The sequence below is a fragment of the Bradyrhizobium campsiandrae genome (assembly GCF_014529705.1).
Lineage (GTDB): Bacteria > Pseudomonadota > Alphaproteobacteria > Rhizobiales > Xanthobacteraceae > Bradyrhizobium > Bradyrhizobium campsiandrae.
Genome location: NZ_JAANIH010000004.1, coordinates 163,215 through 220,031 on the forward strand (window position 1 = coordinate 163,215; position 56,817 = coordinate 220,031).

Genomic DNA, 56,817 nt, shown 5'->3' on the forward strand with positions numbered 1-56,817 from the left:
ATCGTGATCCAGGGTGGCGGTTACATCGCGCTCGAATTCGCCGGCATCTTCGCCGGCTTCGGCTCCGACGTTACCGTGATCTATCGCGGCGACAACATCCTGCGTGGCTTCGACGAGGATGTCCGCAGCCATGTCCGCTCCGAGATGGAGAAGCAGGGTATCACCATCCTCACCGGCTGCACGGTCGCGAAGGTCGATCGCCACGGCGAGGAGTTCACCACGCATCTGTCGAACGGATCGAGCATCGCCTCCGATCAGGTCATGTTCGCGATCGGGCGCCATCCCAACGTCGCCAATCTCGGCCTCGAAAAGGCGGGTGTGGCCATCAACCCGAACAACGGCGGCATCGCGGTCGATCCTTTCTCCAAGAGCTCGGTCGACAGCATCTACGCGATCGGCGACGTCACCCATCGCTTCAACCTGACGCCGGTCGCGATCCGCGAAGGCCATGCCTTTGCCGACACCGTGTTCGGCAAGCGCAGCGTGCAGGTCGATCATGCCAGCATCCCGACCGCGGTGTTCTCGCAGCCGGAGGTCGGCACGGTCGGCCTGACCGAAACCGAAGCGCGCGCGCAGTTCAGCCACGTCGACATCTACAAGACGACGTTCCGTCCCATCAAGGCGACCATGTCCGGCCGCGACACCCGCGTGCTGATGAAGCTCGTCGTCGACGGATCGACCGATCGCGTGCTCGGCTGCCACATCGTCGGCGATTGCGCCGCCGAGGTGACGCAAGTCGTCGCCATCGCCGTGAAGATGAAGGCGACGAAAGCCGATTTCGACGCGACCATTGCGCTGCATCCGACCGCGGCCGAGGAGCTGGTGACGATGCGTACCCCGACCGCGCGTCACGTCCGCCAGGCGGCGGAGTAGGCGCGGTTGCTTCACCTCTCCCTGCCGGAGAGTGAAGAACCCCGCGGACTTGTCAGATACGGAATGCGCTCAGCCGTACAGATATCCGACCGGCTTGCCTTCGGTGCGCAGCGGACGAATGTCTCTCTGGGTGATGATCTGACCGGCAAGGCCATCGATCTCGTCGCGCTGCGTCGGCGTCCAGCTGCGAAGCTCGTTCATGCCCTTGAGCAGGCCGAGGCGGAGGACCTGCGTGTTCTCGCCGACTCCGATGAGGCTGACGGAGTCCTTGCCCGCCGTCACCACGTCGCCGGCGGAGAGCTCGAAGCTCTCGCCGGACCTCTTCCTGAACTCGGCCGTGCCGCGAATGACGCGATAGATCACGACCTCGCCCTTGGCGAAACAGGTCGCGTCCGCGGCCGCGGACGTGCTCTTCGGCAGCAGCGCGTGCCCATGCGGATCAGTTGCGATGACGTGGCCGGTCACGAGATGACCGCTCGGAATCTCGATGCCGATGTCGCGCACGTAAACCTGCAGGGCTGATTTGACCGAACCGTCGGTGAGCGGCTTGTATAGCGCGTCCAGCGCGAGCGGATCCTGCAGCCAGAAGCCGGCATCGGCGGGACGATCATGCAGCGGGTGGCTCCAGGCTATGCGCGGCGTTTCGTCTTCGTTGATCTGGTCCGGTCCGACGATGGTCGGGTTTGGGAAGGTGGTGGGATCGGTGATGAAGGCTTCGAGGAATTTGCCGGAATAGCCCATCGAGATCGGATCCGGCACCACCGTCTGCGGCGTCTTCAAATTCTCTTCCGTCGACAGGCCAGACCAGGTGTAGAACAGCTGGCGATGCACGATCGCGCTTTGCAGCATCACCGCGCCGGGGCCGACATTGTACCAGCGCCCGTCATAGTCGAAGGTGAACGCGCCCGAGGTGACGAGCACGAGCTGAAAGCCGCCGGGCGGCAGATGCAGATGGAAGTCGGTGGGGCCGGTGTCGGGGCGGTAGATCGGCAGGTTGGTTGCGACTTCGTGGAGCAGGAAAGTCTCGTTGTTGGCGTGAAAGCCTTCGTTGGCGCGATTGTAGAGCGCCTGTGGGCGGTACGTCGCCTCGAACTTCGCGTTCCGGTCGCGATCGATCGCGACGAAGTCCTTGTCGTTGAGGCGGAGCGGCGCGCCATTCGGATGGGTGAGGCCGGTGGTCTTGAGATCGCCCGCAGCATGCACGTTCATGACGTTCTCCGCTCAGCGCCATTGCCAGCTCGCGACGTCGTTGCGAATTTCGGGCCAGTTGGTTGACGCAGGCTCCAGGGGCGGCCTGGGCCGCGAGGCGGCGAACCGCGCGGATAAGAAATCCGGTGGTTGCACGGGAGCTTAGATCGCCTTCCCGATCGGATCCTCCGACGATCTCACGGCGCCGCACGAGCTCGGGACGGCAGCCACGGCTTGTCTAATTTGTCAGCAAGCATCGCCAATGCGCGTGCAGCGGCGCCGACGACAGATCAGAGCGACCGGCCGGACCGATTGACAATATGTTCATGATTTGTTCTTATGCTGTCACCGAGAGGGAGGCAGTCATGGACAACCGCATCAACGACATCCGCAAGACCATCAGGGCGCTGCGCGTCAGCATGCGCGAGGCCGAGGCGATCATGCATGAGCAGATCAACCGCGATGAGGACTGCAGCTTCGTGGCGCAGGAGGTCATGAAGATGCGTTCGGTCATGAGCCTGCTCGTGAAGGAGCGCGCCGCCCTTGGCGATCACGAGCCGATCGTCGTGAGCAGCTTCTTCATCCCGCGGCGCCGGCCGGCGCGAAAGCCGGTCATGGCTCTCTCCCCATCCGCCGATTCCGTGTTCCGCCCGCGCCTTGTGGCGCGGGTTTGAGGCGGAGTGCGGCTCAGTCAAACGCGTGAGGCGCGGCCCGATTGGGTTTGCCGGCAGGGCTGTCCGCCCACTTCGCCATTTCCATGGTCCGCGCGTCGACGCCTTCGCACCAGAAGCAGTTCGGCCGCGCGCGGCCCTTGTCGGACAGGATCGGGACCAGGCTGTGGCCGCAACCGGTGCACCAGGCGATGTCGGTCATGCATTCCTCGATGGACGTATCTGATTTGGAAATGACGTTCTCGTTGGCGAAGCTTGCGCGAGCGCTATGACGGCGCGGGAGCGCTTCGGCCGGTGGGCGCGCTCAGCTCCGACACCGTCGATGTAGCGATCCAGCGTGACACGGCTGTGATGTCGTCGCCGTTGTCGCGATAGGCGCGAAGCTGGAACTCGGCCGAGCTGCCGCGCTCCACGATGGTGCGGCAATGGTCGATCTGGGCGGCACAGCCCAATGCGTCCGCGTCGCCCGCGGTATCCTCGATGATTCGGGACAGCATCTCCGAGATCGTGAGCGGTCCGTCCCTGGAGGCGAAGATGCAATCGGTGCCGTAGCGCTGCGCGCGCCATTTGTTCTCGACCGCAATGGCGCGCTCGACCACGGTGACCTCCTTCGACAGATGAGGCCGCAGATAGAGGTGGCGCGTCAGGCAGCGGTAGAGCGAGGCGATCGCGACGGCGTCCTCGATCAGGGTGCAGGTATCGGGCGCGCGAAGCTCCAGCGTCGGGTGCTTCATGGACGGGCGCATCGCCCACCAGATGTGGCTCTCGTCGGGAATCACGCCGGAGCGCTGCAGGGCGCCGACATATTCGTCGTAGTCCTGCCTGTTTTCGAACAGCTCGGGCAGGCCGGTGCGCGGCAGCTCGGAATAGGCCGCCAGACGATAGCCCTTGAGTCCGGTCTTGTGCGAATTCCAGAACGGCGAGGACGCCGCCAGCGCGATGAACAGCGGCAGATGCGGCAGCATGGCCCGCATCACTGCCATCCGTTTCTCGGGATCGGGCAGTTGGACATGCACATGCATGCCGCACATCATGTTGCGGTGGCCGATGCTGCGCAGGTCCTCGATCATCTCCTCATAGCGCGGCTTCGGGCTCGGCTGCGACATGCGCCAGACGGCGGTCGGATGCGTGCCGCAGGCCATGATCACAAAACCGTATTGGGCGGCGACGTTGGCGACCTCGCGGCGCAGGAATCTCAGCTCCTCCTGCGCGTCATTGACGTCGACGTGAATGTTGGTGGCGACTTCGAGCTGGGATTGCAGCATCTCGCGCATGGCCTGGCCACCGGTCGACCAGCTCGCCGATTCGAACAGCGCGTCGGGAGTCTGGATCGCGACCTCCAGGGTGCGGCGGTCGGCAAGGAAATATTCCTCCTCGATGCCGAAGGAATATTCGGCCGCCTTGCCGCGTCCGCCGGCAGAGCGAATGACGAGATGCTGCCTGTCATCGGAGGCGTCCAGTCGCAGCAGTTTCAAAACGTCCGAAGCCAATGTCATCGAGCCACCCGGCGGCCATTACCTGCGGGCAATAATCCGTCGCACCGGGGCCGGTTCCGCCTCGGCCCCACCGGAAATTGCAAAGTCGTACGGAACAATTGTCGCACCCGGACGCGCGCGCAATCGGGACGTGGCTCGGCCCCACGGGTTGCGCTCATCTCGCCGCCGTGTAGAACAGGCGCGGGTGCTCGCTGCATGTGGCAGCGACAGGTCAAGCGATGGTCGGGCCGCCACGCAGGATGCGTGCGCCCATGAATGATCAATTGCCCGGCCGGCACCTGGCCAAGTCCCCGCTTTTCGTCGCGCGAGCGCTCTCCACGCTCCGGCACTTTCTGCACGTCGAGGCCGTCAGCGGCGTCGTGCTGCTGCTGGCTGCGGCTGCCGCACTGCTGTGGGCCAACTCGTCCTTCGCCCATTCGTATCACGAGGCCTGGAACCTTCCGGTTTCGCTTCATCTCGGCGGGTTTGCCTTCGTCAGACCGCTGCATTTCTGGATCAACGATGCGTTGATGACGATCTTCTTCCTGGTCGTCGGCATGGAGATCCGTCGGCAAATCCACGAGGGCGCACTGAGCCGATTCGATCAGGCGATTCTGCCGGTGCTGGCGGCCGTCGGCGGTGTGGTCGTTCCGGCGCTGATCTATTTGAGTTTCAACGCTGTCACGGAACGCAGCCAGGGCTGGGCGATCCCGACCGCGACGGATATCGCCTTTGCGGTCGGCGTGCTCGCGCTGCTCGGACGATCGATTCCCGGCAATGTGCGGGTGTTTCTACTGGCGCTCGCCATCATCGACGACATCATCGCGGTTCTCATCATCGCGCTGTTCTACAGCAGCGGACTTGATCCCCATGGTTTCGTCGTCGCCTCGTTCGGCGTGCTGATGGCGCTCGGAATGCAGCGGCTGGGCTTCGTCTCCGCGTTTGCCTATGTGCTGCCCGCCTTTATCGTGTGGGCCGGGCTCCTCATGGCTGGCGTCCATCCGACGCTTGCGGGCGTCGTGCTGGGCTTGATCACGCCGGTCCGCTCGGCACAGCCCGAGATCGCACCGCCCGTCATCCGCGTCGAGGCTGCGCTGCATCCCTGGGTCGCTTACGCCATCATGCCGCTGTTCGCGCTGGCCAATGCCGGCGTTGATCTGCGCAGCGGCGAGTTCATCGGCGGCGCCCAATTCGTGACGCTGGGAATCGGGCTTGCGCTGTGCGCGGGAAAGCCGATCGGCGTGATCGGGGCGACCTGGCTTGCAGTGCGCCTGGGCGGATGCCGGCTGGCGCCTGATGTGACCTGGGCGGGCATTGGCCTGATCGGACTCCTTGCCGGAATCGGTTTCACCATGTCGATCTTCATCGCCATGCTCGCGTTCACCGATGAGAGATTGCAGGACGCAGCGAAGTTCGGCGTGCTGCTCGGCTCGCTGATCTCGGTGACGCTCGGCCTCGGATGGGGTGCGGAATACGCCCAGCGGCAGCGCGCGCCGGGCGATTGCTGACGCGGCGCTGCGGCTGCGTCAATGGCAGCGGGATCAATGTTCGCCCAGCGTTTCGACGTAGGCCTTGCCGTAGGGATAAAAGTGCTCCTTGCGGCCCTGATCCCAGAGCGCCCTGAAGCCCGGCGCGGTGATGTCCCAATCCGGACGGCAGATCATGCTGACCGCCCTGAGATCCTGGCGAAGCTCCTCGACGGTGGGACGTCCGAAGAACCAGTAGCCATTGTAGATCTTGTGGATGCGCAAGGAGGGCTCGAGCACGATGACATGCGGGATCATCGGGTTGTGGACGGGATCGGTGTATTCGGCGATGTCGAGATCCTTCTGGATGATCCGCCTGGAATCTGACAGGAACGGCCAATGCGCGCCGGCGCCGGTTCGGTATTCGTTGGTCTGGGTGATGGTGTCGGTGGTGATCGTGACCAGCCGGCAATAACCGACCTCCATCTCCCGATGAAGCTGCAACAGGCCTTCGGTCTGGCGGCGGTCCTTTGGACAGAAGCCGCCACGGCCGAGCACGAGCACCATCGGGCCGCCGCCCTGCAATTCGGAGAGCTTGCGGTGCTTTCCGGTGTGGTCGCTGAGCTCGTAATCCGGGAAGGTCGCCCCCGGCACCATGTCAGTTCGCATCAGGCTCTCCTGTGTCCTAGAGATCGACGACGATGTCGCCGCGCGGCCGCGCGCAGCAGATCAGGACATTGCCGTCTGCCGGTGCGTCGAGCGGGTCGGGCTGATAGCTGACCTCGCCCGCAATGAGGCCGCTTTCGCAGTTGTGGCACACCCCCGTCCGGCATGACCAGCGCACGGAGACGTCGCAGGCTTCGGCCAGTTCGAGCAGGCTGGCGTATGACGGTCCCCAACAGACATTCAGGCCGCTGCGGGCGAAGGACACCATCGGTCCCGGGCCCGGTGCACCAGCCGGCGCGTGCGCGAGCCGCTTCGGCGGAGCGGCGATGCCGGGTGTGAGGGATGGCCCGGCGCCGAACAGCTCGGTGTGGATGCGATCGGGCGTGACGCTCCACGCACGGAGGCCGCTCGTGAGCTCGCTCATGAACCCGGCCGGTCCGCAAAGATAGAAATCGGCGTCCTGCGGCACGTTGATGTGCTGCAGCAGAGGCAGGTCCAGGTGTCCTGAGCTGTCGAAATCGACGCCGCGGCGATCGCCCGGGTCGGGGCTGCTGTAGCAGACGTGGCTGTGATGGTGAGGAAGCCCTGCCATCATTGCTCGCACCTCGGCGGCGAATGCATGTTCGCGACCATTGCGGGCGCCGTGCAGCCACCAGATGTCCCGCTGCGATTGCTCCTGCGCGAGCGCGCCAAGCATGGCGAGCACTGGTGTCGCGCCAATCCCGGCACTCAATAGGACGATAGGCCGCGTGCCTGGCTGGAGCGTGAAACTGCCGCGCGGCGCACCGAGCTGCACGACATCGCCCGGCCGGAGCTCATCGGCGATGTAGGTGCTGGCGATGCCGTGGGCTTCGCGTTTGACGCTGAGGCGATAGGACGCCGCATCGGAGTGGCTCGACAGCGAATAGCTGCGGGTGATTGCAGGCCTCGCGGAAGGTCCGAGCCTGATGGTGACGAACTGACCGGGCAGGGCGGCGGCAAAGGGCTGTCCGTCCGCGGGTTCGAGCAGCAGCGATGTCACGTCATCGCTTTCGGCGATCTTGCCCGAGACGCGAAACGGCCGGAAGCCGCGCCAGGCCGGAGGCGGGACCGCGGCCGGGCCGAGGCCGGCATTTCCGCCCGTCGCATTGTTTGTTTGCGCGAGCAGCGCCTCGAACGAATGGCGCCAGCCGCGGCTTAGTGCCGGAATCCGCAACGCGCGTTCGAGGCGATCGGGCTGATGCGGAGGCAAATAGAGCAGCGCGTTGATCTCGGATACGCTCATGCCCTCAGGGCCGGCGGCAACGCGCGCGATCTCGTCACCAGCTTCGACGTCGCCTTCCTCGATCACACGAAAATAGAACCCGGGCCGGCCGTGCTTGACCAGCAGCGCGGCCATGTCCGGCTCCTCCATGCGAATGCCAAGGCGATAACAAGTGACGCGCGGCTGCGTCACCTCGAACAGGGCCGAGCCGATTCTATAGCGATCGCCGATGCAAACTTCGGTATCGGCGAGACCTTCGACGGTGAAGTTCTCGCCGAATTGACCGGGAACGAAGTTCGAGCGGCCGAGATGTGCCTGCCAGTAACGATAGGAGTCCTCCTGATAGACGTACACGGCGCGCTGTTCGCCGCCATGACCCGCCGTATCGCCTTGGCCGTCGCCCTCGATGTTGAGCCGGCGCACGCTGCGTGGGCCTTTGACGGGAGCCTTCCAGATGCCGGTATGAACGGTCCTGCCCTGCCAGGCGACGTCGCGCGGCAAGCCGACATTGACGGACAGCAATCGTGCCATAAGCGTTCCCCGGTGCGATCGGTACGGCGAATTAACATCGCCGTACCGTCACTCTGCATTCTCGTCGGCTTTTTGGCCTGTTAGTCGTTGTTAGACGTTGCGAGAGCAGCCTTGCCGCGCGTTGCCTCGGTTCCGATTTAGGCAGCAGGGCTGCAAGGCGGGAGATCTGCGATGGATGACCAGGTCAAATTGACGGCGATCCAGCGGCATTGGGACGCATCGGACGCAAACGATTTCGAAGTCGAGCATGACATCTATCGCGACGACGCCGTGCTCGACTATCCCCAATCCGGCGAGCGCATTCGCGGCCGCAGGAACATTCAGGAGAGCCGCTTCGTGCAGCCGAACAAGAAGCGCTTCACGGTGCGACGGATCGTCGGCCGCGGCGATCTCTGGGTGAGCGAAATTGTCCTGACCTATGACGGCGAGCCGTCCTACGTCGTCAGCATCATGGAATTTCGCGACGGACTGGTGGCGCATGAAACGCAGTATTTCGGCGCCAGGTTCGATCCGGCGCCGTCGCGCGCGCATCTCGTGGAGCAGGCGGGATAGATCGGCATATTCCGCGATTGCTTCGCTGCGCTCGCAAGGGCGACTTGCATGGAACTCCGATGCGGCGGCTGGTCGCAGCAATGTCGACTTGATTCCGTGCCGCCCGGCTTTATCTCTGAAGAGAACAAGAATCCGGGCCCCTCTGGCGAGGACGCCGACCATGTCGGCAAAACCTCGCGATGTCGGATGACCTGTCCCGCGCGAATGCGATGGATCGGCCGATTGTCGGGCCTTCTTGAGTTCCCTCCGACCCAATCGTCCCCCATCGCAGCTCCCTGCGGCCATTTCGCAAGATCGAGGAGCGACGATGACTGACGCCAACACTTCCGCCCCCATCGAGATCGAGATCACCGAGCCGCGCAGCTTCAACGAACAGGCTGCCGTTGCGCTGGTCATTGCCGGCGCGCTGGTCGCCGTAGCCGATCGGCGTGTCTCACCGGTCGAGCGCGACGAGGTGATCCGCTTCATCAGGGAGCGCGGATTGGCCCCGCATATCGGCGATGACCGCCTACTTGCGATGTTCGACGAACTGGCGGAACGGCTCGAGGAGCCGGACTTTGCCAACGTCGTGATCGACACGCTGCGGCCGGTCTCCGACCTGCCGCTGTCGTCCCATCTCATCGAGCTGTCGGAGCGCGTTGCAGCCGCGGACGAGGACGTGCATCCGCATGAGGTGCAGGCGATCAAGCTGCTGCGCCTGCTGACGCTGGTGCTGCCACGCGCGAAGCCGGTCGGGCCGATGGCGGTCGGCGCGGCTTCAAGGGAATGATCATGGGCGCAACCTCGGACGAGCAGGCGAGGAGATCGAAGGACGCCACCGGCCAGCCGGCCGGAGGCGACCCGCGCCTCGACGCGCTGGTCCAACGGCTGCCGCCGCGACTTGCCGGCACCGTCGATTATCTCCTGCAACCCTCCAGCCGTTGGGTCCGGATTCCCGCAGGGGGATTGCTCGTCGTCGGCGGCGTGCTGTCCTTCCTGCCGGTGCTTGGCGTCTGGATGCTGCCGCTCGGCCTTGCGCTCCTCGCCGAGGACGTGCCGGCGCTGCGCGCGTCGCGCTCGAAGGTCTTCGACTGGATCGAGCGCCGCAAGCCGCACTGGCTGGATACGTCCGCTTCGAAAAAATGACCAGACATGACTGAACTCATCACTGCCGATGCGCTGACCGCGCTGCTCCAGGTCGTTCTGATCGATCTCGTGCTCGCCGGCGACAATGCCGTGGTCATCGGCCTCGCCGCGGCGGGCCTTGCGGCCGAGCAGCGCCGCCGCGCCATCGTCGTCGGCATCATCGCGGCCACCGGCTTGCGCATCCTCTTTGCCGGCGTCGCGACCCAGCTTCTGCAGGTTATCGGCCTGCTGCTTGCCGGCGGCGTGCTGCTGCTATGGGTGTGCTGGAAGATGTGGCGCGAGCTGCGGGAGCATGCCGGGGAGCTCGCGCTCAGCCACGGCGGCGGTGGAAGCGCCGCGCCGGCGCCGCGCAAGACGTTCGGCCAGGCGGCGATGCAGATCGTCGCAGCCGACGTCTCGATGTCGCTCGACAACGTGCTCGCGGTCGCAGGCGCCGCGCGTGAGCATCCTTACATCCTGGTGTTCGGCCTGTTGCTGTCGGTCGCGCTGATGGGGATCGCCGCCGACCTGCTCGGTCGCGTGCTCCAGAAGCAGCGATGGATCGCCTATGCCGGCCTTGCCATCATCGTCTACGTCGCCTTCGAGATGATCTATCGCGGCTCGCTCGAGCTCGCGCCTGTCATCGCAAGTCTCTAAAGCCCGCCTCAGCCTTCTCTGGAGTCATCGATGTCGTCCGAACCCAAAGCACCTTTGGCTAACCCGCCGGTCGGCCTGTTTCCGCGGCTGATCTTCGGCTCGCGCTGGCTGCAATTGCCGCTTTATGTCGGCCTCATCGTCGCGCAGGCGGTCTATGTGCTGCTGTTTCTGAAGGAGCTCTGGCACCTGGTCGCGCATTCGTTCGACGCCAGCGAGCAGCAGATCATGCTGGTCGTGCTCGGACTGATCGACGTCGTCATGATCTCGAACCTGCTCGTGATGGTAATCGTCGGCGGCTACGAGACCTTCGTCTCGCGGCTGAACCTGCGCGGCCATCCGGACGAGCCGGAGTGGCTGAGCCACGTCAACGCCAGCGTGCTCAAGATCAAGCTTGCGATGGCGATCGTCGGCATCTCCTCGATCTCGCTGCTGAGGACGTTCATAGAGGCCGGCAATCTCGGCACCACGCGCAGCAATTTCACCGAGACCGGCGTGATGTGGCAGGTGCTGATCCATCTGACATTCATCATCTCGGCGATCGGCATCGCCTGGGTCGACCGCCTCAGCGACAACGGCCATCGCAAGGAAGCCGGTCAGCACTGAGGACGTGCAGTCGTGTCGATAAACTAGCGCCCGCGCATCAGCGTCTCGGACGGCGCCTCGCCGAAGGCACGCTTGTAGCCCATCGCGAAGTCGCCGAGATGCCAGAAGCCGTTGGCGAGTGCGGCGGCTCTCACCGTCAAGCCGCTGGCCCCCGTCATGAGCTGGACGCGAACGGCCCACATCCGCTTGAGACGCAGATAGTGGTGCAGGCTCACGCCGTGCACGACCTGCATCGCAGTCTGGAGCGTACGCGCGGACACGCCGAGCGCGGTGGCGAGATCGTCGCTGTAGAGCGGCTGGTTGCCGAACAGCTCGACGACCTCCTCGAGCCGTGCGATCAGCCTGCGATGCTTGTCGAACGTACCGGGACGTGCCGTGTGTGCGTTGGCCGGCAGCAAAATCGCGTCGAAGGCCGCGAGCAGCGTTTCCTGGATCGGGCGATGCAGCGCCTCGAACTGCCTGGGATCGTCGCATGCCGACGCCTGCGTGAACATCTCCAGAAAGACGGCGCGCAGACGCGCCATCGGATCGTCCTGCGTATGGACATAAGCGAGGCCGGTGTCGAAGTCCGCCCATCCGCGATGCCGCATGTCCGAGTTGAAGCGCACCATGAGATAGGTGTTGGGACGATGTTCGATCGACTCGACCGGGGCCTTGCCACGGATCACGCCGATCGTCGAGCCGTCGACCTCGCGGCCGTTGGCAATGGAGTGGAAGTCGAGCGGGACAACGAGACCGACGCCGTGGTCGGTGCCGATCTCGGCTTCGAACCGCCGCGCAAAGGCGCGCTGCAGTACAAACAGCCCGTTCTGTAGCGGCAGGATGGCGCGCGACAGCGAGAATTCGCGCGGCCGAAGCGGCGTAGAGGTGCCGATGCCGAGCACCTCGTTGGCGCGAAACTCGCTGAAATCCGTGAAACGCTCGATGTTCAGGACGCGCGATGGCTTCAGCCGATGAACCGGCATGTCGGGGATCCTAGGGGCAAGCGGCAGCTGGCTGAATCCCCAACGGATACCAACGCCGGACGATCGGCCATATTCCGGAAAACTACTGACCGGTCAGCGGATCAGGCGGTGTGCCGATACGCCTCATTCTCTCGCCGCTCGCGTTCGCCGAGTTCGCGGATGAGCTCCTGGAGGAAGGACTCGGTGAAGGCGGGCAGGGTGCGCTCGGCGCGGACATAGATACCGAGATCCGACCACACCGGGCTGCCGGCATTGTCGAGCGGCAGGAACACCAGCTGTGCATCGCGCGACAGCCTGATAATGCCGAGCTGGGTCTGGAAGGCGATGCCGACGCCGCGCGCGGCGAGCTCGCGCATCAGGTCGATCGAGTTGGCCTGGATCGCCGGCTCCGGCGTCTCGGAGAGCTGGGCGATCAGCGGCTGCAGCAGATGGTAGATCGATAGCTCCGGCAGCGCCTGAATGACCGGGAAGGCGAGGCATTGCTCCAGCGTCACGGTCTTGCGGCGCGCCAACGGATGCTCGCGGGCGACCAGCGCGCCGAGGCGAAAGCGTTTCAACGCGACCTGGCGCAGATCGGGTGGATGCCTGAGCGCGATGGCGATGCCGATATCGGCCTCGCCCCGTCTCAGGGCTTCGAGCACGTCCGACGATCCCATCACCTCGGTGGTGAAGCTGACGCGCCGGGCCCGGCTGCGATGCGCGGCGATCAAATCCGGCAGCACCGATTCCGTGAGGGATTCGATGCAGGCGATGCTGACATTGCCGTGCCAGGCGCCGGACAGCGATGCCACGTCGGCGCGGAAGCGGTCGAGGTCCTGGAGCACGTTCATGACGTGGCGAGCCAGCATCTCGCCCACCGTGGTCAAAGTCAGCCCGCGCGCCGTCCGCTCGAAAAGAGGTGATCCAACCTCTTGTTCAAGCTTGAGAATTTGGCGGCTGACCGCGGACGAGGCGACGTTCAGGGTCCGCGCGGCGGCACGGATCGAGCCGGTGCGGCGGACGGCATGGAAATACTGGATGGCCGGTGAATGAAAGCGCATGGGATCCTCGGTGCCACTATAGCTGTTGCCGAAACGGCAGCAACATGTGCGAAATTCTCTGCCTTTTGAGAGCGCCGGTTTCACCCTAATGTCATGTGCTGACGGGCCTCTCGGGCCCGCGCGGCGACGCGCCCGCAACGACGCGGCAGGGGATTTTGGGGTGAACGAGACCAACGCTTGCGAGCTGGAGCCCGGACGGGACGGCCGTCTCGTCGACCGTCGCCGCGCGGCCGCCTATGTCGGCGTCACCGCCGGCCGCTTCGAGCAGCTCGTGCGTGACAATGTCGTACCCCCGCCTGTCATGATCGACAACAAGCGGCGCTGGCCGATCGCGGTGCTCGACGGCGCCAGGGATGCGGTCGGCAGCAGCATGCCATCGCCGCCGGTCATCAGGACCGATATCGAGGCGCGCCCCTGCGATCGCAACAATGTACCCTCCGCGCGCGAGCTGCCCGATGCGGCCTGGTTCGAGCAGCGTGCGAGCTTTGTGCAACGTGTCCGCCGCTCGCTGCTCTCGGGCAACGAGATTCGCCTGCTGCGCGAGTTCAAGCTGCTCAAGCAGAACCAGATCAGCATGTACGGCTATTATGGCAGCTTCGAAGCCCTGATGGTGCGCGGCTATATCGTCGAGATCGACCGCAAGCCGCCCTCGAGCCGCCCGCTGGTGACCTATCGCCTGACGGCGTCGGGCGAGCACGTGATCGCGGCGCTCAAGGACGATCCGGTGTTCTGAGCGAACGCCGAGCTGTTTCAGATGCGGTCCGAGGTCCGCCTCCGCGTCGGCGGTCGGCCGGCCATGGCGGCGAACTCGATCAATTCCAGAAAAAGCGGCTGGCGCGGTTCGACACATCGATATATCGTATCGGATATAGCGACGTGCGTTTCGGAACTGGCAATGGAAATCAAGGTGAGGCAGCTCACGACCTGCGCGGTGGCGGCCGATGGCGGCGCGATCTCGCTGGGTTTCGAGGACGTGACGGGCAACTCGGCCGTCGTCAGCGTCTCGCTCAACCAGGTCGGCGCCCTGATCATGACGCTGCCCGGCCTGCTCGAGGCGGCGCTGAAGGCGCGCTATGGCGATCAGAGCCTGCGCTATGCCTATCCGCTGGCGTCCTGGGTGCTGGAGCAGTCCACCGACACGACCCAGCGCATCATCACGCTGGAAACCGAGGATGGCTTCAAGATCCGCTTCTCGATCCCGAAGGACGAGCAGAGCCTGCTGGGTGAAGCGCTGACCCAGCCGATCCCGGAGATGACGGCGCGGCCGAACTAGGGCTCGCTCACCTGGAACAATGGCTGTTCTGCGAGCTTGCTCGTCAGCGCGCGCAGCTTGGGCATATCGGAATCCGTATTGATGCCGCGCGCTCGCGCGAGACGTTCTGCGACGACGGCGGTCACATCCGCCTGAGTGAGACGCCCAAGCAGAAGATATGGCTGTTTCGGGTCGATCATGGCTTCGATCGCGCTCAGCGCATTGGCGGCCTGAGCCATGCAGTCATCGATCCACGGCTGATGCACCTTTTCAGGCGGTCGGTGGTTCCCCTCATAGGCCGCGTGAAGGCATTTTTCGCACGCGCCCATCATCAAGGCCGCGACCTTCAATACGACGCGGCGATCGGCGCCATAGCGCGGCGTGAGGGGCCGGTCGCCACCATGGATTTCGTCGAGATGATCGACGATCGCGTCGCTGTCGATCAATGTCTCGCCGCTGTCGAGCACGAGCGCCGGAATGCGGCCAAGCGGATTGCTGGCCCTGACCTCTGCGCGATTGCCGAAGCCGGACAGTGGGCGCTGCTCGAATGCCACGCCGTAGATATTGAGCGTAATCGCAACGCGTCGCGTAAATGGTGAGCGATTGACCCCGATCAGCAGCATCGTGCGATCTCTCCAAGAAGCCGGCCCGGCAGATAGAGACGAAATGCGAATGTCGTCAATCTGCACCTTCTGCCCTGGGCGGCAAACGACGGATCTGAAAGCCGGTCTTGGTCTGCTCGAAACCTGCTGAGGTATAAAAGGCCAGCGTCGACGGCTTCTTCGAGCCGGTCATCAACATGACTTTGTAGCAGCCGGCCTGCCACGCGCCGGCAACGGCGGCCTCAAGGATTCGTTTGCCATAGCCGCGGCCCCTGAACGCTACGTCGGTGACGACATTCTCGATGAGCCCGTAAGCGCGGCCTCCACGCGTCAAATTGGGGATTATCACGAGAGTACAGGATGCGACGACAGAACTTGCGATGAGGCCGATCAACACCGCGCTTCCGCGATATGCCTGCAGTTCGTTGAGGCGCTGTACGGCGAGGTCGAGGGGCGGGCTTTCGTCGTCGGGATCGAGATGCCGGTAGAGCGCCAGAAGCTGCGGTAGGTCGACGGGCAGGGCGGGCCGAATGTCCAGGGGCATGCGGGTCTGTCCGTTCATGATTTGCGCGACCGCGCGATGTCGCTCTTGAGCGCTTCCAGCTCCTTGTGTACGGCGCGGGCGGCGTCGCGCTCGATCTTGCGGTAGCGCGCGACGAGCTTTTCGCCGAACGGCGTCAGCATCGCGCCGCCGCCGTTCTTGCCGCCGGCCTGCGGCTCGACCGCGGCATGCCTGCAAATCCGGTTGATCTCGTCGACGAGATCCCAGGCGCGCTTGTACGACATATCCATGGCGCGACCGGCCGCCGAGATCGAGCCTTGCTCGCGGATCTGCTCCAGAAGCTCGATCTTGCCGGGTCCGATCCGGTCCTCGCCGTCGAAGTCGATGCGAAGGCTCAGTTGAGGAAGCGATTTGGCGCTCGCGCGCGACATCATGGCGTCTCTTGAATGACTCTAAGGCGAGATTGCCATTCTTGCCTGCCGCGAACAAGGCGCACGCGGCCCGCCGCTTCATCCTGCGGCATGCTTTTCGAGATCGATAAAATTGTCTGAAATCCGCTCAGCGGCGGCAAACCGTGCGGACAAGAAGCACGGCGCTTTAAACCAGAGATTTGGAACCGACCTGCATCCTGCTGCAAAAGGGCAGGGCATCAACATGTCGGTTTTCAAGGAGGTCATCGCAGCGATCGCGGGAGTCTACGCACTCCTGTTCGTGTGCGACACATTGTTCGGGGTCGGTGAGGCGCGCTTCGACGACAGCTATTACAGCTCCAACTTCTACGCGCCGAAACCGCAGGAATTCCGCTTCGCCAGCGACACGCCGCCGGCGACCCGCGTGAGCGATGCCTTTGCGCAATTCTCGGCAGCCGAAGCCAAGCCGAACAAACGCTATTCGTCACTGACGACGATCATCCGCTAGGCCCGCTCGGCCGCGTGTTCGCCTGGATGCTGCCCGGGGCGCTGCGGGATCAGCAGCAGACAGGCCACCATGAATGCCGCGATCACGACCGAGGCCAGCGGCCGGCTCAGAGCGAGGCCGCCCTGATCGAGCGGCTTGTCGAGGAAATCGCCGACGGTCGCGCCCAGCGGTCGCGTCAGGATGAAGGCGGCCCAGAACAGAGTCACACGAGAAACGCGGGTCCAGAAGTAGAGCCCTGCAACGACGGCAAGCCCCGACGCGAAGATCAGCGCGCCTCCGCGATAACCCATGTCGCCGGTGTCGGCGATCCAGTCGCCGAGCGCGGTGCCCAGCGTCTGCGAGAAAGTGATCGCGCCCCAGTAAAAGGCTTCCGCCCGCGGGCTGCTGACGCTGTTGACCGAGATAGTTCCTTCCGAGCGATACCAGAGGCCGAGCACCAGCATGAGACAGACGAGCAGCAGCGTCGCGCCGCCGGTGTAGCCGATGCCGAGCGAGCGGTCGGCGAAATCCGCCATCGTGGTTCCGAAAGTGGTCGAGGCGACGATGGTCGCCCAATAAAGCGATGGATGAAATTTCTGCGCGCGGACCTGTGCCGCGACGAGGACGACCATCGCCGCCAGGAACAGGCAGGTGCCCGCAAGGTAGCCCCAGTTCAGCGTCATCGTCACGGTGTCGCCGCCGGTCTCGCCCAGCGTCGTGGCGGCGATCTTGATGATCCAGAAGCCGAGCGTGACTGCGGGGACCTTGCTTTCGGTGACGAGGCTACCGCTACTGGAGTGATCTTCCATCATGTCCTCGTTGCGTCCAGTGTGGTCGCAACGAGATCAACTGCGTTGCCGCCCTCTTGGCATTCGCAAACGAGGATGGCGGAAATCGGTTTCAATTTGGCCGACAACGAAGACGTGATGAGCGCGCAATGCGTCCGCCTGACCATCACTCTCCCTGGATCCATTCCGCAACCCCGCGCCACAGCGTGTCGCGGTGCTCGGGGCGGAAGAAGCCGAAATGGCCGATCGCCTTGGCGCCGACGTCGGACGGTTTCACCGTGAGCACCTCCGGCTTGATCGCGGTGAAGCCACGCGTCAGCAGTTCGACCGCGGGCCGCGTCGCCCAGGGATCGTCGGAGAAGCAGAGCGCGCGCAGCTCGCCCCTGAATTTGGCAAAATTCTCCAGCGCCGGCAGTTTCGAATCGAACAGGTAATGCGGGCTCGAGACCCACTGCGCCCATTGCAGGAAGACGTCCTTGGGCAGGTCCTCGCCGATGCCCGCCCAGCCCGGTGCGTAGCCGAGCGCGTGGGTGAGCGGGACGCCAATGAGGTTCATGAAGGCGAAGACGCGATATTTCTCCGGCGATGTCATCAATCGCCAGGTTGCGGCCTGCGAGGCGACGAACGCGGCGCGCGAAATCTCGCTGTTGTTTTCGATCAGCCCGAGCGCCTGACCGCCGTAGGAGTGGCCGACATAGGCAAGGGGCAGGGTGCCGTAGCGCTCGCGCATCCAGCGCACTGCCGCGGTGACGTCCTGCGCGGCCCAGTCCGACATCGAAGCCTTGAAGCCGACCAGCGATTTCGGTTGGTTGTAGCCGACCATGGCCGGCAGGCGGGAGTCGCCGATGCCGCGATAGTCATAGCTGAGCACCGCGCAGCCGCGATGGGCGAGGTAGGATGCAAAGCCGCGATAGATCTTGCGGGGGACGGCGGTCGCCGAGTTGATCAGGACGGCGTGGCGCTTGGCGCCGCGCGGCAGGAACAGGGTGCCTGATAGCGCATACCCGTCCATCGCCGGGAAGCTGATCTCGTCGATGAAAACGTCGTCCAGTGGCGCATCCATGGGTGGAAGCTGTCTTGCCGTTTCCTCTGCCATCCCTAGCAAATGCGAATTCGGCTTTGCCTGCAAGGGTTTGCATTGCGAAATGGATTTACAACTGGCGGTGTCGCGCCAGCCTGTGTATAAGGCGGCCCTCGCAACCCACAGATCAGGTTGCACTTTTTGCTTCACGGAGAGATTGCGATGTCCGAGCGGTGGACGCCCGAGTCCTGGCGCAGCAAGCCGGTGCTACAGGTGCCCGAATATCCCGACGCCAAGGCCTTGGCCGACGTCGAGGCGCAGCTTGCGACCTTTCCGCCGCTGGTGTTCGCCGGCGAAGCGCGCAATCTGAAGAAGGCGCTGGCCCGTGTCGCCGCTGGCGAGGCCTTCCTGCTCCAGGGCGGCGATTGTGCCGAGAGCTTTGCCGAGCACGGCGCCAACAACATCCGCGATTTCTTCCGCGTGCTGCTGCAGATGGCGGTGGTGCTGACCTATGCCGGTGCGGTGCCGGTCGTGAAGGTCGGCCGCATCGCCGGCCAGTTTGCCAAGCCGCGCTCGTCGCCGACCGAGAAGGTTGGTGGCGTCGAGTTGCCGAGCTATCGCGGCGACATCGTCAACGACATCGCCTTCACCAAGGAAGCGCGCATTCCCGATCCGCAGCGCCAGCTGATGGCCTATCGCCAGTCGGCCGCGACGCTGAACCTGCTGCGGGCCTTCGCCACCGGCGGTTACGCCAATCTCGGCAGCGTGCATGAATGGATGCTCGGCTTCCTCAAGGATAGCCCTCAATCACGCCGCTACAAGGAATTGGCCGACCGCATCTCGGATGCGCTGAACTTCATGCGCGCCTGCGGCCTCGATCTCGAGAGCCATCCGGAACTGCGCGCCACCGATTTCTACACCAGCCATGAGGCGCTGCTGCTCGGCTACGAGCAGGCCATGACGCGGGTCGATTCCACCACCGGCGACTGGTACGCGACCTCGGGCCACATGATCTGGATCGGCGACCGCACCCGCCAGCTCGATCACGGCCATGTCGAATATTTCCGCGGCATCAAGAACCCGATCGGCCTGAAGTGCGGCCCGTCGCTCAAGCCCGACGAGTTGCTGAAGCTGATCGACGTGCTCAACCCCGACAACGAGCCGGGCCGGTTGACCCTGATCAACCGCTTCGGCTCCGACAAGATCGCCGATCATCTGCCGGGCCTGATCCGCGCGGTGAAGCGCGAGGGCAGGGTGGTGGTCTGGTCGTGCGATCCCATGCACGGCAACACCATCACCTCCACGACGGGCTACAAGACGCGGCCGTTCGACCGCGTGCTCTCCGAGGTGAAGTCGTTCTTCACGATCCATGCGGCGGAAGGCACCCATGCCGGCGGCGTGCACCTCGAGATGACCGGCCAGGACGTCACCGAATGTATCGGCGGCGCCCGCGCCATCACCGACGAGGATCTCAACGACCGCTATCACACGGTCTGCGATCCCCGGCTCAATGCCGAGCAATCCATCGACATGGCTTTCCTGATCGCCGAACTGTTGAAGCAGGAACGCGCCGGCAAGGTCAGGCCGATGCCGGCCGCAGCGGGGCTCTAGGACCTTGCTGCGCATCTGGAAGGCCACGATCAATTCCCGCAACGGAATGGCCTTTGCGTTCCGTTCGGAGCAGGCTATCCGCGAGGAGGTCTTTGCACTGATCCTGTCGCTGCCGGTGGCATGGTTCGTTGCCGCGACCGCGATGCGGGCAGTCGAGCTGGTGTGTGCGGTCGCCTTCGTGCTGGTCGTCGAGCTGCTCAACACTGCGATCGAGAAGCTTGCCGACCGCCTGACGATGGATCACGACAAGCAGATCGGCCGGGTCAAGGACATGGGCTCGGCCGCCGTTGGGGTCGCGCTGCTGATGGCTGGCGCGTTCTGGATCATCGCCATCATCGAGCGATTGGGATTCCTCTAACGCGAGGACGGCGGCCATGACCGAACGTCTCAATGCCTTCGCGGTCACGATCGCCCAGCTCAATCCGACCATGGGCGATATCGAGGGCAATGCCGCGAAGGTTCGCGTGGCGCGCGCGCGCGCCATCGCCGACGGCGCCGATCTCGTGCTGTTTCCCGAATTGTTCATCGCCGGCTATCCGCCGGAGGATCTGGTGCAGAAACCGGCCTTCCATGCGGCCTGTCGCGCTGCAATCGAAACGCTCGCGCGCGAGACTGCCGACGGTGGACCGGCGTTGCTGGTCGGCACGCCCTGGGTCGAGGACGGCAAGCTCTACAATGCCTGCGCGCTGCTGGACGGCGGGCGCATCGCGGCCCTGCGTTTCAAGTGCAATCTGCCGAACTACGGCGTGTTCGACGAGAAGCGGCTGTTTTCGCGCGGACCGGCAGCGGGCCCCGTCACCGTGCGCGGGGTACGGATCGGCGTGCCGATCTGCGAGGATATCTGGCTGGAAGAGTCCGAAGACTACGAGAACGTGGTCGAGACGCTGGCGGAAACCGGCGCCGAGATCCTTCTGGTGCCGAACGGCTCGCCCTATGGCCGCGACAAGAACGACGTGCGCCTGTCGGTTGCGGTGGCGCGCGTCACCGAAAGCGGCCTGCCGCTGGTCTATCTCAACCAGGTCTGCGGCCAGGACGAACTCGTGTTCGACGGCGCCTCGTTCGCGCTCAACGGCGATCTCTCGCTTGCGGCGCAACTGCCGGCGTTCGCGGAGAGCATCACCACGCTGCGCTTCGTCCGGACCGGGGGCGATTGGCGCTGCGCCGGTCCGATCGCCGAGCAGCCCGAAGGCGACAAGGCCGACTATGCCGCCTGTGTGCTCGGCTTGCGCGACTACGTCGGCAAGAACGGCTTTCCTGGCGTGCTGCTCGGCATTTCCGGCGGCATCGACTCCGCGCTGTGCGCGGCGATTGCGGTCGACGCGCTCGGCGCCGACCAGGTGCATGGCTTGATGCTGCCTTATCGCTACACGGCTGCGCACTCGATTGCCGATGCCGGCGAGCTCGCCGGCCATCTCGGCATCCGCTACGAGGTGTTGCCGATCGCGGAAGCCGTGACCGGCTTCGAGACCATCCTATCCGGCCTGTTCAAGAACCTGCCGCCTGACATCACCGAGGAAAACCTGCAGGCCCGCACCCGCGGCACGCTGTTGATGGCGGTTTCCAACAAGACCGGGCTGATGGTGGTGACGACAGGCAACAAATCGGAGATGTCGGTCGGCTATGCCACGCTCTATGGCGACATGAACGGCGGCTTCAATCCGATCAAGGACATCTACAAGACGCAAGTGTTTCGGCTGGCGGCTCTGCGCAATGCATGGAAGCCCGAGGGGGCGCTCGGACCAACCGGCGAAGTGATCCCGCCCGACATCATCACGCGTCCGCCGACGGCGGAGCTGCGCGAGAACCAGACCGATCAGGATTCACTGCCGCCCTACGACGTGCTCGATGCGATCCTGGAGCGGCTGGTCGAACGCGAGGAGCCGCTCGACCAGATCATCGCGGCAGGTTTCGACCGCGAGACGGTGACCCGGATCGACCATCTGCTCAACGTCGCCGAATACAAGCGCCGCCAGGCCGCGCCCGGCGTGAAGGTGACGCGGAAAAATTTCGGCCGCGATCGCCGCTATCCCATCACCAACCGCTTCCGCGACCGGGGCGAGAAACTGCCGGCCCCCGACGAGACGCTGGTCTCGCGCGGCAGCAAGGCGTCGATCGACGCGTTTGAAGGATGAGGCGGAGTAGATAGAGTAGGGTGGGCAAAGCGAAGCGTGCCCACCACTTCTAACACGTGGGCACAGCGCTACGCGCTTTTGCCCACCCTACAGTCGCCGTCGTGTGGATGTCTACTTCTGCTGCTGCGGCAAGAACTGTGGGCCGACCGAGCGGATCGGCTTGTTCTCCGATGACGTTGTGGGAGCGGCATCTGCGGGCGGCGTCGCCGGTGCAGCGGCGGTCGTCGGAGCGGGAGCGCCCTTCTTGCCATTCGCCGGTGCGCCCTTGGTGAGCTGCCGCTGCTGCATCTTCTTGGCGCTCTCTTCCGTGACGATGATGTCGCCCTGTTGCTCGACGGCGGCCTTGTCGTCGGCCGATTTCAGCGCGTCGGCCCAGCTCTGGCCGGCCGCCTTGCAGGAGCAGGACGGGTTGAACTCGCTGCGGAATTTGAAGGCGGTTGGCAGTGACGTGTAGGGCTGGCCGCTGATGGAGACCGCGGAGTTCATGTCCTCGCCGGGATTGCGATGGGCGTAGAGCACGGCTTCGGCCGCCGGGCACAACGCCTTGCAGGTCTTCTCGTCATCCGGGAAGCGCGCCGGCACGGTCGCGAACGAGATCGGGAAATAGGCGCCGTCACAGGTGCGCACGCACACGGTGCGATAGGTGCCGGACTGCGGGCCGCCGAAATCGGCCGGCGGCGCGCCGGTCGGATTATTCGGGTTGTTGCCGCCACCGAACAGGTTGCTCAGGAAGTTGCCGCCTTGCGACTGCGCGGCATTGGCGTATTGCGGGCCGCAATTGTTCTGCGCGAGCGCAATCAAGACCGAGCGGCGCTGGCTGTCGCGCTCGGGGCTGCCGCCACCGGGACCGCCGCCGCGCAGGCGCTCGAGATTGCCGGTGATCTGGTCCAGATTGGCGCGCATCTGCTGGATCTGCGTGTTGACAGGACCGCATTGCGCCGACTGGCCGTTGAACAGCGAGAAGAAGCCGGAGGAATCGCAGCCCATGCGCTTGGCCTGCATGGTGACGCGGTCGAGCTCGGCCTGCTGCCGGCTCTGGGAATCCTGGTAGCGGCGGATCTGCTCGTCACGTGCGGGGTCGCTGCTTCCGCCACGATCGAGCGCGGCGAGCTGTCCCTCCAGCCGCACGCACATCGGGTTCGGTCCGAGGCCGCCCTGGGCCGGCGGAGGCGGCGGTCCGGGCGGCCCGGCCTGCGCGAAGGCATCGGTGACGAGCACGACGCCGAGAAGCACGGTGCAGGCAAGGAGGGAGCAGGGACGGGACAGAGACAAAAGTTCAGGCATATCCGCCATTCTAGCGAGGTCACGGCCGGGCGTGATTGGGGGCCGACGCGCGCCCTCCAATAGCCGCTTCCTGCGGCATCGTCACGTCGTTTCAGGGGCCGAAGATGGGTCCTAAGGTCCGCCAGTTCCGAGGAAATTCAGCGCTGGCAGGTGATTGCGACATATTCGTCGCAATGGCCTTGGGAGCAGTTTGCGCCGGATTTGGGGACAGAGCCGGTAATTTCGTCGGGATCGACCCGGCGGTAACTTGATGCCTGTGCAAAGTCGCGTGACTGGCAATAAAGGCGGGCGACCTGGGCGCCGCATTTGTCGCTCCTGGCCAGGCACTGATCGGCACCATGGCCGTCGGCCGGGTTGGCGATGATGAAGACACGGGTCTCGGCGAAGGCGCCGGATGCCGCGACGACGGAGACACAGAAAATCAGCGCGAACAGGGATCGCATGGGTGCACAAGGGGGCTGGAGATCGCGCGCATCTCAATAAACTCAAAAGGTTAAGGAGAATGGAACCCAGCCCCGGGGCCCTGCCGCTTTGCGGAGACAAGACGGCCATTTCGCGGCTCTCTTGACGGAAGGCGGCCTCATAGCCCATATGACCGGCATGAACGGTCTCCTCGCCATCTGCATCATTTGCCGCGAGATTACGAGCTAGCGATTCGCTGGCTGGAGCCGTCTTTTCTCAAAACACATTGAGAGCACTGGACGCCCGGCCGAGAGGGATGGGTTGTCATGGAATTGCGCCTTTACGATACGTTGAGCCGGGAGAAGCGCAGCTTCGTGCCGCTCGATGCGAACAACGTCCGCATGTATGTCTGCGGACCGACCGTCTATGACTTCGCCCATATCGGCAATGCGCGGCCGGTGATCGTGTTCGACGTGCTGTTTCGGCTCTTGCGCCATGTCTATGGCGAGGCGCACGTCAAATATGTCCGCAACATCACCGACGTCGACGACAAGATCAACGACCGCGCCGCGCGCGACTTTCCCGGCTTGCCGCTGAACGAGGCAATCCGCAAGGTCACCGAGCAGACTGGACAGCAGTTTCACGCCGACGTGGATGCGCTGAACTGCTTGCGGCCGACCGTCGAGCCGCGCGCGACCGAGCATATCGGCGAGATGCGCGAGATCATCGAGCGTCTCGTCAAAGGCGGCTTTGCCTATGTCGCCGAGGACCACGTGCTGTTCTCGCCGCAGGCGATGAACGCAGCCAATTCCGTGCTGCCGCACTATGGCGCGCTGTCCAATCGCTCGCTCGACGAGATGATCGCCGGCGCCCGCGTCGATGTTGCGCCCTACAAGCGGGACAACACCGATTTCGTGTTGTGGAAGCCCTCGAAGCCCGGAGAGCCGTCCTGGCCGTCGCCATCAGGCATCGCCGCGCAAGGCCGTCCCGGCTGGCACATCGAGTGCTCGGCGATGGCCTGGAAGCATCTCGGCGAGCAGTTCGACATCCATGGCGGCGGCATCGATCTCGTGTTTCCGCATCACGAGAACGAGGTGGCGCAGACCTGCTGCGCCTTTCACCAGCAGCGCATGGCGAACACCTGGATGCATAACGGCTTCCTGCAGGTCGAAGGCGAGAAGATGTCGAAGAGCCTCGGCAATTTCATCACCATCCACGAGCTGCTCAAGGACTGGCCAGGTGAGGCGTTGCGCCTCAATATGTTGAAGACGCATTACACCTCGCCGATCGACTGGACCCTGAAGTCGCTGGAGGAGAGCGCCAAGACGCTCGACGACTGGTATGGGGTGGCCGCCGACATCGAGGCCGGCAAGCCGGCTGCCTCGGTGATCGAACCGCTGCTGGACGACCTCAACACGCCACAGGCGATTGCGGCGCTGCACGGTCTGCGCGGCAGCGACGTGCCTGCCCTGGCGGGCTCGTTGCGGCTGCTCGGTTTCCTCTCCGAGAGCGCCGCGCAATGGGAAGCGCGCAAGCAGCAGGCGAGCGGCGTCGATGCCAGGGAAGTCGAACGCCTGATCGCCGAGCGGTCCGCCGCGCGGGCGCGCAAGGATTTCGCCGAGTCCGACCGCATCCGCGATCAACTCGCCGCAATCGGCGTTGCGATCAAGGACTCCAAGGCCGGAACGACATGGGAGGTTGTGCGATGAGCCGGCCCGACACCCCGTTTCCGCGGCACTGGCTCTATTACATCGCGCTGAAAATCCTGCTGCTCGGCGCCGCGGTGGCGATCGCGCTGAAACTCTATGGGATGTGGTGAAGACGATGGCACAAGCGCATCCCAAGCCCGGTCTGCGGCCGTTGCTCCCGGCCGACGTTCCGATGCTGGCCGCGATCTTCGCCGCCAGCATCCAGGAACTGACCGGCGACGATTACAGCGAGGCCCAGCAGGAGGCCTGGATGGAAGCGGCCGAGACCGAGGAGTTCGGCAAGCACCTCGCATCCGACCTGACGCTGATCGCGACGCTCGACGGCTCGCCCGTCGGCTTCGCCTCGCTGCGTGGCACCGACCATATCCGCATGCTCTATGTGCATCCGGCCGTGAGCCGGCAGGGCATCGCGACCATGCTGGTCGACGCGCTCGAGAAGCTGGCGGGCAGCCGTGGCGCAACGTCCCTCTCAGTCGATGCCAGCGATACCGCGCAAAACTTCTTCGCCAAGCGCGGCTACACGGCCCAGCAGCGCAACAGCGTCACCATGAACGACGAATGGCTTGCCAACACCACCATGAAGAAGACGCTCGGAGCCCCGCAATGAGTAAAGAGCGCCTCTATCTGTTCGATACCACGCTGCGCGACGGCGCGCAGACCAACGGCGTCGACTTCACGCTGGCCGACAAGCAGATCATCGCTAGCATGCTCGACGATCTCGGCATCGACTATGTCGAGGGCGGCTACCCCGGCGCCAACCCGCTCGACACCGAGTTCTTCGGCAGCAAGCCGAAGCTCAACCATGCGCGCTTCACCGCCTTCGGCATGACGCGCCGGGCAGGGCGATCGGTCTCCAACGATCCCGGCGTCGCCGGTCTGCTCGAAGCCAAGGCCGACGCGATCTGCTTCGTCGCGAAGTCCTCGGCCTATCAGGTGCGCGTCGCGCTGGAGACGACCAAGGAGGAAAATCTCGCCTCGATCCGCGACAGCGTCGCGGCCGCACAGGCCGCGGGCCGCGAGGTCATGCTCGACTGCGAGCATTTTTTCGACGGTTATAAGGAGGATGCGAGCTTTGCGCTCGGCTGCGCCAAGGCGGCCTATGAGGCCGGCGCCCGCTGGGTGGTGTTGTGCGACACCAATGGCGGCACCATGCCGAACGAGGTGGAAGCCATCGTCACCGAGGTGATCAAGCACATCCCGGGCGATCACGTCGGCATCCACGCCCATAACGATACCGAGCAGGCGGTGGCGAATTCGCTCGCCGCGGTGCGCGCTGGCGCGCGGCAGATTCAGGGAACGTTGAACGGTCTCGGTGAGCGCTGCGGCAACGCCAATCTCTGCTCTCTGATCCCGACCTTGAAATTGAAGAAGGAGTTTTCGGACGCCTTCGAGATCTCCGTCACCCCGGAGAAGCTGGCGACCCTCGTCAAGGTCTCGCGCACGCTCGACGACATGCTCAACCGTGTGCCGAACCGGCATGCGGCCTATGTGGGCGAAAGCGCCTTCGTGACCAAGACCGGCATTCACGCCTCCGCGGTGATGAAGGATCCGCAGACCTACGAGCACGTCCTGCCTGAATTGGTCGGCAATCACCGCAAGGTGCTGGTGTCGGATCAGGCCGGCCGCTCCAACGTCATCGCCGAGCTCGACCGCGCCGGCATTCCTTACGAGAAGAGCGATCCGAAGCTGACGCGTCTCGTCGAGGAATTGAAGGAACGCGAGGCGCAAGGCTACGCCTACGAATCCGCCAACGCCTCGTTCGATCTGCTGGCGCGCCGCACGCTCGGCAAGGTGCCGCATTATTTCGAGGTCGAGCAGTTCGACGTCAATGTCGAGCAGCGCTACAACGCGCTCGGCGAACGCGTCACCGTGGCGCTGGCGGTGGTCAAGGTCGACGTCGCCGGCGAGCATCTGATCTCGGCGGCCGAAGGTAACGGTCCCGTCAACGCGCTCGACGTTGCCTTGCGCAAGGATCTCGGCAAGTACCAGAAATACATCGAGGGCCTGACGCTGATCGACTACCGCGTCCGTATCCTCAATGGCGGCACCGGCGCGGTCACGCGCGTCTTGATCGAAAGCGAGGACGAGAACGGCGATCGCTGGACCACGGTGGGTGTGTCCCCGAACATCATCGATGCCTCGTTCCAGGCGCTGATGGATTCGGTGATCTACAAGCTCGTGAAGTCGGGCGCGCCGGCGTGAGGGACGAGGAGGAAGGGGCAGGCCATGATCGACCACATCTCCGTCGGCGTCAGCGATCTCGAACGCGCCGCGAAGTTCTATGAGGCGACGCTCGCCGCCCTCGGACTCACGCGCCTCGTCACGCGGCCGCGCACGGTCGGATTCGGCAAGGCCTATCCCGAATTCTGGATCAATCTGCGCGAGGCCATGCCGCCCGTCCCGCCTGAGAGCGGCGTGCACATCTGCCTGCGGGCGAAAACCACCGGCGAGGTCGACGCGTTTCATGCCGCTGCGGTTGCGAGCGGCGGCGCCTCCGATGGTGCGCCGGGAATTCGCCCGCACGACCGCGTGCGCTACTACGCCGCCTTCGTCGTCGATCCCGATGGCAACCGGATCGAGGCGGTGACGTTTCCAAGCGAGTAGGGCGCGTTACAGCTTGCGCGCCACGTCCGGCGCCATCTGCTTTTCCGCCTCGGCGATCTGGGCCGCTGCCGATTTCAGCTTCGGCAGGATGTCCTCGACGCGATCGGCCTTGAGGATGTCGACCGAAAGGCCGGCGCGGATGAACTCGGTCTGGCGCATATGCGACAACAGCGAGAACAGCGGCTCCCAGAAATCATCGATATTGGCGAGCAGCACCGGCTTGGCGTGGCGGCCGAGCTGCTTCCAGGTCAATTGCTCGACCAGCTCCTCCAGCGTGCCGACGCCGCCCGGCAGCGCCACGAAGGCGTCGGAGCGCTCGAACATCAGCCGCTTGCGCTCGTGCATGTCGGGCGTGACGATCATCTCCTGCACGCGGGTCAGCGCGTTCTCGCGCTTGCGCAGGAATTCGGGGATGATGCCGGTGACGCTGCCGCCGTGGTCCAACACGGAGGTCGCGACCGAGCCCATCAGGCCGAGCGAGCCGCCGCCATAGACGAGGCGAATGTTGTTCTCGGCGAGCGCCTTGCCGAACGCCTTGGCGCCTTCGGTGAAGCGGGGATTGGTTCCAGGGCCGGAGCCGCAATAGACACAGACGGTTTTAATGGTGCTCATTGCTGTCATGATGCATTGCAGCGAAGGGGCGTCAAGCCCCTCGGGTGATTCGGACTACCTGGAAATCTACCGGTAAATGGCGACAAACAATCGAGGATTCGCCATCTGGCGGGGTGCGTTGGCATCGGGAAGTCTCTATATGGAGGGCGCAAATCATTAATCGCACCGCGCCCGCATCCGGTGGGCTTTAGGCTTTCTTGATGGATCAACCTCAATCGCCCGACAGCCCCGACGTTCCTGCTTCGGCGGCTGGACCGCTTGAGCGGGCGACCCTGATGGGCACGCTGGCGCATCTGTGGCCCTATATCTGGCCAAGCGACCGCTTCGACCTGAAGATGCGGGTGGTCTGGTCGATCGTGCTGTTGCTCGCAGCCAAGCTGATCACGCTGACCGTACCGTTCAGCTTCAAATGGGCGACCGATGCGCTGACCGGCGCCAACACCGCGCCGGTCGCGGCCGGAAACTGGCATCTCTGGGTGGTCGCATCGCCGCTGCTCCTGACCGCCAGCTACGGCGTCATGCGCATCGTCATGGCGGTGCTGACGCAATGGCGCGACGGTATCTTTGCCCGCGTCGCCATGCACGCGGTGCGCAAGCTCGCGAACATCACTTTCATCCATATGCACGAGCTCTCGCTGCGTTTTCACCTCGAACGCAAGACCGGCGGCCTGACGCGCGTGCTCGAGCGCGGTCGGTCCGGTATCGAGGTGATCGTGCGCATGGTGATCCTGCAACTGATCCCGACCATCGTCGAGGTCTCGCTGCTGATGGCCGTGCTGCTCTGGCAGTTCGACTGGCGCTACGTCGTGGCGACGCTGATCACCGTCACGGTCTACATGTATTACACTTACATCGCGACCGAGTGGCGGATCGGCATCCGCCGCAAGATGAACGATTCCGACACCGAGGCGAACACCAAGGCGATCGACTCGTTGCTCAATTACGAGACCGTCAAATATTTCGGCGCCGAGGCCCGCGAGGCGCAGCGCTACGACAAGTCGGTGGCGCGCTACGAAGAGGCGAGCATCCAGACCTACACCTCGCTCGCCGTGCTCAACACCGGCCAGGCGATGATCTTCACGCTGGGCCTGACCGCGACCATGCTGATGTGCGCGATCGGCGTGCGCAAGGGCACCAATACGGTCGGCGATTTCGTGCTGGTCAATGCCATGATGATCCAGCTCTACCAGCCCCTGAATTTCATGGGCATGGTCTATCGCGAGATCAAGCAGGCGATCATCGACATCGAGAAGATGTTCAATGTGATCAGCCGCGAGGCCGAGATCAAGGACGCGCCTGGCGCGCCGCCGCTCGCGGTTTCCGCCGGCACGGTACGCTTCGAGGATGTGCGTTTTGCCTATGAACCGACGCGGCCGATCCTCAAGGGCATCAGCTTCGAAGTGCCGGCCGGCAAGACGGTCGCGATCGTCGGCCCCTCAGGTGCGGGCAAGTCGACGATCTCGCGGCTCTTGTTTCGCCTCTACGATATTTCGGGCGGCAGGATCCTGATCGACGGCCAGGACATTCGCGAGGTCACGCAGGCCTCCTTGCGCGCCTCCATCGGCATGGTGCCGCAGGACACGGTGCTGTTCAACGACACGATCCGCTACAACATCCGCTATGGCCGCTGGGACGCGACCGATGCCGAGGTCGAGGAAGCGGCGCGGCTGGCGCAGATCGATCCTTTCATCCGCATGGCGCCGATGGGCTATGAGACCCAGGTCGGCGAGCGCGGCCTGAAACTGTCCGGCGGCGAGAAGCAGCGCGTTGCGATCGCGCGCACGGTGTTGAAGGCGCCGCCGATCCTGGTGCTTGACGAAGCGACCTCGGCGCTCGACACCCACACCGAGCACGAGATCCAGGGCGCGCTCGATCGCGTGGCGAAGAACCGCACCTCGCTGGTGATCGCGCACCGACTCTCGACCATCGTCGGCGCCGACGAGATCATCGTGCTCGACCAGGGCCGCATCGCCGAGCGCGGCACCCATGCCAGCCTGCTCGCACAGGGCGGTCTCTATGCCAGCATGTGGAACAGGCAGCGTGAGGCCGAGGCCGCGCGCGAGAAGCTGGCCCGGATGGCCGATTCGAGCGATGCGCCCAATCGGGAGCCGCCGCCGGTCGAGGACGCCCTCACGGCGCAGGCGGCCGCGGAGTAAGCTTGTCTCCGGTCCCAACTCTGGCCTAAAGAACCCCGGTGCGCGAGACGACCCGCGCCATCACCCCCTGAGCGGCAGATAACGATGTCCATTCTCGATTCGATCCAGCGTCAGATCCCGCCGATCCACAAGGAAGGTTATCCCTTCATTGGCGGCTTTGCGCTGGTCAGCCTGCTCCTGTTCTGGCTGTGGTCGCCGCTCGGATGGATCGGTACCATCCTGACCGTATGGTGCGCGCTGTTCTTCCGCGACCCCGTGCGCGTGACGCCGGTGCGCGACGGGCTCGTGGTGTCACCCGCCGACGGTCGCGTCTCCATGATCACCATGGCGCTGCCGCCGGCCGAGCTCGGCCTCGGCGACCGGCCGCTGCCGCGCATCTCGGTGTTCATGAGCGTGTTCAACTGTCATGTGAACCGTGCGCCCGTGGCGGGCAGGGTCGACCGCATTGCCTATCGGCCCGGCCTGTTCATCAATGCCGAGCTCGACAAGGCGAGCGAGGACAATGAGCGCAATTCGCTGGTCATCTCGACGCCGCAGGGCCGCATCGGCGTGATCCAGATCGCGGGCCTCATCGCCAAGCGCATCGTCTGCTTCGTCAAGGAGGGGCAGGCGATCGGCGCCGGCGAGCGGTTCGGCCTGATCCGTTTCGGCTCGCGGCTCGACGTCTATCTGCCCATCGGGACCAAGGCACTGGTCTCGGAAGGGCAGACCGCGATCGCCGGCGAGACCATTCTGGCCGATCTCACCGGCGACGACCCCGGCCGCACCTACCGCGCCAATTAACCAAAAGCCCGTGGTGGGGGCCTTCCGCCGCAATGGCGGAGGGGAAGGTGGCTTGCTATATCTCGCCCAGAGGTGAGGACGAGCCAATGACGCCCTATGACGACAGAGATCCGGACATCCGCCGTCGCCGGTTCCGCCCGATCCCGGTGCGGATGCTGGTGCCCAACGTCATCACGCTGCTGGCGATCTGCGCCGGCCTGACCGCGATCCGGCTGTCGATCGAGGGCCGGATGACGCTCGCGGTCTACGCGATCGTGTTCGCGGCCGCGCTCGACGGCATCGACGGCCGCGTGGCGCGCCTGATCAAGGGCCAGTCGAAGTTCGGCGCCGAGCTCGACAGTCTCGCCGACTTCGTCAATTTCGGCGTCGCCCCCGGCCTGATGCTGTACTTCTGGCAGCTGCACGAGCTCGGCAATGCGGGCTGGATCGCCGCGATGGTGTTTGCGATCTCGATGTGCCTGCGGCTCGCGCGCTTCAACGCCACGCTGGATGATCCGAACAAGCCCGCCTTCGCCGCCAATTTCTTCACCGGCGTGCCGGCACCGGCCGGCGCCATCACCGTGATGTTGCCGATCTATGCGGCGTTCCTGGATCTGGGGCGTTGGCCTGCGGCGCTGACGGCCGGCTACACGCTGCTGATCGCCTTCCTGATGGTGTCGCGCCTGCCGGTGTTCTCAGGCAAGAGCATGCGCATGCGGGTGCCGCCCGAGCTGGTGTTGCCGGCGTTCGTCGCGGTGATTTTCTTCATTGCGCTGTTGATCAGCTATCCCTGGTACGTGCTGTCGATCGGCACGGTGCTGTATCTCCTCGCCTTGCCGCTCGGCTACAAATCCTATCGCGATCAGGCGCGCGCGACCGCGGCCGCGGCGCCTGCGGGTGGCGAGGTTTCGTCGCCGCCATCGGCGCCGACCATGGCGAGCCTGTCGGAGCCGCCGCATGACGACGACCGGCCCGGACGGCTGCACTGAGCGATCGCTCGCGGATATCTGCCATGAGACCGCCTCGGTTGGGCTGAGGCCCGATCTCGGCTATATCGCCAGTGTCGGCGGCCCCGCGCCAAGAGCGGCCGCCAATCTGGGAGAGAACGCTGTGACCAATTCCGCGACCGGGCCGCTGCCCGCTTCCGTCCTCGAAGCGCTGGGCCGCTATGATACGCCGACGATCTGCAATGCCATGGAGATCGTGGCGCCGGAGCGCCGCCTGATCGGCTACACCACCAAGCAGCTGGTTTGCCCGTTCCCGGATCTGCCACCGATCGTCGGCTACGCCCGCACGGTTGCGATCCGCTCGGTGCTGAAGTCCTCACTTCCGCCTGAGGAGCAATCGAAGCGCCGCATCGAATATTACGAATATGTCGGCACCGGCCATGGCCCGCGCATCTCGGTGATCCAGGACATCGACGGCCCCGACGTCGGCTACGGCGCGTTTTGGGGCGAGGTGCAGAGCAATGTGCACAAGGCGCTCGGCTGCCTCGGGGTCGTCACCGACGGCTCGATCCGCGACATCCCGCAATGGGCCCCTGGCTTCCAGGCGCTCGCCGGCTCGATCGGCCCATCGCATGCCTGGGTGCATGCCGAGAGCTTTGGCGGCGAGGTGCGCGTTGCCGGCATGACCGTGAGGTCGGACGATCTGATCCACGCCGACCGGCATGGCGCCATCGTCATCCCGCTCGACGTCGCGGCAAAGCTGCCCGAGGCCGCCGAGCTCTGCGGCCGCCGCGAGACGCCGATCCTCGAGATCGCGCGCAGCCCCGATTTCTCGCTGGAGAAACTCAAGGCGGCGCTGAAGCGTTCGGCGGAGATCCACTGAGCGCAGGAGCAATCCATGGACATGGCCGGCAAGACGGTGCTGATCACGGGTTCGACCGATGGTGTCGGGCGCTATGTTGCGCGCCGCCTTGCCGCCGAAGGCACCAAAGTTCTGATCCATGGCCGCGACGCGGCGCGCGCCAGGTCCCTGATCGACGAGATCGTGAAGGCCGGCCACGCCGCACCGACCTTCTACCAGGCCGATCTGTCTTCGATGGCGGGCACGCGTGAGCTCGCCGCGGCCGTGATGCGGGATCATCAGCGTCTCGATGTCTTGGTCAGCAATGCCGGCATCGGTTCGCAGAACGACGGGCCGCAGCGGCAGGAGAGCCGCGACGGCCATGAGCTGCGCTTTGCCGTCAATTATCTCTCGGGCTTCCTGCTCGTCCATTTGCTGCTGCCGTTGTTGAAAGCGGCCGCGCCGTCGCGCATCGTCAATGTCGCCTCGCTCGGTCAGCATCCGATCGATTTCGACGACGTCATGATCACCAAGGGCTATAGCGGCTCGCGCGCCTATGCGCAGAGCAAGCTGTCGCAGATCATGTTCACGATCGATCTCGCGGGCGAATTGAAGGGCGCCGGCGTCACCGTGAACGCGCTGCATCCGGCGACCTACATGAACACCACCATGGTGCGTGCCGGCGGCATCACCCCGATCTCGACCGTCGAGCAGGGCGGGGCGGCGATCCTGCACCTCGTCGAAGGCGACGACATCGCCGGCAAGAGCGGCCTGTTCTTCAACGGCCTGAACGAAGCGCGCGCCAATCCGCAAGCCTATAATGTCGATGCGCGCCGGCGCCTCCGTGCACTCAGCGAGGAACTGACGGGTTTGTCGTCCTAAAGCGCGATGGGATTGGGTTGAATCGCCATCGCGCGTTGCCGTCACACCGTCTTGCTCACGTCCCAGAACAGAGGCAGCGGTCCTGCCTTCACGCCCGCGAGGCTTCGTCGCCAGGCAAAGTGACGCAGATACCAGCCCAGCGGCGCATAGACGACGTGGTCAAGCGCCGCCTTGTTCAGCCTGCGTGCCGCGGCGAACTCGGCGTCCTTGCTCGTCGCATCGAACCAGGCATTGATTTCCGTCTCGACGGGAGGGCTGTTGGCCCAGCCATTCACGACCAGCTTGCCGTCGGCGTGCAGGAACGTGGATGTCGGCGTGACACAATCGACGCCGTAAAGTGAGGTGTGATAGATGTGCCAGCCGCCTTGGCCCGGCGCTTTTTTCTGCGCCCGCCGGGCGATCACGGTGCCCCAATCGACCGCGGCGTAGTCGACTGTCATGCCGAGCCTCTTCAAGAGATCGACGGTGACGTCGCCCCACGCCTTGTGGTGCGGGAGGTCCTGCGCTGCCATGCAGACGACCGGTTCGCCGGTGTAGCCGCTCTCTGCCAACAGCTTCTTCGCGGCGTCGAACTGACGCGGGCCCTTCAGAACGTTGCCACCTTCCTCGTTGTACAGCGACGACCCATGCGACAGATAGCCCGGGAGCGGCTTCCACATGCTGGCGTCATTGCCGACATAGGCCTGCATATATTCTTCTTGACTTATGGCCATCAGGAGAGCGCGCCGCGCGCGGACGTCATTGAACGGCGGGAAGAGGTGATTGACGGACAGGACGCCGATATTTCCAAACGGATCCTGAATGTCGACGATCACGTCACGGTTCTTGCGCAGGGTTGGGACCAGATCCGGGAGCGGCAGCTCCCACCAATCGATTTCCCCTTTTTGCAAGGCCGCCGCGGCCGTCATGGCGTCAGGCATGACAATCCATTCGATTCGCTCGGCCGATATCCGCTTGCCGCCGGCAAGCCACGATGGGTCTTCCCGGCGTGCGACGTAGTCTGGGAATTTCTCGAAAACCGACAGGGCCCCTGGCCGCCACTCGCTCTGGGCGAAACGCATCGGGCCACTTCCGACATATTCGGAGATCTGCTTGAAGGGGTCGGTGGCAGCGATGCGCGCCGGCATGATGAAGCAGCACGGCGTGCTAATCTTGCCGAGCGCCAGCAGCATCTTCGGATACGGTTTCTTCAGGGTCCAGCGAAAGGTCAGGTCATCGACGGCAACGAGTTCGTTCTCGACGGCCTTGATCATCTGGCCGAGCGGATCGCGTGCCGCCCAGCGGCGGACGCTCGCAACTGCATCTTTTGCCAAGACCGGCTCGCCGTCATGAAACTTCAGGCCGGGGCGCAACCGGAATGTCCATGTCAGACCATCCGCCGACACCTCCTCGGCATCGACCATCTGACGCTGGACCTGGAAGTTCGCGTCGACGCCGTAAAGCGTATCCCACACCAGCAATCCGGCATTGCGCGCGATATAAGCAGAACTCCAGATCGGATCGAAGTTGGCGAGATCGGCATGCGGCACCAGCCGAACGGTTCGCGCGGCCGCCCGTTGCGAAAGCGCCGGAGCGGAAAATCCGGCGGTCGCGGCCAACACCCCCGCCTGCGTCGCGGACTTGAGAAAAGCACGTCGATGCATGTCTTGCCCCACTATCTTGTTGCAACGTCGGGCGGGACCTGCGGCCTATATCGGACCGCGACGCGATCCAGCGATGATTTCGTTCAAGAAAATCTGAGAAGAATTGCATGCCGACGCGCTGCTTCTGACGGTCGCTTCGGCAGCGCTTGCCACTTACTCAAAGGCTACCGCATCACTGGACCTTTGACAAAATCTTTCGAGGTTCGCTTCGCCGGCGATCATGCGGCCGTTGAATGCTGGCCTACGGACGGTCTGCCGGCGCTTGCGCAGCTCACCCTGGAGCTGACGAGACTATCGTCCTGACGCGCCCCCTTTATGGTTAGCAAAGCGTTGAGATTCATGTCGCAGGACGGCAAAGCGGCCGTCCGTTCGGTGGGCTGCGCCGCTCCATCGCACCGGCGGAACTTAACCTTTACGCGGCTTTAAGGGCGGCGTTCTAGGGTCTGCGATGCGGTTCGGGGTTGGGCCGCGCCAGCGGCCAGGACGGCCGTTGTAGCGTACGCGTTGGAGTCTCCCATGGATATCATGACGAGCGTCGGGCTCACGGCGGGCATCATCGTCATCGTGACGATGGTCCTCATGGGTGGCGACCTCCACATGTTCGTCTCCGAACATGCGATGATCATCATCTTCGGCGGCTCGATCTCCGCCACCATGATCCGCTTTCCGCTCAGCGCGCTGCTGCACGGCCTCCCACTCGGCGCCAAATTCGCCTTCACCATGAGCCGCCTGTCGGCCCACGATCTCGTCGACGAGCTCGCCCGCATCGCGGAGATCGCCCGCAAGCAGGGCCCGGTCGGCCTGGAAAAGGTCGAGACCGACGAGCCGTTCCTGGCCAAGGGCATCCGCTACGTCGCCGACGGTTACGACCTCGACTTCATCCGCGACAATCTCGAGCGCGACCGCGACAATTTCCTCATGCATCTCGACGAGGGCAGCAAGATCTACCGGGCCATCGGCGACTGCGCCCCGGCGTTCGGCATGATCGGCACCCTGATCGGCATGGTGCAGATGTTCGCGAACATGACCGACCCGTCCAAGCTCGGCCCGTTCATGGCGACCGCGCTGCTCGCCACGCTTTACGGCGCGCTTGTGGCCAACCTGTTCTGTCTGCCGATCGCCGACAAGCTGCATGGCAAGCTGCTCGACGAGGAGACCAACCGCACGCTGATCATCGACGGCATCCTGATGATCCGCGACTCCAAGAGCCCGACGCTCGTGCGCGAAATGCTGCTCGCCTACCTGCCGGAGAAGCATCGCCACGCCGAAGGCGAGCCGGTTCCGGCCTAACGCCGCCTGGTCCGGATATTGAGAGATGGCCAAGAAGAAGCGCGGCGATGCTCACGGAGGCGGTCACGGCTGGTTCGTGACCTTCGCCGACCTGATGGGCCTGATGATGAGCTTCTTCGTGATGCTCGTCGCGTTCTCGACCCAGGATGCCAACAAGCTGAAGGTCGTCGCCGGCTCCATGCGCGACGCTTTCGGTGTCCAGAGCGAGGCACGCTATGCCGGCATCGTCGAATCGGACGGCCTGCCGACCCGTCCGCGGCTGAAGAACGTCGATCACATCGAGCCTGAAGACGCCTCCAACACGCCGACGCCGGACCAGGAGGATCGCGACCGCACCTCGGGTGCGAAGCTGAAGATCGACCGCAATTTTGCGCTCGCCGCGGCCTCGCTGCGCCAGGCGTTGCAGGACATGCCGGAACTGACCGAGATGTCCAAGCACATCATGTTCGAGGAGACCAAGCAGGGACTCAATCTCGAGATCGTCGACCAGGACGGCCGCTCGATGTTCGCAGACGGCTCCAAGGTGCCCTACGACCGCACCCGCCGCCTGATCGAGAAACTTGCAGTCCCGCTCAAGGCGACGCCCTTGCGTGTCTCCATCACCGGCCACACCGCGGCCGGCTTCGTGCCGACGCGGAGCGATTACGGCGCCTTCGATCTGTCGGCCGACCGCGCCAACGCGGTGCGCCAGATTCTCGAGCGCGAGGGGCTGCCCCCGTCGCACATCTTTTCCGTTTCCGGCAAGGCGGATACCCAGCCGCTGTTCCCGGATGATCCGTCGCTCGCCGCGAACCGCCGCGTGACCATCACGCTGATGCGCGAAGATCCGCCGCTGCCGCCGAACTTGAAACCCTAAGTCTCTTGCGCTACCATTTTACCTAAGACCGTTGCGCGCGATGGCGATGAACGTGGCTGGGCCGTCACAGCATCCGCCGCTGCGCCTGCTATGGTGGTGATCCGATTGACACTCGGGACGGAAGCGTCAAAAGGCGCCGGATCAATTCCAGGGACGAAGCGTTCTCCACCCTCATGACGGCGAGCATCACACAGACCGAGACCCAGGAAGGGCCGGTCACATCGGGCTTTTGGTCTCTCACGCTTGGGAGCATCGGTGTCGTGTTCGGCGACATCGGGACCTCGCCACTTTATGCATTCCACGAGGCGGTCAGGGGCGCGGCTCATGGTGAGCCGGTCACGCGGATCATGGTGCTCGGCGTGCTGTCGCTGATCCTGTGGGCGCTGTTGATCGTCGTCACCGCCAAATATGTTCTGCTGCTGCTGCGCGCCGATAATAACGGGGAGGGTGGCACGCTCTCTCTGATGGCGCTCGGCCAGCGCGCGCTGGGGCGGCGAAGCTGGTTCCTGCTCGCACTCGGCGTGGTCGGCGCCTCCATGTTCATCGGCGATTCCATGATCACCCCGGCGATCTCGGTGCTGTCCGCTGTTGACGGCCTCAAGCTCGCGACGCCGGCGTTCGAGCATTACGTCGTGCCGCTGACGGTGCTGATCCTGGTGCTGCTGTTCGCGGTCCAGAGCAAGGGGACCGCGCTGGTGGCCTCGGCCTTCGGGCCGGTGATGGTGATCTGGTTCGGTTGTCTGGCCGTCCTTGGCCTCATTCACATCGCTGACGACCCGTCCGTGCTGGCCGCGATCAATCCTTATTACGCGCTGCAATTCCTGCTGTCGCACGGCACGATCGGCCTGGTGACGTTGGGTGCGGTCTTTCTCGCCGTTACCGGCGGCGAGGCGCTCTATGCCGATCTCGGCCATTTCGGCCGCAAGCCGATCCAGTCGGCCTGGATGTTCTTCGTGCTGCCATCGCTGCTGATCAATTATTTCGGGCAGGGCGCGCTGGTGCTGTCCGATCCGAGCGCGATCGAGCACTCCTTCTATCGCATGGTGCCCGAGCATCTGGTGCTGCCGTTGGTCGGGCTTGCCACTGCGGCCACCGTGATCGCCAGCCAGGCGGTGATCACAGGCGCCTATTCCCTGGTTTATCAGGCGGTGCAGCTCGGCCTCCTGCCGCGCTTCGAGGTGCGCTACACCTCCGAGACCCATGCCGGCCAGATCTATTTGCCGCGCGTCAATCGGCTGCTGTTGATCGGGGTGATGCTGCTGGTGCTGTTGTTCCACACGCCCAGCAATCTGGCTTCAGCCTACGGCATCGCGGTCTCCACCACGATGGTCGCCGACGGCATCATGGGTTTTGTGGTGATCTGGAAACTGTGGAACTGGAAGGCCGCGACCGCTGCCGTCGTGATCCTGCCCTTCGTGATGGTCGACATGACCTTCTTCAGCGCCAATTTATTGAAGTTGCTCGAAGGTGCCTGGGTGCCGCTGCTGTTCGGCGCGGCGATGGCGGCGACGATCTGGACCTGGCGGCGCGGCTCCGGAATCCTGATCCAGAAGACGCGCCGGATCGAGGTGCCGCTGGACGATCTGATCCGCAGCCTGGAGAAGCGTCCGCCCCATATCGTCAAGGGCACGGCGGTGTTCCTGACCAGCGACCCCGCCTTCGTGCCGACCGCGCTGTTGCACAATCTCAAGCACAACAACGTGCTGCACGAGCACAATGTGATCCTGACCATCGAAACCGCCCATACGCCGCGCGTCGATTTGTCCGAACGGTTCAGGATGGAGAAGATCAGCGAGAAATTCTTCAAAGTCCGCCTGCGTTTCGGTTTCATGGAGCAGCCGAATGTGCCCAAGGCGCTCGCGATCGCGCGCAAGCAAGGCTGGCAGTTCGACATCATGTCGACCTCGTTCTTCGTGTCGCGGCGCTCGCTGAAGGCGTCGGCGCAGTCGGGAATGCCGCTTTGGCAGGACCATCTGTTCATCGCGCTCAGCCGGTCCGCCAACGACGCCACCGACTATTTCCAGATTCCAACCGGGCGGGTGGTTGAAGTCGGCACACAAGTCACCATTTGAACGCAATTGGCGGACCCATGCGAATTTTGCATGGTGTGGGCCCAAAATCGCGCTAGGCTATGCCGGCAGCGCAGGCCTATAAGCCCGCGCTCTTCCGCCCTTGTGCAGTGAAGCATTTTTTAGAGGCCACCAGGCTCTCCCATGACAAGCGACGTAGCAGTTCCCGCCCCGGAAACGGCGGCGGCCAATGGGCATGGCGACGCTCACACCACGGCCGGTTTCGGTGCGTTGACGCTCGGCAGCATTGGCGTGGTCTATGGCGATATCGGCACCAGCCCGCTCTATGCGTTCCGCGAAGCGGTAACCGCGGCGTCAGGCGCCGAGGGAGTACCGACGACGGCGGCCATCCTCGGCGTGGTCTCCCTGATCTTGTGGGCGCTCATCGTCGTGGTGACGCTCAAATACGTCGTGATCCTGCTGCGCGCCGACAACAACGGCGAGGGCGGCACGCTGGCCCTGATGGCGCTGGCTCAGCGCGCGGTCGGCACCGGCGGGGCGACCATCGTCCTGCTCGGAATCATTTCCGGCGCGCTGTTCTATGGCGATGCGGTGATCACGCCCGCGCTCTCGGTGCTGTCGGCGATCGAAGGCATGAAGGACGTCACGCTGACGTTCGAGCCTTACATCGTGCCGCTGACCGTCGTGATCCTGGTCGTCCTGTTCGCCGTCCAATCCCGCGGCACCGCCCGGGTTGCCGCCTTCTTCGGCCCGATCATGTGCGTCTGGTTCGCGGTGCTGGCGGTGGTCGCGATCCATCCGATCATCCAGCAGCCGCAGGTGCTGCTCGCGCTGAATCCGCTCTATGCGGTGTCTTTCATGCTCCACCACGGCATCATCGGCTTCGTGACGCTGGGCGCGGTGTTCCTGGCCGTCACCGGTGCCGAGGCGCTCTACGCCGACCTCGGCCATTTCGGCAAGCGGCCGATCCAGACGGCCTGGCTGTTCATCGTGCTGCCCTCGCTGGCGCTGAACTATCTGGGGCAGGGAGCGCTCGTGCTCGGCGAGCCTGCTGCGATCGAGAGCCCGTTCTTCCAGCTGTTTCCGCAAGGCTGGGCCCGCGGCGGCATGGTCGTGCTTGCCACCGCCGCCACCGTGATTGCCAGCCAGGCCGTCATCACCGGCGCTTACTCGCTGACGCGCCAGGCGATCCAGCTCGGCCTTTTGCCGCGCTTCGAAATTCGCCATACGTCGGAAGCCCATTCCGGCCAGATCTTCATCCCGCGCATCAACCAGTTGCTGCTGGTCGCGGTGGTGTTGCTGGTGCTGTTGTTCCGCTCCTCCAGCGCGCTGGCCTCGGCCTACGGCATCTCCGTCACCGGCACCATGGTGGTGACGGCGATGATGGGCTTCGTCGTGATCTGGAAGGTGTGGCGATGGTCGCCGTTCGCCGCGGCCGCCCTGATCGCGCCCTTCCTGTTCCTCGACCTGACGTTCCTCGCCGCCAATTTGCTCAAGGTGTTCGAGGGGGGCTGGGTGCCGCTGGCGCTCGGCGCGCTCATGATCATCCTGATGTACACGTGGCGGCGCGGCAGCCGGCTCCTGTTCGAGAAATCGCGCAAGCTCGAATTCCCGCTGGCCGACCTCGTGGCGATGCTGGAGAAGCGGCCGCCGCAGCGGGTGCCCGGCACCGCCGTGTTCCTGACCTCGGACCCGCTCAGCGCGCCGACCGCGCTGATGCATAGTCTGAAACACTACAAAGTGCTGCACGAAAAGAATGTCATTCTGACCATTGAGACCGCGCAGACCCCGCGCATCGATCCGGCCGAGCGCGTGAAGCTGGAGGCGATCAGCCCGACCTTCTCCAAGGTGACGCTGAAATTTGGCTTCATGGAATCGCCCAACGTGCCGAAGGCGCTCGCCATCGCCCGCAAGCTCGGCTGGCAGTTCGACATCATGTCGACCTCGTTCTTCCTGTCGCGCAGGGCGCTCAAGCCCGCCGCCCATTCCGGCATGCCGCGCTGGCAGGACCGGCTCTTCATCTCGCTCAGCCGCTCGGCCAACGACGCCACCGATTATTTCCAGATCCCCTCCGGCCGCGTGGTCGAGGTTGGAACGCAAGTGACAATCTAGCTGACGATCCGGGCGAGCTGACCAAAGCCGGACTTCAAGTCGCTGCGATTTAGCTTTAACTTGCGCAAGGCAGCTCAAGCCTTTGTAGCGCTTGATTTTCGTCTGCCGAGAGGCGAGGTTGCCGCCGCCGGGATCGCCCCGGCAAGCGCCCCGCGACGTTGGAGGATGAAGTGGCAAATCAAGTACAGGATCTGACGCCGGACGAGGTCTCCAAGGGTGTCGCGGAAGGGCGCTATCTGCTGGTTGACGTGCGCGAGCCGAACGAGGTCGAGGCCGAGGCCTATCCGTACGGCGTGGTCGTGCCGCTCTCCACTTTCGATCCCAAGGCAATCCCGGATCCGCAAGGCAAAGAGGTCGTGTTCGCCTGTCGCTCGGGCAAGCGCTCGGTGACCGCCTCGCTCGCCGCCCAGGCGGCGGGCCTGCCTTACAACAAGCACCTGGCTGGCGGCATGCTCGGCTGGAAGGCGGCGGGGCTTCCCAGCAAGGTCGGCGGCTAGCCCGGCGATGACGACCAAGAGCTCCTCGCTGAACAAGGTCTTCGCCGACCTTCCCGTCACCATCTTCGAGGCGATGTCGCAGGCTGCGCGCGACAACAACGCCATCAATCTCGGCCAGGGCTTCCCTGACGATCCCGGCCCGGAGGACATCCGCCGCGCCGCGGCCGACGCCTCGCTCAACGGCTACAACCAGTATCCGTCGATGATGGGCATCCCGGAGTTGCGCCAGGCGATCGCGACCCATTACGGCCACTGGCACGGGCTCAAGCTTGATCCCATGAGCGAGGTGATGGTGACATCGGGGGGCACCGAGGCGCTGACCTCGGCGATCCTCGCGGTGGTTCAGCCCGGCGACGAAGTCGTCTGCTTCCAGCCGGTCTATGATTCTTACTTGCCGATCATCCGCCAGGCCGGCGGCATTCCGCGCCTCGTTCGCCTGGAACCGCCGCACTGGCGGCTGAATGAGGACATGCTGAAAAGCGTCTTCAATTCAAAGACCAAGGCGGTGCTCTTCAACAATCCTCTGAATCCCTCGGCGGTGGTCTATCCGCGCGAGGATCTCGAGCTGCTCGCGCGCTACTGCCAGGAGTTCGACGTCATCGCGATCTGCGACGAGGTCTGGGAGCACGTCACGTTCGACGAGCACAAGCACATCCCGCTGATCACCATCCCCGGCATGCGCGAGCGCACCATCAAGGTCGGCTCGGCCGGCAAGATCTTCTCGCTCACAGGCTGGAAGATCGGCTTCGTTTGCGCCGCGCCGCAGCTGCTCCGCGTCGCCGCCAAGGTGCACCAGTTCCTGACCTTCACCACCGCGCCGAACCTGCAGGCCGCCGTCGCCTACGGCCTCGGCAAGTCCGACGACTACTTCCTGTCGATGCGCAAGGACTTGACGCGGAGCCGGGACCGCCTCACCAGGGGCTTGGAAAGCCTCGGCTTCCCCGTGCTGAAGTCGCAAGGCACCTACTTCCTCACCGTCGACCTGTCGCCGCTCGGGCTGAACGAGAGCGACACCGAGTTCTGCTGGCGGATCGTGAAAGACTACAAGGTGGCGGCGATCCCGGTTTCGGCTTTCTACGAGCAGGACCCGGTGACCTCGGTGGTGCGGTTCTGCTTTGCCAAGAAGGACCAGACGCTCGACACCGCGCTGGAGCGGCTGTCGGACGCGGTGCGTGGACGCAAGAGGTAGACCTGCCATGACGAACGTCAGCCGCTCTCGCTTTGGCCTTGGTCTTGCGATCGCCGCAGCGCTGATGTTGCTCCCGCAGGGGGCGGGCGCCGAGGAGCGGGTCGTCAACTTCTACAACTGGTCGAACTACATGGCGCCCGAGGTCCTTGAGGCCTTCACCAAGGAGACCGGCATCAAGGTGGTCTACGATACCTTCGATGCCAACGAGACGCTGGAGACGCGGCTGATGGCCGGCAAGTCCGGCTATGATGTCGTGGTGCCCACCGCCTATTTCCTGCAGCGGCAGATCAAGGCGAACATCTTCCAGAAGCTCGACAAGGCGAAGCTGCCGAACTTGGCCAATGCCTGGCCGGTGGTGACGCAGCGTCTCGCCACCTACGACCCCGGCAATGTCTACGCCGCGAACTACATGTGGGGCACGACGGGCATCGGCTACAACGTCGCCAAGGTAAAGCAGATCTTGGGACCGGACGCCAAGATCGACAGCTGGGACATCGTCTTCAAGCCGGAGAACCTTGCCAAGTTCAGGGATTGCGGCGTCCACATGCTCGACTCCGCCGACGACATCTTCCCGGCGGCGCTGAGCTATATCGGGCTCGATCCGAACTCGACCAAGCAGGCCGACCTGGAGAAGGCCGCCGATGTCGTCGCCAAGGTTCGCCCGTTCGTGCGCAAGTTCCACTCGTCCGAATATCTGAGCGCGCTCGCGACCGGCGAGATCTGCTTCGTGGTCGGCTGGTCCGGCGACATCATGCAGGCCCGCGCGCGTGCGGCTGAAGCCAAGAGCGGCATCGAGATCGGTTACACGATCCCGAAAGAGGGCGCGCAGATGTTCTTCGACAATCTGGCGATCCCTGCGGATGCCAAGAACGTCGCGGAAGCCTACGAGCTGATCAACTATCTCTATCGTCCTGACGTCGCTGCCAAGAACTCGGACTTCCTGTCCTACGCCAACGGCAACCTCGCCAGCCAGAAGCTGGTCGATCCAAAGATTCTGAACGACAAGAACATCTATCCTGATGAGGCGACGCTCGCAAAACTGTTCGTCATCACGGCGCGCGATCCCGCCACCCAGCGCATTATCAACCGGCTCTGGACCAAGGTGAAGACGGGGCGGTAGACGGCCGGCGCACGTGGGCCACGCGATCTTTCGCAAAACAACCCATGCACGGTAGAACCGTCGCCGGGGGGCTCGCGTCATTTGACACGTCGGGCAAATCGCCGGCGATCATCATCGCCATAAGGTCGCGACACCGCGCTCGTCGCGAAGCATCGCGAGAGCAGGGCGCTCCTACCACTCATACCGAACCGTTCCCTTGCCCGTGTAGGTCTGCGTGCTGCGCGAGAACTCGCCTTCGACCGTGCCCGCGAGGGAGAAACCATTGCTCCATTTCATCTCGGCGCGGCCGCCCACCAGCGCAGAGTCCGCCGCCGGTTGCGCGCCGCTGACCGTGAAGGCTGCGCCGGGCAGCGTCTGGAAGGCGGCGTTGACGAGGCGGTTGGTGTTGCTGTCATGCGCCCAGGCGAGGCGACCGCGTAAGGTCAGCATGCCGTCATTGACGACGAAGCGCTGGTCGGTGCGCGCGCCGAGCTCGGTGCGGACGTTGGTGGTGTCCTGCGCGCTGTAGGACAGCGCGAACTGATTGCTGCCGACGAGTGCGGTCTCGCCATAGCCGGGAAGATGGAAGGTGGTGACCTGTGCGGCCGCGTAGGGCGTCACGCCGAAGCTCGAGGCGGGGATCGGCGCGAAGCGCCAGCCGGCTTCCAGGCGACCCGAGAAGGTGCTCGCCTTGAAGTTGGCCGTGAGCTTGTCGGTGCCTGACACCGTCACGGTGCGGTCGGTGGTGACGTCCTGCCAGCCATAGGCGAGGGCGGCGGAGATATAGGCCGGCCCGAATGTGTGGCGGCCATAGAAGCCGGCCTGGAACAGATCGGCGCGGCCGCCGCCGAGGCTATCCGACAGCGCGAAATTGTAGCCGGCGCCGCCGAGCGCGAAACCAACCATCGCGGTCGGCGATATCAGATAGTCGGCACCGACCACGGTGCCGTAGATGTGGCTGGTCGTGGTGCTTGAACCTGCTGCGGCGCTGCCGCTCAGCGTGCTGGCGCCGCCATAGCCGGAGGCCCACACGCCCCAGCGCCGGTCGATGACATCGCCACTTGTCTGGCGCGGCGTGACCGCGGCGTAGGCTTCGCGCACTCTGGCGTCGGCATTGCCGGTGGACGCGTAACCTATCGCTCCGCCGTCGCCGGCGGTCCCGCCACGCTCGCCATCGGTGCCGCTGCCACCAAAGGGATCGAGCATGCCGACGAACTGCTGCATGGCGTTGAACGAGGCCTGCGTGCCGGCAGCGCCGGGCTGGCCGGAGACCTGGCCGAGCGCGCCGGTGAGCTGCGGCTGGCCCAGGTTGAGCAGCACATCGAAGCCCGCCGGCGGCGTCTGGCCACTCGCGACGGCGCCATTGATGGCGCCGGCCACGCTGCTCTGGTTGGCGCCTGAGCCCGCCGGCAGCGCGATCGTGCCGGGATCGAGCACGAGATAGACGTTGTTCGGATCGTAGGTGAGATGCGGATTGCGGGTGGGGCTGAAGCTGCCGGAGACGCTCAGCCCGGCGAACTTCGTTCCGCCGAAGCCGCCGGTCGCATTGAGGATGGTGTAGGTCTGGCTGCGGAAGCTGCCGGGGATCGCCACCGCCCGCACGGTGGCGCCGGTGAGCGTCGCGGTGCCGGTGACGTTGGTCCGGTCGGCGGCAGACGGCGAAACCTCCACCGCGTAGAAGCTACCGGCGGTGAACGACAGATGGCCGTTGACGGTGAGGGTGCCGATCGAGTTGCCGGGTGCGAGCACGCCGCCTGAATTGATCGTCGTGTTGCCGACGGTGCCGATGCCACCGAGCGAGCCGCCGCTGTTGACCGTGACGTTGCCGCCGAGGGTGCCGTTCACGGCCAGCCTGCCGCCATTGACGGTGGTCGCCCCGGTATAGCTGTTGGTCCCCACAAGCGTGGTGACGCCGGACGTTGTTGTCAGCGACGTGCTGCCTCCGATGCTGTCGACCGTGCCGCCCGTCGAGGCGATCGCGCCTGTCAACGTGCCGTTCTTGATCGTGCCGCCGGCCAGCGCCACGGCGTTGATCGTTTGCGCAAAGCCACCGAGGTCGAGGGTGCCGCCGGTGTTGACCCTTGTTGCACTCGCTGCGCTGAAAGCGTTGGCCGCGCCGCCCGCGAGTGTTCCGCCGTTGACGGTGGTGCCGCCGGTATAGGTGTTGGTGCCCGACAGGGTCAGCGTGCCGGTCCCGATCTTGACCAGCGAGCCACCGCTACCGCCGCTCGCGCCGCCATCGGCGATCACGCCGCTGACGGTGGTCGACAGATTGTTGCTGCCGACCGTGAGCTCGTTGCTGCCGAGATAGAAGGTGCCAACGCCGGCGATCGAACCGGCGCTGAGCTTTTGGTCGCCGTTCGGGCCAGTGCTGCCGGAGAAATCGAAGACGGCGTTGGCCGCGTTGTTGATCAGCTGCGCATTGCCAGCGGTTGTGGCGGACAGGAATTTGGTCGTGCCGCCGCTATTGTTGGTGATGGTCGCGCTGCCGGCCGTGCTGGTGTCGTCAAACGTGAGCAGACCGGTGTTGGTGATGGCGGCACTGCCGGCGGTGCTGTTGACGACAAAATTGATCGTACCGCTGCTGGTGATGGAGGCGTTGCCGGCCGTGGAGCCGTCGCGGAAGACCATCAGATTGGAATTGGTGATGGTTGCGCTGCCAGCCGTGCTGTTGTTGTAGAAATACAGCCACCGATTGTTGGTGAGATTGGCGCTGCCTGCCGTGCTGTTTTCGTTGAAAGACAGCCACTCGTTGTTGGTAATCGTCGCGTTGCTGGCCGTGCTGCTGCCTTGGAAATACAGGTAGGCGCCGTTGGTGATGGTCGCGTTGCCGGCCGTGGCATTTCCTCGGAAGATGGCCCTGCTGTTGGCGCTGTTGGTGATGTTTGCGCTGCCCGCGGTGCTGGTGTCGTTGAAATACAGGAAGTTGTTGTCGCTGACGATGATCGCGTTGCCTGCCGAGCTCGAATTGTTGAAGTAGACGTTGCCGGCGGCGGTGTTGTTGATAGTGGCGGTCCCGGCGGTGCTCGTGTCGTTGAAGTTCAGGCTGCCAACGTTGGTGATGCCGGCGCTGCCGGCCGTGCTGGTGTCGTAGAAATTCAGCGCGGCGCCGTTGCTGATGGTCGCGCTCCCGGCACTGGTGGCGTTGCGGAAGTTGGTGGTCCCGCTGTTCGCGATGCCGGTGATGCCGCTGGTGTCGGCGTTGACGACGTCGAATGTGGCCCCGCTACCGACGGTGACCGCCCCCAGAATGGCACCGGTCACACCGGCGTTGCCGATCTGAAGCGTGCCGGCGGAGATGGTGGTGCCGCCGCTGTAGGTATTGTGCCCGGTCAGGATGAGCGTGCCGGCGCCGGCTTTGGTGAGCGATTTGCCGTTCCAGCCCGTCGCGACGTTCGCCGCCTGATCGGCCAGCGCTGCGCCGACGGTGAAGGTGTCGGTGGCGTTGGTCAGCGTGAAGGTGCCATGGGCGAGAGAGTTGCCGGCGATCCAGCTCAGACCGTAGCTGGCGAGGTATTGCCGGCCGTCGGTCGATTTGCGGGTGGATACCGTCAGGTAGTCCACCGTGCCGGAGAAGCCGCCGACGGTGACGCTGGCGAAATTGCCGTTGATGCCTGATTGGGTGTCGATCAGCACCTTGTCGTGCTGGCTCGCATCGTTGATGCCGCTGATGTCGAAGGCGGCGCCGTTGCCAATCGCGACGCTGCCGGCAGACAGCGCCGGACCGGTCGCGCCGGCCGCGATGGACAGGGCGGTGTTGTTGCCGAGGGTCACGGTCTGCGCGACGTTCAGGGTCCCCGGCGTCTGGATCGCCAGCGTGCCACCTGTCACATTGACGTTGCCGCCCAGATTGTTGTTGCCGCCTGCACTGCCGTCGCCGAATTGCAGGCGGCCGCCGGAGACGGTCGTGTCGCCGCCATAGGTGTTCGTGCCGGTCAGGATCGTGGTGCCTGAACCGAGCTGCTGCACGGAACCGTTGCCGGAAATATTGATGGACAGGCTGACCGCGTTGCTGCGGTTGAAGGCGAGCGCACTGTTGTCGACGACGTTCCCTGTGAGCGAGCCGGTCGTTCCGCCATTGCCGATCTGCAAGGTGCCGGCCGCGATCGTGGTGCCGCCGGTGTAGCTGTTGTTTCCGGTCAGGATCGTGGTGCCCGAACCGACCTGCTGCAGGGAGCCGCTCCCGGAAATGTCGCCCGGCAAAGTGAGCGTGTCGCTGCGGTTGATGGTGAGGACGCCGTTGTCGACGATATTGCCGGCAAGCGAGCCGGTCGTGCCGCCGTTGCCGACCTGCAAGGTGCCGGCCGCGATCGTGGTGCCGCCGGTGTAACTGTTGTTTCCGGTCAGCGCCAGCGTGCCGGTGCCGGTCTTCACCAGCGAGCCGCCGATGCCGCCGGAGGCGCCGCCATCAGCGATGATTCCGCTGACCGTCGTGGACAGGTTGTTGCCGCCGATGGTGAGCTGCTTTGCTCCGAGGAAATAATTGCCCGCGCCTTCGATCGAGCCGGCGGTCATCCCCGCGGCTGTCAGATCCGAGATGTCGAACGCACCACCGGCGTTGGTGATGAAGCGGGCGCTGCCGCCGCTGCTGGAATCGTGGAATGCCGTCGTTCCACCGGTCTCGGTGATGACGGTGATGCTCCCGGCGCTCGTGCCGTTGCGGAAATCCGTGGTTCCAGAATTTCCAATGCTGGTGATTCCGCTGGTGTTGGCGTCAACGAGACTGAACGCAGCGCCGGTGCCGACGGTGACACCGCCCTGGATCGCGCCGGTGCTGCCAAGGGTGCCGAGCTGCAGCGTGCCCGCATTGATCGTGGTGCCGCCAGTATAGGTATTGGCGCCGGTGAGGATCGTCGTTCCTGCGCCGGCTTTGGTCAGGGCGGCAGCGCCCGCCAGTGTCGCGCCGATCGAACCGGCCGTGACATTGATCGCAGTTGAAGCCGTGATCGTGCCTGCTCCGTTCACGCTGCCGCCATAGACGTTGAACGTCCCGACGCCGAGATTGTAACTGGCGCCGACGTTGACGGTCGCGCTGCCGCTGTTGGTCAGCGTGCCGACGCCGGTCATGTTGCCACCGGTCAGGGTCAGCACGCCGTTGTTCTGATTTGTGATGTCGCCCGTGACGGCGACATTGCCGCCGAGCACCTTGATGCTGCCGTCATTGACGATGCTGTTCGTTCCCGAAGACAGCGTCGCTGTTCCGGTGGGACCGTTGAAATTGATCGTGCCGCCGCCAAGATTGTTCACCGCACCGGCGTCAACAATGGCACCGCCGGCGCCGACATCGATGACCGCGTTGTTGTTGAGCGTGTTGCCGACCCCTTGCAGCGTCGCCCCGGCGCCGATACCGATCGTGCTGCCGTAATTGTTGATCGCCTGTGCGCTCAGCGTGCGGCCGGCGCCGATGGTGATGGCCCCGTAATTCGTCAGCGTCGTGATGCCGGTTGCGTCATTCGCCGCCGTTGCCCCGGTCACCGACATGGTGACGCCGCCATTGACCTGGACGGTATTGTTGAAAGCACCTGCGATCGTCGTGGCGCCGCCAAGCTCGATCGCGCCGATGTTGCTGCCGGAGAGCGCCGTGATGCTGTTGACGCCGCCGGTGATGACGATGGCCGACGACAGCACGCCGGTCCCACCGCCAAAGGGGCTATGGTTGGCACCACCCTGCTCACCGCCGGCGATCGTACCGCTGTTCACGATCGTCAGGTTCTGCCCGATGATTCCATAGCCGCCGGCCTGCGGCCTGTTGGAAATATTCACGTTCTGGAAATCGGTACCGCCGCCGCCGCCCTTGATCGAGCCCGAATTGGTGATCGTCAGCCCGGCGGAAGCAGTAGCCGTGATCCCATTGCCGCCGCGCCCGCCGATGCCATCAGCGGGAGACGTCGGAAAGGGGACGCCTGGACCGTAACTCGAGCCACCGCCGCCGGCATCGCCGCCGGTGATCGTGCCGGTATTGACCAGATGGCTAGCCGTCGTGGCGATGATGCCCGACCCGCCGCCGCCACCGCCGCCGCCGGCTCCAAAGGCATAGGACGGGTTGAAGGCCGAGCCGCCATAGCCGCCATTGCCACCGTGGCCGCCTGTGATCGCGGCGTTGTTGGTCAAGTCCGAGCCTAATGTCAGCCCGGCGCCGCCCGCACCGCCGCCGCCGCCGCCCGACCCGGCGCTATAGCCCTGGCCACCTCCGCCGCCCTGATCCGAGCCACCGCCGCCGCCGGCGGACCCATTGCCGCCGGGCCCGGTCCCGCCGCCGCCGTTCGTGCCCGTTATCGAGCCATCGCCACCGAGGCCTGCCGCGCCACCGCCGCCCGCCGCCGAACTTGACCCGTTGCCGCCACCGGCGCCATCGGCGCCCGTGCTTTGGGCCAGCGCCGGCAGGGTCGCTATCAACGCCAGGGCCGTCGACACCAAAAAAAGCGCCCGCAAGCCGCAGGTCGCTTTGAAACAATCTTTCCCCGTCCGCACCACGTCCCCCAGCACACCCGCGAGTCCACGGACGATTCATCGCAGCGGTTTGGGGTGGTGTCCTGATAAGGGGGCGGGAGCTTTCTGAAGATTTCTGATATTTGCGCTTCAGGATAAATTCTGGGGCTTTCTCGACACAGTTCCTCTATATGAGCCGCGCCCAGACAGACGCTTCGGGGGTTAAATTGCTTCGTTTCGCCGGCTTCGAGCTGGATCAGCAGCGCGCGGAGCTGCGTTCGGCCGATGGCGTTGCAATCAAGCTCCGACCCAAGACCTTCGAGATGCTGCGGTTGTTCGCGACCAGCGGCGGCCGGGTGCTGAGCAAGCAGGAGCTGATGGAGGCGATCTGGCCGAATGTTCATGTCGGCGAGGACAGCCTGTTTCAATGCATCCGTGAGCTTCGTGGCGCGCTCGGCGACGACCGGCGGCAGCTGATCAAGCTCGCCTCCGGCGGCGGCTATCTGCTGGCGGCGGAGGTCGTGGACGCGCCTGAGGTCATGGCGCCGGCCGAGGCGCCATGGTCGGCTGCGACCGACGAAAGCGAGCCCACCCGGCCCGCCGCGGTTGCCGCGCAGCCCGAGCGGCTGCCGCGCGCCATCTTGGGGTTGAGCCCTCGTGCCATCGCCGCCGCCGTGGCGGGGCTCGGCGTGATCGTCATGGGGCTCGCGGTGGCCGCGCCGGTGCTGAAGCCGGACCTGCTGTTCAGGCGAACGCCGCCGCGCATCGCGGTGATGCCGATCGTCGATACCAGCAAGGATTCCCGCGGCGCGGCGATGGCGGCGGAGGTCACCGGCCGTCTGACGGACGGTTTTGCCAGGATCCAGAACATCAGCGTCGTGGCGCCAGTGGTGGCGGCGGTCGCCGGCGGCGATAGCTCGGCCGCGCCGGCCGCCTCATCCGATTACGAACTGCGCGGCGAGCTGCAGCTTGCCGATCAATCCTGGACGCTGCGCGCGCGCATCATCAAGACTGCGAGCGGCGAGGTTCAATCGGTCGCCGCGGCATCGGTCAACGCCGAGGTGGTGGACGCCCAGCTTGCGCAAACGCGGCTCGCGGCGGGCGTCGGCCACGTGCTGGCGCGCCGCCTCAATGAAATCCTGGAGCCGAGCGCATCGTCGTCGGCGCGCCGCACGTCGGCGGCCGGCGGCGACAAGGTCGCGGTCGAGCAGGCGCTCGCCTCAATCAACCAGACGACGCGCGAGCGTTTTGGCGCGGCGCAGGCGATGCTGCAAAAGGCGCTCACCGACGATCCCGACAATCTCGACATCGCGGTCGCGCTCGCCTCGCTGCAGATGCGCGGCATCCAGATGGTCTGGTTCAGCCCGGAGGAGGCGGCCGTTGTCGAGGCAAAGGCCAATGCGACGCTCGAGCAGGCGTTGCGGTCGAAGCCGAACGCGATTGCGGTGCTCGAGGCCCATTGCCGCTTTCTCAGCGCGACCAACCATTTCGTTGAAAGCCTCGTCACCTGCGCCAAGGCCTTGAGCTTCGATCCGTGGGACGGGGCGGCGCTCTATCTGATTGGATTGGGCCAGATCTATCTCGGCCGCTTCGACGATGCGCTCACCACATTCCAGCAAGCCGATCGCTACGACACACCGTCGGCCTCGCGCTGGACCTGGCTGCTCGGCGCAGGCATGGCGTATGTCCTGATGGGGCGCGACGAGGAAGCGCTGCCGTGGCTGCAGCGCTCGATCGCCATCACGCCGGGAACCGGCCGCTCGCACTTTCTGCTCGCCGCCGCCTATCAGAGATCGGGCCGCCGCGAGGAGGCGAGGGCGGCGATCGCGGAGGGACTGCACTTGCGGCCCGGCACGACCAGGCTCAACGTCTCGCCGCCGATGAAGAACGCAAGTCCGGTGTGCCTCGCAGCCTGGGAGCGCGTCGTGCAGGCCGAGGTGGATGCGGGCTTGCCGGAGCGATGAGGACGTTGCGTCCGGCGTCGAACCTTCCGCTTCCTGTCAGAGAAAGCCAGACCGTCACCCTGAGGCGCGCGCTCTGTGGCGCACTGCGCCGCAGAGCAAGCCTCGAAGGGCGACAGCCCGGCTGCATCTCGGCCGTACATCCTTCGAGGCTCCCGGCGCGATGCTTTGCATCGCGCCACTCGCACCTCAGGATGACGGGACTAATGACGGAGGCGCCTACCGCCACCGCCGATGCAGCCACAGCCACTGCTCGGGATGCTCGCGCACCCAGCTCTCCACCACGCTGGTGATCGCCTGGGTCGTGCCCTGGATGTCGATCCTGCCCTCGGCATCGCGCACCGGAGGGACCTCTTCGGTCAGCTCGGCGGTGAATCGGCCGCCGGGGAGGCGGATGATACGGACGCCGTGGATCGGGCATTCGACCTGGCGAAGCAGGCGCGCCAGCATCGGGTTGGCGCGGGTCTTGCGGCCGAAGAAGGTGACCTCGACGCCGCCGGTCAGATACTGGTCGATCAGCATGGCGACGTGCTTGCCGTCCTTGAGCGCCTGCGCGAGCCGCAACGGGGCGTCGCGGCCGGCGGGGATCAGCGTGCCCATGTTGACCTGGCGCATCTCCTGGATGATGCGGTCGGCGGAGGCGATGTTGGGGCGGCGGTAGAGGATCGCGGCATCGAGGCCGTGCGCGACGGCGGCAAGCGCCGGCAATTCCCAATTGGCGAGATGCGAGGCGAAGATCAGGGCCGGCTTGCCGTCGTCACGGATCTGGTCGAACAGTTCCACGCTGCGCCGCGGCAGTTCGATCCGGCCCTTGTTGGGATTCTCGCGGTCATAATCCCAGACGTGGTCCATATGGGCGAACTCGGCGCCAACGCGGCCGAGATTGTCCCACACGCCCATCAGGATCTGCTCGATCTCCTCGGGCGATTTCTCCGGAAACGCCGCGGTGAGATTGGCGCGGCCGATGCGGTGCTCGCGCAGGCGCGGACCGATCAGCCTGGTCATGCGCGCGAAAAAGTCCGAGGTCTTGACCGGATCGAAATAGCGCGTGGTGCGCAGCATGCCGACGGTGGCCGCGCCAATCAGGCTGCCGCCGATCGATTTGGCAGCCTCCCGCGCGCGGGCCTTCGTGCTCGCAGTCAGCAGCGCCATGCGTCCGGTCAGGCCGGTTCGCGGGTCAGGATCAGCGAGGCGTTCTGGCCCCCGAAGCCGAACGAGTTCGACATCACCGCGGTGACGCGGGCATCGCGCGCCTTGTTGCCGACCACGTTGAACAGGATGGTCGGATCCGGCGTCTCGTAATTGATGGTCGGCGGGATGCGCTGATGCTCGAGCGTCAGCAGCGAGAAGATCGCTTCCACCGCGCCGGCGGCCGAGATGGTGTGGCCGACCATCGATTTGTTGGAGGTGACGGGAATCTTCTGCGCGAGATCGCCGAACACGGCCGAGGTCGTGTTGAACTCCATCTTGTCGTTCTCGGGCGTCGCGGTGCCGTGCGCGTTGATGTGGTCGATCTGGTCAGGCGTCATGCCGGCGTCCGCCAGCGTCTTGTTCATGCAGCCGATGATCGGCTTGCCGTCGGGCGAGGAGCGGGTGCGATGGAACGAGTCGGTGAGCTCGCCGCAGCCGGCGATCACGCCGAGAATCTTTGCGCCGCGCGCCGTGGCGGCTTCATAGCTTTCAAGCACGAGCGCACCTGCGCCTTCGGCCATGACAAAACCGTCGCGGTTCTTGGAGAAGGGGCGGGAGGCGGCCTGCGGCGGATCATTCTGGGTCGACAGCGCCGAGAGCAGCGAGAAGCGCACCAGCGCTTCCGGGTTGACGGTGCCGTCGGTGGCTACGCAGAGCGCCGCATCGGTCTCGCCGCGGCGGATTGCCTCGACGCCGAGCTGGATCGAGGTGGCGCCGGAGGCGCACGCCGTCGACAGCGAGATCGGCGAGCCCTTGGTGCCGAAGGTCTCGGCGAGGTAGGCGGCGACCGAGCCGAACATGAAACGGTGGTGATAGGCGCTGTACTTGCCGCCGCCGGAGATGCGCAGCAGATCGTCATAGGTGAAGTCGGTCTTGCCGACGGCGCGGCCGAGCTCGCGGCGCTGCGGCCATTCGACCTCGACCGGCGCAACGGCAAGGAAGAGCGGACCGGGGAAATCGCCTTTGGCGCCGATGCCGGCCTGCTCGAGCGCTTCCTGCGTGACCAGCTCGGCCATGCGTTCGGACAGGCCGGTGGAGGAGAACGGATCGACGCTGACGAAATCGACCGTGCCGGCCATCGTGGTCTTCAGGCCGTCGATCGGAAAGCGCGTGATGGTGCGGATGCCGGATTCGCCGGCGACGAGCTTCGACCAATTGTCGGCCTTGCCGGCGCCGAGCGAGGTCGTGATGCCCATGCCGGTGACGACGACGACGGGGCGCCCGAACTTGTCGCGTGGTGCAGTCATGTCGATCCCCCGATAGAGCTAGAGCATGATCCGGAAAAGTGTGACGCGGTTTTCCGACAGGATCATGCTCAAAACAACAAGCAGCCAAAGCGCCGAGGCGCTTCAGCTCACCGCCTCGACCAGCGCCATGCCTTCGCCGCGCCAGTGTCCAGCTCCCACCACGACGATCTGGGTGGGCGCTCCTTGCATGTCAACCTCGGTCCCCGTCGAATCGTTCGGCGGGAACAGCGCGCCGCGCGAGATCGCCAGTGCGGCGAGCGCAATCCCGAGCGGGAATTGCGTTTCCATGGTGTGCCCGAACATCGTACCGGTCGAGCGCACCGGGAAGTCGGCGTGCTTCTTCAGGAAGTCGCGCTCCTCCGACGTCGCCGGCTCCGCGCCTGTCGCGCCCGAGATGATCGCGCCCTTGCCCTCGCGGCGGGGCAGCTTTTCCCAGAGCTTCTCCAGCGTCGCTGCCATGTCGCCGGACTGCTTGCGGCGGGCAAGGTCGGTCACCACGCTCGACAGCTTTGCGAACGGCTTTGCGCCGCGCGCCTCGGCATGCGTCTTGGATTCCAGCACCAGGAAGGCGCCGGCCGAGCCGAGCGCGAAACCCGGATGGTCCTTGCGCCCCCACACCGGAGCGAACTTGTCCTTCAGATTGAAGTCGCCGAATTCGTAGAGGACCATGAGGTCCTTGCGCTCGCCATTATGCGAGCCGCCGACCAGGGCAATGTCGCTCTCGCCGGAGGCGATGCGCGACAACGCGATGCGCAGCGCATCGGCGCCCGCAACTTCTTCGCCCATGAAGGTGCGCGAGGTGCCGCCGAGACCGTTGACGATGGCGATGTTGCCGGCGAGCAGGTTGGAGAGCTGGGCCAGAAACAGCGTCGGCCGGAGATCGCTCATCAGGCGTTCGTTGAGGAAGCCGGGCGCGTTCGCCCCCTTGGCTTCCGCGGTGAGCACGCCGGTATCGACATTGAGATCGCGCTCGCCGCCGCCGGCAGCCACGACCATGTCGATCTTCGACAGGATGTCCTTGTTGCCCTTGATGCCGGCCGAGTCGAGCGCGAGGCCCGCGGCATAGACGCCGATGCGTTGCCAGGCTTCCATCTGGCGCTGGTCGCCCTTTTTCGGGATCTGGCTGTCGAAGGACACGGGCAAGAGCGGGTGCACGATGAAGGGCGCAAAACCCTTCTCGTCGACATTGATGCGCTGCTCGGAAAGCGCGGTCCAGTTGGCGTCCAGGCCCTCGC

At 64.9% G+C, this 56,817-nt stretch carries 50 protein-coding genes and 1 pseudogene (2 of these 51 running past the window's edge); 31 read left to right on the forward strand and 20 right to left on the reverse strand.

Translation table 11 applies throughout. From position 1 onward, the window contains the following. Nucleotides 1–873: the 3' portion of a glutathione-disulfide reductase gene (gene gor / locus G8O24_RS04685; protein WP_188096925.1), read on the forward strand. 516 nt of this gene lie to the left of the window's left edge; only the last 873 of its 1,389 coding nucleotides appear in the window; its start codon lies off the left edge, out of view; the stop codon is at nt 871–873. 69 nt (nt 874–942) lie between these two features. Here the strand turns inward: gor and G8O24_RS04690 are convergent, their stop codons facing one another. Next, nucleotides 943–2,082 carry a hypothetical protein gene (locus G8O24_RS04690; RefSeq protein WP_188096927.1) on the reverse strand — a complete coding sequence of 380 codons (1,140 nt, stop codon included), beginning with the start codon at nt 2,080–2,082 and terminating at the stop codon, nt 943–945. Between the two features lie 344 nt (nt 2,083–2,426). Between G8O24_RS04690 and G8O24_RS04695 the strand changes: the two genes are divergently transcribed. After that, nucleotides 2,427–2,735, forward strand: coding sequence for a hypothetical protein (locus G8O24_RS04695; RefSeq protein ID WP_244645736.1), 309 nt, complete (start codon nt 2,427–2,429; stop codon nt 2,733–2,735). A gap of 13 nt (nt 2,736–2,748) precedes the next feature. On the opposite strand, the gene G8O24_RS04700 is transcribed toward G8O24_RS04695, so the two are convergent. Then, a complete protein-coding gene (locus G8O24_RS04700) occupies nt 2,749–2,934 on the reverse strand; it encodes a hypothetical protein (protein WP_188096929.1) in 186 nt (61 codons plus the stop codon). A 64-nt stretch (nt 2,935–2,998) separates the two neighbouring features. Continuing rightward, complete coding sequence (locus G8O24_RS04705) at nt 2,999–4,228, reverse strand: carboxylate-amine ligase (protein WP_188096930.1); 1,230 nt, start codon at nt 4,226–4,228, stop codon at nt 2,999–3,001. Nucleotides 4,229–4,479: 251 nt separating this feature from the next. Between G8O24_RS04705 and nhaA the strand changes: the two genes are divergently transcribed. Further along, nucleotides 4,480–5,715 carry a Na+/H+ antiporter NhaA gene (gene nhaA / locus G8O24_RS04710; protein ID WP_188096932.1) on the forward strand — a complete coding sequence of 412 codons (1,236 nt, stop codon included), beginning with the start codon at nt 4,480–4,482 and terminating at the stop codon, nt 5,713–5,715. 33 nt (nt 5,716–5,748) lie between these two features. Here nhaA and G8O24_RS04715 read toward each other — a convergent pair whose 3' ends face one another. Together G8O24_RS04715 and G8O24_RS04720 are read right to left on the reverse strand one after the other, a co-directional pair. After that, nucleotides 5,749–6,342: a redoxin domain-containing protein gene (locus G8O24_RS04715; RefSeq protein ID WP_188096934.1), complete on the reverse strand. Its 594-nt coding sequence runs from the start codon at nt 6,340–6,342 to the stop codon at nt 5,749–5,751. Nucleotides 6,343–6,358: 16 nt separating this feature from the next. Further along, nucleotides 6,359–8,113, reverse strand: coding sequence for an MOSC and FAD-binding oxidoreductase domain-containing protein (locus tag G8O24_RS04720; RefSeq protein ID WP_188096937.1), 1,755 nt, complete (start codon nt 8,111–8,113; stop codon nt 6,359–6,361). Between the two features lie 171 nt (nt 8,114–8,284). Here G8O24_RS04720 and G8O24_RS04725 point away from each other — a divergent pair, with 171 nt between their 5' ends. The 5 genes from G8O24_RS04725 to G8O24_RS04745 all read left to right on the forward strand — a co-directional run bounded on the left by G8O24_RS04725 (nt 8,285) and on the right by G8O24_RS04745 (nt 11,029). Next, the gene (locus tag G8O24_RS04725; RefSeq protein WP_188096939.1) at nt 8,285–8,665 is read left to right on the forward strand and encodes a nuclear transport factor 2 family protein; all 381 of its coding nucleotides are present in this window, start codon (nt 8,285–8,287) and stop codon (nt 8,663–8,665) included. Nucleotides 8,666–8,972: 307 nt separating this feature from the next. After that, entirely contained in the window at nt 8,973–9,434 is a 462-nt protein-coding gene (locus G8O24_RS04730) for a TerB family tellurite resistance protein (RefSeq protein ID WP_188096941.1), read from the forward strand. A 2-nt stretch (nt 9,435–9,436) separates the two neighbouring features. Then, complete coding sequence (locus tag G8O24_RS04735) at nt 9,437–9,790, forward strand: hypothetical protein (protein WP_376708090.1); 354 nt, start codon at nt 9,437–9,439, stop codon at nt 9,788–9,790. A 6-nt stretch (nt 9,791–9,796) separates the two neighbouring features. Further along, nucleotides 9,797–10,426 carry a YjbE family putative metal transport protein gene (locus tag G8O24_RS04740; RefSeq protein ID WP_188096945.1) on the forward strand — a complete coding sequence of 210 codons (630 nt, stop codon included), beginning with the start codon at nt 9,797–9,799 and terminating at the stop codon, nt 10,424–10,426. 30 nt (nt 10,427–10,456) lie between these two features. Beyond that, nucleotides 10,457–11,029, forward strand: a complete 573-nt coding sequence (locus G8O24_RS04745) for a TIGR00645 family protein (RefSeq protein ID WP_188096947.1) — start codon at nt 10,457–10,459, stop codon at nt 11,027–11,029. Nucleotides 11,030–11,052: 23 nt separating this feature from the next. Here G8O24_RS04745 and G8O24_RS04750 read toward each other — a convergent pair whose 3' ends face one another. Then, entirely contained in the window at nt 11,053–11,994 is a 942-nt protein-coding gene (locus G8O24_RS04750; protein ID WP_188096949.1) for a helix-turn-helix domain-containing protein, read from the reverse strand. Nucleotides 11,995–12,095: 101 nt separating this feature from the next. Further along, nucleotides 12,096–13,034 (reverse strand): LysR family transcriptional regulator, encoded by a 939-nt coding sequence (locus tag G8O24_RS04755; protein WP_188096951.1) that lies wholly within the window; start codon nt 13,032–13,034, stop codon nt 12,096–12,098. Between the two features lie 160 nt (nt 13,035–13,194). Here G8O24_RS04755 and G8O24_RS04760 point away from each other — a divergent pair, with 160 nt between their 5' ends. Both G8O24_RS04760 and G8O24_RS04765 read left to right on the forward strand, forming a co-directional pair. Then, nucleotides 13,195–13,767: a hypothetical protein gene (locus G8O24_RS04760; RefSeq protein ID WP_188096953.1), complete on the forward strand. Its 573-nt coding sequence runs from the start codon at nt 13,195–13,197 to the stop codon at nt 13,765–13,767. 162 nt (nt 13,768–13,929) lie between these two features. Then, entirely contained in the window at nt 13,930–14,307 is a 378-nt protein-coding gene (locus G8O24_RS04765; protein WP_188096955.1) for a hypothetical protein, read from the forward strand. On the opposite strand, the gene G8O24_RS04770 is transcribed toward G8O24_RS04765, so the two are convergent. The 3 genes from G8O24_RS04770 to G8O24_RS04780 are packed head-to-tail and all read right to left on the reverse strand — an operon-like array spanning nt 14,304 to nt 15,821. Continuing rightward, nucleotides 14,304–14,975: a glutathione S-transferase family protein gene (locus G8O24_RS04770; RefSeq protein WP_188096957.1), complete on the reverse strand. Its 672-nt coding sequence runs from the start codon at nt 14,973–14,975 to the stop codon at nt 14,304–14,306. The two genes, G8O24_RS04765 and G8O24_RS04770, sit on opposite strands and share 4 nt — an antisense overlap. Next, nucleotides 14,965–15,450, reverse strand: coding sequence for a GNAT family N-acetyltransferase (locus G8O24_RS04775; protein ID WP_244645738.1), 486 nt, complete (start codon nt 15,448–15,450; stop codon nt 14,965–14,967). Before G8O24_RS04775 ends, G8O24_RS04770 begins: the two co-directional genes overlap by 11 nt. Next, on the reverse strand, nt 15,447–15,821 hold the full coding sequence (locus G8O24_RS04780; RefSeq protein ID WP_188097082.1) for a winged helix-turn-helix domain-containing protein: 375 nt from the start codon (nt 15,819–15,821) through the stop codon (nt 15,447–15,449). The genes G8O24_RS04775 and G8O24_RS04780 overlap by 4 nt, the downstream gene beginning before the upstream one ends. Nucleotides 15,822–16,044: 223 nt before the next feature. Between G8O24_RS04780 and G8O24_RS04785 the strand changes: the two genes are divergently transcribed. Continuing rightward, complete coding sequence (locus tag G8O24_RS04785) at nt 16,045–16,308, forward strand: hypothetical protein (RefSeq protein ID WP_188096958.1); 264 nt, start codon at nt 16,045–16,047, stop codon at nt 16,306–16,308. Here the strand turns inward: G8O24_RS04785 and G8O24_RS04790 are convergent. Together G8O24_RS04790 and G8O24_RS04795 are read right to left on the reverse strand one after the other, a co-directional pair. Beyond that, nucleotides 16,305–17,096: a COG4705 family protein gene (locus G8O24_RS04790; RefSeq protein ID WP_188096960.1), complete on the reverse strand. Its 792-nt coding sequence runs from the start codon at nt 17,094–17,096 to the stop codon at nt 16,305–16,307. The genes G8O24_RS04785 and G8O24_RS04790 overlap by 4 nt on opposite strands. Before the next feature lie 145 nt (nt 17,097–17,241). Next, a complete protein-coding gene (locus G8O24_RS04795; RefSeq protein ID WP_188096962.1) occupies nt 17,242–18,138 on the reverse strand; it encodes an alpha/beta hydrolase family protein in 897 nt (298 codons plus the stop codon). A 180-nt stretch (nt 18,139–18,318) separates the two neighbouring features. On the opposite strand from G8O24_RS04795, the gene G8O24_RS04800 reads away from it, so the two are divergent. From G8O24_RS04800 to G8O24_RS04810, 3 genes are read left to right on the forward strand one after another with little or no spacing between them, the layout of a single operon-like run. Next, entirely contained in the window at nt 18,319–19,707 is a 1,389-nt protein-coding gene (locus G8O24_RS04800; RefSeq protein ID WP_188096964.1) for a class II 3-deoxy-7-phosphoheptulonate synthase, read from the forward strand. A gap of 4 nt (nt 19,708–19,711) precedes the next feature. Then, the gene (locus G8O24_RS04805) at nt 19,712–20,065 is read left to right on the forward strand and encodes a diacylglycerol kinase (protein ID WP_188096966.1); all 354 of its coding nucleotides are present in this window, start codon (nt 19,712–19,714) and stop codon (nt 20,063–20,065) included. A 16-nt stretch (nt 20,066–20,081) separates the two neighbouring features. Beyond that, nucleotides 20,082–21,839, forward strand: coding sequence for an NAD+ synthase (locus G8O24_RS04810; RefSeq protein ID WP_188096968.1), 1,758 nt, complete (start codon nt 20,082–20,084; stop codon nt 21,837–21,839). A 111-nt stretch (nt 21,840–21,950) separates the two neighbouring features. Here the strand turns inward: G8O24_RS04810 and G8O24_RS04815 are convergent, their stop codons facing one another. Then, on the reverse strand, nt 21,951–23,132 hold the full coding sequence (locus G8O24_RS04815) for a DUF2865 domain-containing protein (RefSeq protein WP_188096970.1): 1,182 nt from the start codon (nt 23,130–23,132) through the stop codon (nt 21,951–21,953). A gap of 128 nt (nt 23,133–23,260) precedes the next feature. Continuing rightward, the gene (locus tag G8O24_RS04820; protein WP_188096972.1) at nt 23,261–23,566 is read right to left on the reverse strand and encodes a hypothetical protein; all 306 of its coding nucleotides are present in this window, start codon (nt 23,564–23,566) and stop codon (nt 23,261–23,263) included. Nucleotides 23,567–23,851: 285 nt separating this feature from the next. On the opposite strand from G8O24_RS04820, the gene cysS reads away from it, so the two are divergent. From cysS to G8O24_RS04840, 4 genes are all read left to right on the forward strand, one after another. Continuing rightward, on the forward strand, nt 23,852–25,234 hold the full coding sequence (gene cysS, locus G8O24_RS04825; protein ID WP_188096974.1) for a cysteine--tRNA ligase: 1,383 nt from the start codon (nt 23,852–23,854) through the stop codon (nt 25,232–25,234). Nucleotides 25,235–25,349: 115 nt separating this feature from the next. Next, nucleotides 25,350–25,841 (forward strand): GNAT family N-acetyltransferase, encoded by a 492-nt coding sequence (locus G8O24_RS04830; protein ID WP_188096976.1) that lies wholly within the window; start codon nt 25,350–25,352, stop codon nt 25,839–25,841. Next, nucleotides 25,838–27,436 (forward strand): citramalate synthase, encoded by a 1,599-nt coding sequence (gene cimA, locus G8O24_RS04835; protein WP_188096978.1) that lies wholly within the window; start codon nt 25,838–25,840, stop codon nt 27,434–27,436. Before G8O24_RS04830 ends, cimA begins: the two co-directional genes overlap by 4 nt. A 24-nt stretch (nt 27,437–27,460) precedes the next feature. Beyond that, a complete protein-coding gene (locus tag G8O24_RS04840; protein ID WP_188096980.1) occupies nt 27,461–27,838 on the forward strand; it encodes a VOC family protein in 378 nt (125 codons plus the stop codon). A 6-nt stretch (nt 27,839–27,844) separates the two neighbouring features. On the opposite strand, the gene G8O24_RS04845 is transcribed toward G8O24_RS04840, so the two are convergent. Then, nucleotides 27,845–28,450: an LOG family protein gene (locus G8O24_RS04845; protein ID WP_188096982.1), complete on the reverse strand. Its 606-nt coding sequence runs from the start codon at nt 28,448–28,450 to the stop codon at nt 27,845–27,847. A 200-nt stretch (nt 28,451–28,650) separates the two neighbouring features. Between G8O24_RS04845 and G8O24_RS04850 the strand changes: the two genes are divergently transcribed. The 5 genes and pseudogenes from G8O24_RS04850 to G8O24_RS04870 all read left to right on the forward strand — a co-directional run bounded on the left by G8O24_RS04850 (nt 28,651) and on the right by G8O24_RS04870 (nt 34,038). Continuing rightward, nucleotides 28,651–30,606, forward strand: coding sequence for an ABCB family ABC transporter ATP-binding protein/permease (locus G8O24_RS04850; RefSeq protein WP_188096984.1), 1,956 nt, complete (start codon nt 28,651–28,653; stop codon nt 30,604–30,606). 57 nt (nt 30,607–30,663) lie between these two features. Beyond that, nucleotides 30,664–31,389: pseudogene (locus tag G8O24_RS04855) on the forward strand (phosphatidylserine decarboxylase); the annotation flags it as partial. Nucleotides 31,390–31,475: 86 nt separating this feature from the next. Beyond that, nucleotides 31,476–32,357: a CDP-alcohol phosphatidyltransferase family protein gene (locus G8O24_RS04860; protein ID WP_188096988.1), complete on the forward strand. Its 882-nt coding sequence runs from the start codon at nt 31,476–31,478 to the stop codon at nt 32,355–32,357. 121 nt (nt 32,358–32,478) lie between these two features. Then, complete coding sequence (locus tag G8O24_RS04865; protein ID WP_188097084.1) at nt 32,479–33,198, forward strand: RraA family protein; 720 nt, start codon at nt 32,479–32,481, stop codon at nt 33,196–33,198. A 15-nt stretch (nt 33,199–33,213) separates the two neighbouring features. Further along, complete coding sequence (locus G8O24_RS04870) at nt 33,214–34,038, forward strand: SDR family NAD(P)-dependent oxidoreductase (protein WP_188096989.1); 825 nt, start codon at nt 33,214–33,216, stop codon at nt 34,036–34,038. A gap of 41 nt (nt 34,039–34,079) precedes the next feature. On the opposite strand, the gene G8O24_RS04875 is transcribed toward G8O24_RS04870, so the two are convergent. Beyond that, nucleotides 34,080–35,681, reverse strand: coding sequence for an ABC transporter substrate-binding protein (locus G8O24_RS04875; RefSeq protein ID WP_188096992.1), 1,602 nt, complete (start codon nt 35,679–35,681; stop codon nt 34,080–34,082). 516 nt (nt 35,682–36,197) lie between these two features. On the opposite strand from G8O24_RS04875, the gene G8O24_RS04880 reads away from it, so the two are divergent. The 7 genes from G8O24_RS04880 (at nt 36,198) to G8O24_RS04910 (ending at nt 44,775) form a co-directional block, all read left to right on the forward strand. Continuing rightward, nucleotides 36,198–36,971, forward strand: coding sequence for a motility protein A (locus G8O24_RS04880; protein WP_188096994.1), 774 nt, complete (start codon nt 36,198–36,200; stop codon nt 36,969–36,971). Between the two features lie 25 nt (nt 36,972–36,996). Beyond that, nucleotides 36,997–37,827, forward strand: coding sequence for an OmpA/MotB family protein (locus G8O24_RS04885; protein ID WP_188096996.1), 831 nt, complete (start codon nt 36,997–36,999; stop codon nt 37,825–37,827). A gap of 173 nt (nt 37,828–38,000) precedes the next feature. Further along, nucleotides 38,001–39,899, forward strand: a complete 1,899-nt coding sequence (locus G8O24_RS04890) for a potassium transporter Kup (protein ID WP_188096998.1) — start codon at nt 38,001–38,003, stop codon at nt 39,897–39,899. A 141-nt stretch (nt 39,900–40,040) separates the two neighbouring features. Continuing rightward, complete coding sequence (locus tag G8O24_RS04895; RefSeq protein ID WP_188097000.1) at nt 40,041–41,969, forward strand: potassium transporter Kup; 1,929 nt, start codon at nt 40,041–40,043, stop codon at nt 41,967–41,969. 170 nt (nt 41,970–42,139) lie between these two features. Further along, complete coding sequence (locus G8O24_RS04900) at nt 42,140–42,466, forward strand: rhodanese-like domain-containing protein (protein WP_188097002.1); 327 nt, start codon at nt 42,140–42,142, stop codon at nt 42,464–42,466. Nucleotides 42,467–42,473: 7 nt separating this feature from the next. Continuing rightward, nucleotides 42,474–43,655: an aminotransferase gene (locus G8O24_RS04905; protein ID WP_188097004.1), complete on the forward strand. Its 1,182-nt coding sequence runs from the start codon at nt 42,474–42,476 to the stop codon at nt 43,653–43,655. A 7-nt stretch (nt 43,656–43,662) separates the two neighbouring features. Further along, nucleotides 43,663–44,775 (forward strand): polyamine ABC transporter substrate-binding protein, encoded by a 1,113-nt coding sequence (locus tag G8O24_RS04910; RefSeq protein ID WP_188097006.1) that lies wholly within the window; start codon nt 43,663–43,665, stop codon nt 44,773–44,775. Between the two features lie 171 nt (nt 44,776–44,946). On the opposite strand, the gene G8O24_RS04915 is transcribed toward G8O24_RS04910, so the two are convergent. Beyond that, nucleotides 44,947–51,168 (reverse strand): autotransporter-associated beta strand repeat-containing protein, encoded by a 6,222-nt coding sequence (locus tag G8O24_RS04915; protein WP_188097008.1) that lies wholly within the window; start codon nt 51,166–51,168, stop codon nt 44,947–44,949. A gap of 242 nt (nt 51,169–51,410) precedes the next feature. Between G8O24_RS04915 and G8O24_RS04920 the strand changes: the two genes are divergently transcribed. Beyond that, the gene (locus G8O24_RS04920) at nt 51,411–53,147 is read left to right on the forward strand and encodes a winged helix-turn-helix domain-containing protein (protein ID WP_188097010.1); all 1,737 of its coding nucleotides are present in this window, start codon (nt 51,411–51,413) and stop codon (nt 53,145–53,147) included. A gap of 216 nt (nt 53,148–53,363) precedes the next feature. Here G8O24_RS04920 and G8O24_RS04925 read toward each other — a convergent pair whose 3' ends face one another. The 3 genes from G8O24_RS04925 to G8O24_RS04935 form a co-directional block, all read right to left on the reverse strand. Beyond that, a complete protein-coding gene (locus tag G8O24_RS04925) occupies nt 53,364–54,296 on the reverse strand; it encodes a lipid A biosynthesis lauroyl acyltransferase (RefSeq protein WP_188097013.1) in 933 nt (310 codons plus the stop codon). A gap of 8 nt (nt 54,297–54,304) precedes the next feature. Beyond that, entirely contained in the window at nt 54,305–55,582 is a 1,278-nt protein-coding gene (locus tag G8O24_RS04930; RefSeq protein WP_188097015.1) for a beta-ketoacyl-ACP synthase, read from the reverse strand. Nucleotides 55,583–55,684: 102 nt separating this feature from the next. After that, nucleotides 55,685–56,817: the 3' portion of a beta-ketoacyl-ACP synthase gene (locus G8O24_RS04935; RefSeq protein ID WP_188097017.1), read on the reverse strand. It continues 73 nt past the right edge of the window; the window shows 1,133 of its 1,206 coding nt (coding positions 74–1,206); the start codon falls outside the window, past its right edge — the gene reads right to left on this strand; the stop codon is at nt 55,685–55,687.

Excerpts from the sequence above, each read along its gene's own strand:
- G8O24_RS04775 (WP_244645738.1), bottom strand. The coding sequence starts at position 15,450 with ATGAACGGACAGACCCGCATGCCCCTGGACATTCGGCCCGCCCTGCCC.
- G8O24_RS04870 (WP_188096989.1), top strand. The coding sequence starts at position 33,214 with ATGGACATGGCCGGCAAGACGGTGCTGATCACGGGTTCGACCGATGGT.
- G8O24_RS04895 (WP_188097000.1), top strand. The coding sequence starts at position 40,041 with ATGACAAGCGACGTAGCAGTTCCCGCCCCGGAAACGGCGGCGGCCAAT.
- G8O24_RS04715 (WP_188096934.1), bottom strand. The coding sequence starts at position 6,342 with ATGCGAACTGACATGGTGCCGGGGGCGACCTTCCCGGATTACGAGCTC.
- G8O24_RS04910 (WP_188097006.1), top strand. The coding sequence starts at position 43,663 with ATGACGAACGTCAGCCGCTCTCGCTTTGGCCTTGGTCTTGCGATCGCC.
- G8O24_RS04730 (WP_188096941.1), top strand. The coding sequence starts at position 8,973 with ATGACTGACGCCAACACTTCCGCCCCCATCGAGATCGAGATCACCGAG.
- G8O24_RS04840 (WP_188096980.1), top strand. The coding sequence starts at position 27,461 with ATGATCGACCACATCTCCGTCGGCGTCAGCGATCTCGAACGCGCCGCG.
- G8O24_RS04735 (WP_376708090.1), top strand. The coding sequence starts at position 9,437 with ATGGGCGCAACCTCGGACGAGCAGGCGAGGAGATCGAAGGACGCCACC.
- G8O24_RS04740 (WP_188096945.1), top strand. The coding sequence starts at position 9,797 with ATGACTGAACTCATCACTGCCGATGCGCTGACCGCGCTGCTCCAGGTC.
- G8O24_RS04890 (WP_188096998.1), top strand. The coding sequence starts at position 38,001 with ATGACGGCGAGCATCACACAGACCGAGACCCAGGAAGGGCCGGTCACA.
- G8O24_RS04830 (WP_188096976.1), top strand. The coding sequence starts at position 25,350 with ATGGCACAAGCGCATCCCAAGCCCGGTCTGCGGCCGTTGCTCCCGGCC.
- cimA (WP_188096978.1), top strand. The coding sequence starts at position 25,838 with ATGAGTAAAGAGCGCCTCTATCTGTTCGATACCACGCTGCGCGACGGC.
- G8O24_RS04885 (WP_188096996.1), top strand. The coding sequence starts at position 36,997 with ATGGCCAAGAAGAAGCGCGGCGATGCTCACGGAGGCGGTCACGGCTGG.
- G8O24_RS04930 (WP_188097015.1), bottom strand. The coding sequence starts at position 55,582 with ATGACTGCACCACGCGACAAGTTCGGGCGCCCCGTCGTCGTCGTCACC.
- G8O24_RS04785 (WP_188096958.1), top strand. The coding sequence starts at position 16,045 with ATGTCGGTTTTCAAGGAGGTCATCGCAGCGATCGCGGGAGTCTACGCA.
- G8O24_RS04780 (WP_188097082.1), bottom strand. The coding sequence starts at position 15,821 with ATGTCGCGCGCGAGCGCCAAATCGCTTCCTCAACTGAGCCTTCGCATC.
- G8O24_RS04745 (WP_188096947.1), top strand. The coding sequence starts at position 10,457 with ATGTCGTCCGAACCCAAAGCACCTTTGGCTAACCCGCCGGTCGGCCTG.
- G8O24_RS04925 (WP_188097013.1), bottom strand. The coding sequence starts at position 54,296 with ATGGCGCTGCTGACTGCGAGCACGAAGGCCCGCGCGCGGGAGGCTGCC.
- G8O24_RS04860 (WP_188096988.1), top strand. The coding sequence starts at position 31,476 with ATGACGCCCTATGACGACAGAGATCCGGACATCCGCCGTCGCCGGTTC.
- G8O24_RS04850 (WP_188096984.1), top strand. The coding sequence starts at position 28,651 with ATGGATCAACCTCAATCGCCCGACAGCCCCGACGTTCCTGCTTCGGCG.
- cysS (WP_188096974.1), top strand. The coding sequence starts at position 23,852 with ATGGAATTGCGCCTTTACGATACGTTGAGCCGGGAGAAGCGCAGCTTC.
- G8O24_RS04800 (WP_188096964.1), top strand. The coding sequence starts at position 18,319 with ATGTCCGAGCGGTGGACGCCCGAGTCCTGGCGCAGCAAGCCGGTGCTA.
- G8O24_RS04750 (WP_188096949.1), bottom strand. The coding sequence starts at position 11,994 with ATGCCGGTTCATCGGCTGAAGCCATCGCGCGTCCTGAACATCGAGCGT.
- G8O24_RS04810 (WP_188096968.1), top strand. The coding sequence starts at position 20,082 with ATGACCGAACGTCTCAATGCCTTCGCGGTCACGATCGCCCAGCTCAAT.
- G8O24_RS04705 (WP_188096930.1), bottom strand. The coding sequence starts at position 4,228 with ATGACATTGGCTTCGGACGTTTTGAAACTGCTGCGACTGGACGCCTCC.
- nhaA (WP_188096932.1), top strand. The coding sequence starts at position 4,480 with ATGAATGATCAATTGCCCGGCCGGCACCTGGCCAAGTCCCCGCTTTTC.
- G8O24_RS04795 (WP_188096962.1), bottom strand. The coding sequence starts at position 18,138 with ATGGATGCGCCACTGGACGACGTTTTCATCGACGAGATCAGCTTCCCG.
- G8O24_RS04690 (WP_188096927.1), bottom strand. The coding sequence starts at position 2,082 with ATGAACGTGCATGCTGCGGGCGATCTCAAGACCACCGGCCTCACCCAT.
- G8O24_RS04765 (WP_188096955.1), top strand. The coding sequence starts at position 13,930 with ATGGAAATCAAGGTGAGGCAGCTCACGACCTGCGCGGTGGCGGCCGAT.
- G8O24_RS04695 (WP_244645736.1), top strand. The coding sequence starts at position 2,427 with ATGGACAACCGCATCAACGACATCCGCAAGACCATCAGGGCGCTGCGC.
- G8O24_RS04755 (WP_188096951.1), bottom strand. The coding sequence starts at position 13,034 with ATGCGCTTTCATTCACCGGCCATCCAGTATTTCCATGCCGTCCGCCGC.
- G8O24_RS04700 (WP_188096929.1), bottom strand. The coding sequence starts at position 2,934 with ATGACCGACATCGCCTGGTGCACCGGTTGCGGCCACAGCCTGGTCCCG.
- G8O24_RS04820 (WP_188096972.1), bottom strand. The coding sequence starts at position 23,566 with ATGCGATCCCTGTTCGCGCTGATTTTCTGTGTCTCCGTCGTCGCGGCA.
- G8O24_RS04875 (WP_188096992.1), bottom strand. The coding sequence starts at position 35,681 with ATGCATCGACGTGCTTTTCTCAAGTCCGCGACGCAGGCGGGGGTGTTG.
- G8O24_RS04880 (WP_188096994.1), top strand. The coding sequence starts at position 36,198 with ATGGATATCATGACGAGCGTCGGGCTCACGGCGGGCATCATCGTCATC.
- G8O24_RS04790 (WP_188096960.1), bottom strand. The coding sequence starts at position 17,096 with ATGGAAGATCACTCCAGTAGCGGTAGCCTCGTCACCGAAAGCAAGGTC.
- G8O24_RS04725 (WP_188096939.1), top strand. The coding sequence starts at position 8,285 with ATGGATGACCAGGTCAAATTGACGGCGATCCAGCGGCATTGGGACGCA.
- G8O24_RS04905 (WP_188097004.1), top strand. The coding sequence starts at position 42,474 with ATGACGACCAAGAGCTCCTCGCTGAACAAGGTCTTCGCCGACCTTCCC.
- G8O24_RS04845 (WP_188096982.1), bottom strand. The coding sequence starts at position 28,450 with ATGAGCACCATTAAAACCGTCTGTGTCTATTGCGGCTCCGGCCCTGGA.
- G8O24_RS04720 (WP_188096937.1), bottom strand. The coding sequence starts at position 8,113 with ATGGCACGATTGCTGTCCGTCAATGTCGGCTTGCCGCGCGACGTCGCC.
- G8O24_RS04815 (WP_188096970.1), bottom strand. The coding sequence starts at position 23,132 with ATGGCGGATATGCCTGAACTTTTGTCTCTGTCCCGTCCCTGCTCCCTC.